Source organism: Chthonomonas sp. (assembly GCA_016788115.1).
Classification (GTDB): Bacteria; Armatimonadota; Fimbriimonadia; order Fimbriimonadales; family Fimbriimonadaceae; genus UBA2391.
This window is the reverse complement of the sequence record JAEURR010000006.1, coordinates 1-57671: the sequence shown is the minus strand read 5'-3', so window position 1 is coordinate 57671 and position 57671 is coordinate 1. Positions and strand designations below refer to the sequence as shown.

At 54.8% G+C, this 57671-nt stretch carries 45 protein-coding genes and 1 tRNA gene (1 of these 46 running past the window's edge); 28 read left to right on the top strand and 18 right to left on the bottom strand.

Going from position 1 to position 57671, the window contains the following annotated elements; translation table 11 throughout:
- The 3 genes from pstS to topA form a co-directional block, all read right to left on the bottom strand.
- Nucleotides 1-1087, bottom strand: partial view of a phosphate ABC transporter substrate-binding protein PstS gene (gene pstS, locus JNM85_05335; protein ID MBL8087481.1) — the 5' portion only. The gene continues 8 nt to the left of window position 1, outside the view; the window shows 1087 of its 1095 coding nt (coding positions 1-1087); the start codon lies at nucleotides 1085-1087; its stop codon lies beyond the left edge, outside the window.
- An 81-nt stretch (nucleotides 1088-1168) separates the two neighbouring features.
- Nucleotides 1169-1633 carry a glutathione peroxidase gene (locus tag JNM85_05330; GenBank protein ID MBL8087480.1) on the bottom strand — a complete coding sequence of 155 codons (465 nt, stop codon included), beginning with the start codon at nucleotides 1631-1633 and terminating at the stop codon, nucleotides 1169-1171.
- Between the two features lie 121 nt (nucleotides 1634-1754).
- Entirely contained in the window at nucleotides 1755-4418 is a 2664-nt protein-coding gene (gene topA, locus JNM85_05325) for a type I DNA topoisomerase (GenBank protein MBL8087479.1), read from the bottom strand.
- Between the two features lie 185 nt (nucleotides 4419-4603).
- Between topA and JNM85_05320 the strand changes: the two genes are divergently transcribed.
- The 13 genes from JNM85_05320 (at nucleotide 4604) to JNM85_05260 (ending at nucleotide 22803) form a co-directional block, all read left to right on the top strand.
- Entirely contained in the window at nucleotides 4604-6091 is a 1488-nt protein-coding gene (locus JNM85_05320) for a transglutaminase family protein (protein ID MBL8087478.1), read from the top strand.
- Nucleotides 6088-7230: a hypothetical protein gene (locus JNM85_05315; GenBank protein MBL8087477.1), complete on the top strand. Its 1143-nt coding sequence runs from the start codon at nucleotides 6088-6090 to the stop codon at nucleotides 7228-7230. The genes JNM85_05320 and JNM85_05315 overlap by 4 nt, the downstream gene beginning before the upstream one ends.
- On the top strand, nucleotides 7227-8339 hold the full coding sequence (locus JNM85_05310) for a 2-C-methyl-D-erythritol 2,4-cyclodiphosphate synthase (protein MBL8087476.1): 1113 nt from the start codon (nucleotides 7227-7229) through the stop codon (nucleotides 8337-8339). Before JNM85_05315 ends, JNM85_05310 begins: the two co-directional genes overlap by 4 nt.
- Before the next feature lie 10 nt (nucleotides 8340-8349).
- Nucleotides 8350-8886 (top strand): ribosome-associated translation inhibitor RaiA, encoded by a 537-nt coding sequence (raiA, locus tag JNM85_05305; protein ID MBL8087475.1) that lies wholly within the window; start codon nucleotides 8350-8352, stop codon nucleotides 8884-8886.
- Between the two features lie 83 nt (nucleotides 8887-8969).
- Nucleotides 8970-9449 (top strand): redoxin domain-containing protein, encoded by a 480-nt coding sequence (locus tag JNM85_05300; GenBank protein ID MBL8087474.1) that lies wholly within the window; start codon nucleotides 8970-8972, stop codon nucleotides 9447-9449.
- A gap of 256 nt (nucleotides 9450-9705) precedes the next feature.
- Nucleotides 9706-9781, top strand: a tRNA-Lys gene (locus JNM85_05295).
- Between the two features lie 255 nt (nucleotides 9782-10036).
- Complete coding sequence (locus JNM85_05290; protein MBL8087473.1) at nucleotides 10037-13105, top strand: DEAD/DEAH box helicase family protein; 3069 nt, start codon at nucleotides 10037-10039, stop codon at nucleotides 13103-13105.
- Between the two features lie 338 nt (nucleotides 13106-13443).
- Nucleotides 13444-14991 carry a hypothetical protein gene (locus JNM85_05285; protein ID MBL8087472.1) on the top strand — a complete coding sequence of 516 codons (1548 nt, stop codon included), beginning with the start codon at nucleotides 13444-13446 and terminating at the stop codon, nucleotides 14989-14991.
- Nucleotides 14992-14997: 6 nt separating this feature from the next.
- Nucleotides 14998-16152, top strand: a complete 1155-nt coding sequence (locus JNM85_05280; GenBank protein ID MBL8087471.1) for an SIR2 family protein — start codon at nucleotides 14998-15000, stop codon at nucleotides 16150-16152.
- Complete coding sequence (locus JNM85_05275; GenBank protein MBL8087470.1) at nucleotides 16149-17903, top strand: DUF262 domain-containing protein; 1755 nt, start codon at nucleotides 16149-16151, stop codon at nucleotides 17901-17903. The genes JNM85_05280 and JNM85_05275 overlap by 4 nt, the downstream gene beginning before the upstream one ends.
- A gap of 12 nt (nucleotides 17904-17915) precedes the next feature.
- Nucleotides 17916-20780 (top strand): site-specific DNA-methyltransferase, encoded by a 2865-nt coding sequence (locus tag JNM85_05270; GenBank protein ID MBL8087469.1) that lies wholly within the window; start codon nucleotides 17916-17918, stop codon nucleotides 20778-20780.
- A gap of 3 nt (nucleotides 20781-20783) precedes the next feature.
- Nucleotides 20784-21410: a toll/interleukin-1 receptor domain-containing protein gene (locus JNM85_05265; protein ID MBL8087468.1), complete on the top strand. Its 627-nt coding sequence runs from the start codon at nucleotides 20784-20786 to the stop codon at nucleotides 21408-21410.
- A gap of 46 nt (nucleotides 21411-21456) precedes the next feature.
- Nucleotides 21457-22803 carry a hypothetical protein gene (locus JNM85_05260; protein MBL8087467.1) on the top strand — a complete coding sequence of 449 codons (1347 nt, stop codon included), beginning with the start codon at nucleotides 21457-21459 and terminating at the stop codon, nucleotides 22801-22803.
- A 30-nt stretch (nucleotides 22804-22833) separates the two neighbouring features.
- Here the strand turns inward: JNM85_05260 and JNM85_05255 are convergent, their stop codons facing one another.
- Nucleotides 22834-23376, bottom strand: a complete 543-nt coding sequence (locus tag JNM85_05255) for an HD domain-containing protein (GenBank protein ID MBL8087466.1) — start codon at nucleotides 23374-23376, stop codon at nucleotides 22834-22836.
- Between the two features lie 424 nt (nucleotides 23377-23800).
- Here JNM85_05255 and JNM85_05250 point away from each other — a divergent pair, with 424 nt between their 5' ends.
- Nucleotides 23801-24046 (top strand): helix-turn-helix transcriptional regulator, encoded by a 246-nt coding sequence (locus JNM85_05250; GenBank protein MBL8087465.1) that lies wholly within the window; start codon nucleotides 23801-23803, stop codon nucleotides 24044-24046.
- A gap of 998 nt (nucleotides 24047-25044) precedes the next feature.
- On the opposite strand, the gene JNM85_05245 is transcribed toward JNM85_05250, so the two are convergent.
- Both JNM85_05245 and JNM85_05240 read right to left on the bottom strand, forming a co-directional pair.
- The gene (locus JNM85_05245) at nucleotides 25045-25236 is read right to left on the bottom strand and encodes a helix-turn-helix domain-containing protein (GenBank protein MBL8087464.1); all 192 of its coding nucleotides are present in this window, start codon (nucleotides 25234-25236) and stop codon (nucleotides 25045-25047) included.
- 1542 nt (nucleotides 25237-26778) lie between these two features.
- On the bottom strand, nucleotides 26779-27909 hold the full coding sequence (locus JNM85_05240; GenBank protein ID MBL8087463.1) for a site-specific integrase: 1131 nt from the start codon (nucleotides 27907-27909) through the stop codon (nucleotides 26779-26781).
- Between the two features lie 355 nt (nucleotides 27910-28264).
- On the opposite strand from JNM85_05240, the gene JNM85_05235 reads away from it, so the two are divergent.
- Nucleotides 28265-29893, top strand: coding sequence for a hypothetical protein (locus JNM85_05235; GenBank protein ID MBL8087462.1), 1629 nt, complete (start codon nucleotides 28265-28267; stop codon nucleotides 29891-29893).
- A 246-nt stretch (nucleotides 29894-30139) separates the two neighbouring features.
- Here the strand turns inward: JNM85_05235 and JNM85_05230 are convergent, their stop codons facing one another.
- From JNM85_05230 to JNM85_05210, 5 genes are read right to left on the bottom strand one after another with little or no spacing between them, the layout of a single operon-like run.
- A complete protein-coding gene (locus JNM85_05230) occupies nucleotides 30140-30355 on the bottom strand; it encodes a helix-turn-helix domain-containing protein (protein ID MBL8087461.1) in 216 nt (71 codons plus the stop codon).
- Nucleotides 30352-30717 (bottom strand): hypothetical protein, encoded by a 366-nt coding sequence (locus JNM85_05225; GenBank protein ID MBL8087460.1) that lies wholly within the window; start codon nucleotides 30715-30717, stop codon nucleotides 30352-30354. The genes JNM85_05230 and JNM85_05225 overlap by 4 nt, the downstream gene beginning before the upstream one ends.
- 12 nt (nucleotides 30718-30729) lie before the next feature.
- Entirely contained in the window at nucleotides 30730-31401 is a 672-nt protein-coding gene (locus JNM85_05220) for a replication-relaxation family protein (protein ID MBL8087459.1), read from the bottom strand.
- The gene (locus tag JNM85_05215) at nucleotides 31398-32744 is read right to left on the bottom strand and encodes a type IV secretion system DNA-binding domain-containing protein (protein ID MBL8087458.1); all 1347 of its coding nucleotides are present in this window, start codon (nucleotides 32742-32744) and stop codon (nucleotides 31398-31400) included. The genes JNM85_05220 and JNM85_05215 overlap by 4 nt, the downstream gene beginning before the upstream one ends.
- Nucleotides 32744-33373 (bottom strand): hypothetical protein, encoded by a 630-nt coding sequence (locus JNM85_05210; GenBank protein ID MBL8087457.1) that lies wholly within the window; start codon nucleotides 33371-33373, stop codon nucleotides 32744-32746. Before JNM85_05210 ends, JNM85_05215 begins: the two co-directional genes overlap by 1 nt.
- A 240-nt stretch (nucleotides 33374-33613) precedes the next feature.
- Between JNM85_05210 and JNM85_05205 the strand changes: the two genes are divergently transcribed.
- Nucleotides 33614-34480, top strand: a complete 867-nt coding sequence (locus JNM85_05205; GenBank protein MBL8087456.1) for a hypothetical protein — start codon at nucleotides 33614-33616, stop codon at nucleotides 34478-34480.
- 4 nt (nucleotides 34481-34484) lie between these two features.
- On the opposite strand, the gene JNM85_05200 is transcribed toward JNM85_05205, so the two are convergent.
- From JNM85_05200 to JNM85_05185, 4 genes are all read right to left on the bottom strand, one after another.
- Complete coding sequence (locus JNM85_05200; protein ID MBL8087455.1) at nucleotides 34485-35303, bottom strand: hypothetical protein; 819 nt, start codon at nucleotides 35301-35303, stop codon at nucleotides 34485-34487.
- Between the two features lie 597 nt (nucleotides 35304-35900).
- A complete protein-coding gene (locus JNM85_05195) occupies nucleotides 35901-36311 on the bottom strand; it encodes a hypothetical protein (protein ID MBL8087454.1) in 411 nt (136 codons plus the stop codon).
- Nucleotides 36308-36814: a restriction endonuclease gene (locus JNM85_05190; GenBank protein MBL8087453.1), complete on the bottom strand. Its 507-nt coding sequence runs from the start codon at nucleotides 36812-36814 to the stop codon at nucleotides 36308-36310. Before JNM85_05190 ends, JNM85_05195 begins: the two co-directional genes overlap by 4 nt.
- Nucleotides 36811-37185 carry a helix-turn-helix domain-containing protein gene (locus tag JNM85_05185; GenBank protein ID MBL8087452.1) on the bottom strand — a complete coding sequence of 125 codons (375 nt, stop codon included), beginning with the start codon at nucleotides 37183-37185 and terminating at the stop codon, nucleotides 36811-36813. Before JNM85_05185 ends, JNM85_05190 begins: the two co-directional genes overlap by 4 nt.
- Here JNM85_05185 and JNM85_05180 point away from each other — a divergent pair.
- The 3 genes from JNM85_05180 (at nucleotide 37177) to JNM85_05170 (ending at nucleotide 40356) form a co-directional block, all read left to right on the top strand.
- Nucleotides 37177-37548: a hypothetical protein gene (locus JNM85_05180; GenBank protein ID MBL8087451.1), complete on the top strand. Its 372-nt coding sequence runs from the start codon at nucleotides 37177-37179 to the stop codon at nucleotides 37546-37548. The two genes, JNM85_05185 and JNM85_05180, sit on opposite strands and share 9 nt — an antisense overlap.
- Complete coding sequence (locus JNM85_05175) at nucleotides 37533-39113, top strand: recombinase family protein (protein MBL8087450.1); 1581 nt, start codon at nucleotides 37533-37535, stop codon at nucleotides 39111-39113. Before JNM85_05180 ends, JNM85_05175 begins: the two co-directional genes overlap by 16 nt.
- 376 nt (nucleotides 39114-39489) lie before the next feature.
- Complete coding sequence (locus JNM85_05170) at nucleotides 39490-40356, top strand: DUF1738 domain-containing protein (GenBank protein MBL8087449.1); 867 nt, start codon at nucleotides 39490-39492, stop codon at nucleotides 40354-40356.
- A gap of 87 nt (nucleotides 40357-40443) precedes the next feature.
- On the opposite strand, the gene JNM85_05165 is transcribed toward JNM85_05170, so the two are convergent.
- Nucleotides 40444-40800, bottom strand: coding sequence for a hypothetical protein (locus JNM85_05165; protein MBL8087448.1), 357 nt, complete (start codon nucleotides 40798-40800; stop codon nucleotides 40444-40446).
- A gap of 377 nt (nucleotides 40801-41177) precedes the next feature.
- Here JNM85_05165 and JNM85_05160 point away from each other — a divergent pair, with 377 nt between their 5' ends.
- The 5 genes from JNM85_05160 to JNM85_05140 are packed head-to-tail and all read left to right on the top strand — an operon-like array spanning nucleotide 41178 to nucleotide 52197.
- A complete protein-coding gene (locus JNM85_05160) occupies nucleotides 41178-44033 on the top strand; it encodes a DEAD/DEAH box helicase family protein (GenBank protein MBL8087447.1) in 2856 nt (951 codons plus the stop codon).
- 57 nt (nucleotides 44034-44090) lie between these two features.
- Nucleotides 44091-46040, top strand: coding sequence for a site-specific DNA-methyltransferase (locus JNM85_05155; protein MBL8087446.1), 1950 nt, complete (start codon nucleotides 44091-44093; stop codon nucleotides 46038-46040).
- A 4-nt stretch (nucleotides 46041-46044) separates the two neighbouring features.
- The gene (locus JNM85_05150; protein ID MBL8087445.1) at nucleotides 46045-49032 is read left to right on the top strand and encodes a DEAD/DEAH box helicase family protein; all 2988 of its coding nucleotides are present in this window, start codon (nucleotides 46045-46047) and stop codon (nucleotides 49030-49032) included.
- The gene (locus JNM85_05145; protein MBL8087444.1) at nucleotides 49032-50717 is read left to right on the top strand and encodes an AAA family ATPase; all 1686 of its coding nucleotides are present in this window, start codon (nucleotides 49032-49034) and stop codon (nucleotides 50715-50717) included. The genes JNM85_05150 and JNM85_05145 overlap by 1 nt, the downstream gene beginning before the upstream one ends.
- Nucleotides 50718-50754: 37 nt before the next feature.
- Nucleotides 50755-52197 (top strand): DUF2130 domain-containing protein, encoded by a 1443-nt coding sequence (locus tag JNM85_05140; GenBank protein MBL8087443.1) that lies wholly within the window; start codon nucleotides 50755-50757, stop codon nucleotides 52195-52197.
- A 38-nt stretch (nucleotides 52198-52235) separates the two neighbouring features.
- Here JNM85_05140 and JNM85_05135 read toward each other — a convergent pair whose 3' ends face one another.
- Nucleotides 52236-53369, bottom strand: a complete 1134-nt coding sequence (locus tag JNM85_05135) for a site-specific integrase (GenBank protein ID MBL8087442.1) — start codon at nucleotides 53367-53369, stop codon at nucleotides 52236-52238.
- 342 nt (nucleotides 53370-53711) lie between these two features.
- Here JNM85_05135 and JNM85_05130 point away from each other — a divergent pair, with 342 nt between their 5' ends.
- The 4 genes from JNM85_05130 to JNM85_05115 all read left to right on the top strand — a co-directional run bounded on the left by JNM85_05130 (nucleotide 53712) and on the right by JNM85_05115 (nucleotide 56110).
- Nucleotides 53712-53954: a hypothetical protein gene (locus JNM85_05130; protein ID MBL8087441.1), complete on the top strand. Its 243-nt coding sequence runs from the start codon at nucleotides 53712-53714 to the stop codon at nucleotides 53952-53954.
- Between the two features lie 107 nt (nucleotides 53955-54061).
- On the top strand, nucleotides 54062-54745 hold the full coding sequence (locus JNM85_05125) for a hypothetical protein (GenBank protein ID MBL8087440.1): 684 nt from the start codon (nucleotides 54062-54064) through the stop codon (nucleotides 54743-54745).
- Between the two features lie 55 nt (nucleotides 54746-54800).
- Nucleotides 54801-55181, top strand: a complete 381-nt coding sequence (locus JNM85_05120; protein MBL8087439.1) for a BlaI/MecI/CopY family transcriptional regulator — start codon at nucleotides 54801-54803, stop codon at nucleotides 55179-55181.
- The gene (locus tag JNM85_05115) at nucleotides 55178-56110 is read left to right on the top strand and encodes a hypothetical protein (GenBank protein MBL8087438.1); all 933 of its coding nucleotides are present in this window, start codon (nucleotides 55178-55180) and stop codon (nucleotides 56108-56110) included. Before JNM85_05120 ends, JNM85_05115 begins: the two co-directional genes overlap by 4 nt.
- 510 nt (nucleotides 56111-56620) lie before the next feature.
- Here the strand turns inward: JNM85_05115 and JNM85_05110 are convergent.
- On the bottom strand, nucleotides 56621-57671 hold a 1051-nt coding region (locus JNM85_05110; protein ID MBL8087437.1), incomplete at its 5' end, for a hypothetical protein.

Sequence of the window (57671 nt, the reverse complement as noted above, 5' to 3'; positions counted from 1 at the left end):
CCTTGATCGATTTGAGCTGCTCGATCACCTTGGTGGCGACCGACTCGGGCACCGGAGCGTAGTGCAGTTCGCCCGCTTTCATCTGACCCTCGGTGAGGATGTAGTTCATTGCATCGACGATCGCCTGGCCGCTTGGGTTCTTGGACATGTCAGTCGGCAGGAGCGCGAAGACGAAGCTGCTGATCGGGTATGCGCCCTTGCCCGGCGAATTGACGATCGAGCCGCGGAAGTCGTCGGGGAGGGATGCACCGGCAGCCGCGGCGGTCACCGCTGCGCCTTCGGGCTTAACAAACTCGCCGCTAGCGTTCTTGACCATGGCCATGCCGAGTCCGGACTGCAGGGCGTAGCTGACTTCGGTGTAAGTGATGCTGCCTGGAGTGTCCTTCGTAGCCTTGGTGACGCCGTCTGATTGCTGCATCGCGGTCACACCCTGCGGCCAGTTCAGCTTCTTGCTGCGGCCCATCTTCTCCTTCCACTCAGTGGAGACGGCGCTGAGGTAGTCGCTGAGGACGTAGGTCGAGCCAGAACCGTCACCGCGGACGATCACCCGAATATCGGCATCGGGGAGCGTAGTGCCTGGGTTAAGAGCTGCAATTTTGGGGTCGTTCCACTTGGTGATCGAGCGCATGAAGACGCCAGCGAGGGTCTCGCCGTCCATCTTCAGGTCCGTGACACCAGGAGCGTTGTAGGCGATCGAGATAGCACCGAGGACGATCGGCAAATTCATCGCCTTCGAGCCTAGCTTCGTCTCGGCTTCGGTCATTTCTTCGTCGCTCATCGGAGCGTCGCTGCACGCAAACGGGACGGTCCCGTCGATGAGAGCGGAAATTCCCGCGCCCGATCCGCCGCCCTGGTAGTTGATTGAGGTGCCTGACTTACCCTTGTAAGCTTCGAGGACATTCTCCATGAAGGGCTTCACGAACGAGCTGCCCTTGGCATTGATCGCCATGGTCGTTTCGTTTGAAGTCTCGACCGTTTTGCCGCCTGCCTCAGCGGTCTTGGAGGCGTCGCCGGAACAACCTGCGAGGAGGAGCGAGGTCGCCAAGAGGGCGAAGCTAGTGGTTCGAATTGTGCGGAAATTTGCCATACAGGTACCTTTGGTCCGGGCTCGCCGGTGTGACAAAAGTATACCGATGGGTTTTCATATTAACGCCGACTTAACAATCGCTCAGGAACTCGACTTGAGGGCGAGATCGATCGCGGCCGTGAATTCGGCGGCGTCGGGTTTGACCCTCGGACCGAAGCGGGCAATGACCTTCCCATCGCGTCCAACAAGGAACTTGGCAAAGTTCCACTCAATCTCATCGTGCCGATCGCTGTGAGCGATCAGCCACTTATAAAGCTCGTGAATGTCGTCGCCCTTGACCGAGATCTTGCTGAACATCGGGAAGGTGACCGAGTACTTCGTAGTGCAGAACTCCCTGATCTCGGCGTCCGTCCCCGGCTCTTGGCCCATGAAGTTGTTCGCGGGGAAGCCGAGCAACACCAGGCCATCCTTGCTACGCGTCTTGTAAAGAGTCTCGAGCGCTTCGTACTGCGGGGTCAGGCCGCACTTGCTCGCTGTGTTCACCACCAGCAGGACCTTGCCCTTGTACTTGTCCAGCGAAACCTCCTTGCCTTCGATGTCTTTCATCTTGAAAGCGTAAATGTTCTCTGCCTTGGGAGCTTGGGCTGGGTCGAGGGTGCCCGTACATCCGAGGCTGAATAGGGAGAGGAGAGTGCTGATCATGATCGGGGTTCGCATCCTTGAGTGTCTACGCCTTGCGCTTGGTTTTCGTTGTCCCGCGCCGGGCGAAGGACTTCTTTTTGGCGGGCCCAGCAGCAGCTTTTGCTTTGAGAAGCTCAGCGGCCATTTCCGGTGTCAGCGTTTCGGGGCTGGTGCCGCGCGGCAGGGTCGCGTTCACAGTTCCGTCAGTGACGTACGGGCCGTATCGACCTTCCATCACCCGGATTGGAGTGGCATATCCATCGACCGAACTGAACTCCTTCAGCGCCGCCCGAGGCGCGGCCATCGTCTTACCCCCGCGCGTAATCTTGGGGGCTGCCAAGAGCTGCAACGCGGTCTCGAGATCAATCTCCGCGGCCTCGCGCCAGTCGGGGATATTGCGCGATTCGGTGCCGCTCTTGACGTACGGGCCGTACTGTCCTATGAGCGCAGTCACTTCCGAGCCGGTGTCCGGATCGCGGCCAACCACGCGTGGGAAGCGGAGCAGCAATGTGAGTTCTTCATTGTCCAGCTCTGCACTGACGAGCTCTTTGGGAAGGGTCACTCGGCGAGGCTTCACGCCCGCTTTTTCTTCTTCCTCGGTGAGCGCAACTTCTAGATAATCGCCGAACCGTCCGGACCGCTTGTAGACGCTTTGCCCGGACTCCGGATCGGTACCGATCGGTGCTGGGCCCGCGGCCTTGTTATCGATCATCGCAAGCGCTTGCTCCAGCGAAAGGTCAGCGGGGGCGATGTCGAGCGGCACGTTGGCGGTGTTGCCCGCGCCGCCTTCGCCACGTTGGACGAACGTTCCGTACCGGCCCACGCGCACGACCACCGGTTGACCGGACGGATCCGTTCCCAGCTCGACATTTGGAAACGGGATATCGGCTTGCTTGGCTGTGATCTGGGCATCGAGGCCAGGGTGCTCTGGGGTGCCGAGATAGAACTCTTTGAGCTCGGCCACCCAGGATCGCTTGCCGTCAGCGATCTCGTCCAAGTTCTCTTCCATCGTGGCGGTGAACCGAGTGTCAACCAGCTCATCGAAGTGGTCTTCGAGCAACGTGGTTACTGCAAAAGCCGTGAACGTTGGAATCAACTCGTTCCCCTTCTTCACGACGTAACCGCGATCTTGGACGGTCGAGATGATGCTGGCGTAGGTGGATGGGCGGCCAACGCCTTCTTCCTCAAGTTTCTTGACGAGGCTCGCTTCGGTGTAGCGCGCCGGAGGCCGGGTGGTATGGCTTTGCGTATCCAGTTCGATGAGGTTCACATGCTGACCCTGCTTGACCGCGGGCAGCGTCCGCTCTTGGCCCTCAATCTCCGCCTCCGGATCGTCGGTCCCTTCGACATAGGCGCGGAGGAAGCCAGGGAAGACGATGGTCTTGCCGCTGGCGGCAAAGTCGAGCGCTCCCGATGGGACTTCGGTGCGGACGGTCACGGAGGTGCGATTCACCTTTGCCGGCTGCATCTGGCATGCGATCGTTCGCTTCCAGATGAGTTCGTACAGGGCGAATTGCTCGCTGTTCAGATACTTCTTAATGTCCTGCGGGCGGCGGCTTAGGTCGGTAGGGCGGATCGCTTCGTGGGCCTCTTGCGCGCCCTTCGACTTAGTCTTGTACTTCACCGGCTTGGCGGGCAGATACTCGTCGCCATATAGATTCTTGATGACCTCGCGCGCTTCCGTGAGGGCGCGATCGGCAAGGTTCAAACTGTCGGTACGCATGTAGGTGATCAGACCGACCGTCTGGCCCCCAACGGCGATGCCCTCGTATAATTGCTGGGCAATCTGCATCGTCCGCTTGGACGGGAAGCGTAGTTTGCGGTTCCCCTCTTGCTGCAAGGTCGAGGTCATGAACGGCATCGGCGGCTTCTCTTGGCCCGGAGTAGTTTCGACCGCGGTGACGACCCACTCCTTGCTCGCCTTGGCCTGATCCGCCAGTTTGCCCGCAAGCTCTTCGCTGACAAGCATGACGTTGTCCACCAGCTTGCCCGACTCGGGATCAAAGTTTCGACCTGAAGCAACGCGCTTACCATCGAGGTGGGTGAGGCGGGCATCGAACTGGCCGTCGGTTGCACCGAGCGTCGCCTCCAAGTCCCAATACGTGGCTGCCATAAACCGCATTCGCTCTCGTTCACGCTCGACGGTGAGACGGACTGCGACGCTTTGAACTCGACCGGCACTGAGTTTCGGTGCAACTTTCTTCCAAAGCAGCGGAGAGAGGGAATAGCCATACAGTCGGTCCAGAATGCGGCGAGTTTCCTGAGCGCGAACTAGATTCTCATCGACGGAACGCGGGGATCGAAGCGCTTCGCGGATTGCCTCCGGGGTGATCTCGTGAAAAACAATGCGGCGGACGGGGATCCCCTTCTTGGGCTTCAGTAGCTGCAGGATGTGCCAAGAAATGCTTTCGCCCTCGCGGTCTTCATCCGTCGCGAGTAGGAGTTCGGTTGCACCCTTGCTGGCTTTCTTGAGCGAATCGACGTGGCGGCGTTTGTCGTCCGGGACAATATAGAGGGGCTCGAAATCGTTCTCGACATTCACCCCTAGCTTGGCCCACTTCTGCTTTTTGTATTCGGCAGGGATGTCGTCTGCGCTATTGGGAAGATCGCGCACGTGTCCGAAGCTTGCCAAGACCTCGTACTCCTTGCCGAGGAACTGGCTGATGGTGCGTGCTTTTGCAGGGGATTCGACGATGACAAGTTTGGACATGAGGGTAGTGACTTCTTCCGTAAAGTGCGCCCTTATGCTACTCCAACGGCAGCGCCGGACAGGATTTACAACGGTTTCGGCGGCCATAAGGTTCGGGAGGCCGGGCAGAAAGACGGAATTCTGCGCAAAAGACTGCAGATGCAGGAGCCAACGTGCGAGTGCGAACCGTTATGTTTAGAAGAAGCATGAAGAACGCTCTCGCTCAACGTCTCGCCGCCAAGTTCGGGCGGGGGCCATGGTCGTCCACAACACGTAGCTCGGTGGTGGTGCTCACGCTGCTGTCGAGTGCGCTCGCTCGCGCCGAGGAGTCTTGGCTAGGCATGTACATGCAGGGAGTCAAGATCGGCTATGCCGGCTCGGTCGCCAAGGCAGACAAGCTCGACGGCAAGCCAGCGACGAAGTACTGGTCGATCAATGTCCTCAAGACCGAGATGATCGGTTCGTCCATGGAAATGAACTTGCAGACCAGCGCCTGGACGGACAGCACGGGGAAAATCGTGCGCATGGACTCAGCGAGTTCCAGCCAAGGACGCCGCCAGACCGTGAGCGCGCTGGTGAAGGGGCGCAAGGTTGAGGTGCGCGCCGACAACAACGGTGCGATTTCTACCAAGGTGTTGGAGATACCGGAGGGGTTGGAACTCGTGCTCGACCCGAGCGAATCCTCTGCCAGTTCGATGGTGAAGGGGCTGGGTCAGTCTGCGAAGGTCGTGATTTTCGACCCCGTGACTGTAGATCTGGTGGTCAACGAGATCGTCAGCAAAGGGCCGTCGAAGGTGCGGATCGGCAAGGACGAGTTCGCGGCGACGCTCGTGGAGGTGCGCGACCCTCGGGCAAGCAACCGAATTTTCTACTCGGGGAAGGGTGACCTCATTAAGATCGAAGGTCCCCTCGGTATCGAAATGTTCCCTGAGGCACGCGCGCAGGCAATGGACTTCTCGAAGAATCGCGGAACCATCGATCTCGCAGAAGCGACACGGATCACGGTGACGCCCGCGATCGTGAACCCCGATCAGACGGACTCAATCACGCTTATCGCCAAGGGCATGGATTTATCCGCGCTCCCTTCCGATCCACATCAGACCATCACCCAGGGGAAGGACGGGTGGATGGTGCAGTTGCATCCGGTTCGGCAGGCAACCGGGAGCACGCGCGCCGAAGCCGCAAAGTTGCAGCCCGACTTCCTGAAGGGCTCCATGCTTATTCCCATCGACGACTCGGAGTTGACTGCGCGAGCCAAGGAACTTGCCAAGAGCGAAACCGACGTACTGAAGATCGCGGAGAACATCCGTCGTGGCGTGTATGACCAGATGCGGCCGAACACGGGCATCGGGGTTCTCCGCGATGCAAGGGAAGTGCTGCGCACCTCGGAGGGGCTCTGCCGTGACCATGCAATTCTTTGCGCGGCTCTGATGCGGTCTGCGGGTGTCCCGGCACGTCTGGTCAGCGGACTGGTATATCAGGACGGAGCTTTCTACTTCCACGCCTGGGTCGAGGCTTGGTCAGGTTCGCAATGGATTGGATTTGACTCGACCAGACCGGAAACACCGATCTCAGCGGGGCACCTAAAAATTGCGCAAGGAAATGTCGAGGAGGCGTTTCTCTTCCGTGTGATCTCGGGTGCAAAGATGGTGGTGACCGACGTGAAGTGGCAAGCTGCAGGGGGGAGAGGTTGAAGTCGTTCCGAGCTGTCTGTATTGCACTGCTTGGCGTTATCGGAGCCGTTTTGGCGGGCATCTACGCCGAGAGCATTCAGCTCTCGGTCATCGCGTTCTGCAACCAGTATCTGAAGACTGGGATCGACATTGAGCTTTATCGTTCGAAGCTCAACCTCATCAGCAACATCTCGGTGGCCATCATCGGGATGGTTCTCGGGGCAAGCCTCGGGGCGCAGTTGGCGAAATACGGCAGCCTCGCGGGCACCTCTTGGGACCGGATGGCCGCCGGCGACAAGGTCAACTTGTTCCTTGGCATCTTCGTGGGGATTCTCGCCTCACTGCCCGTCTATGCGCTTCTGCAGGCGATGCTTGCGCCGAATTACATCTGGATTCCGCCGGTTGCGACCTTCGGATTTATCATCGGCCTCAGCGCGCTCGGGGTGTTTGCATTGCGCTCGATGGGCGAGGTCTTGCCGTGGTACGGCGCAGCGAGCAAGCCCAAGAAGACGGGCTTCAAGGTCTTGGACACGAACGTCATCATTGATGGTCGCATCTACGATGTCGCGCGCACCGGCTTCCTCGAAGGCCGATTCTACATCCCTCAATTCGTGCTTGACGAGCTGCAGTACATCGCCGATTCGCCCGATCCATTACGGCGTCAGCGAGGTCGCCGCGGGTTGGACATTTTGCGCCTCATGCAGGGGGACTTCGAAATTCAAGTAGGCACCTACGACCGCGTTGCGCCGGACGAAGATGACGAAGTCGATTCGCGACTGGTTACGCTCACGAAAGCGTTAGGTGCAGAATTGGTCACCAACGATGTCAACCTGAACCGGGTTGCGAGCCTACAGAACGTGAAGGTCCTGAACTTGAATGACCTCGCCATGGCGCTCAAGCCCAACATCTTGCCACGGGAGCGCATGGACCTCGTCATCTCGCGGGAGGGAAGCCAGCACGGCCAAGGCGTGGGATACTTGGACGATGGAACTATGGTCGTCGTGGAGAACGCACGTCAGCACCTCGGCGAGAGCGTTGCGGTGGTGGTCACCCAGGTGATTCAGACCGAGCGCGGCAAGATGATCTTTGGTGAGGTCGCCGGTCCAGGGGACTCTGCGGCCGGTCAAAAGCGACGAACTCGTAGCCCCGAGAACTCATGACCGTTACGGCGATCATTCTAGCGGCAGGTGCGGGCCAGCGATTCGGCGGAAACAAGATGGAGGTGCTGCTGGCCGGGATTCCGGTTTGGCGTCGCTCGTTCGATGCCTTTCTCTCTCATCCGCTGGTGGACCAGGTTGGGCTTGTGGTGTCGGCGGATGCGCTGGAGCGTATGCGAACCGACGCTCCGGAAGCAAGTTTTGTGGTCGCCGGGGGCGCGACTCGCCAAGAGAGCGCGCGCGCAGGAGTCACTGCCGCTGCGGCTGGACTTGTACTGGTCCACGATGGCGCACGCCCCTTTGTGAGCGCAGACGTGATCACCCGCGTCATTGCGGCTGCAAAGGAGTCCGGGGCTGCGTATCCGGCAATACCGGTGACCGACACAATTCGCCGAGTCGATGCCGAGGCGGATACGACGCTCGACCGAGACGGCCTGTACAGAGTGCAGACACCGCAGGCGGCGGACCGGGAGGATCTTCTGCGTGCGTATGCCGCGTCGTCGGCCGGGACGACGGACGACATCGGTGCCCTGATGCAGATCGGAATTCGCGCCGATCGAGTAAATGGAGACCGGAAAAACGTCAAACTAACGAACGCAGACGACCTCGCACGCATCCCTATGGAAACTCGCACGGGACTTGGTTACGATATCCACAGCTTCAGCGCTGACCCGGACCGCAAGATGATGCTGGGAGGAGTGGAGTTCGACGATCGACCTGGGCTTGATGGGCACTCCGACGCGGATGCATTGATTCACGCCGTTGTCGATGCTCTGCTCGGGGCGGTGAACCTGGGCGATATCGGGCTGCATTATCCGAACACGGACCCACGGTGGAAAGACCAACCTTCAGTGACGTTTCTGAAAGAAACCGCAGTAAGGCTGAAGGAATTGGGGTGGGAAATAGTGAATATTGATAGTACAGTGGTGGCCGAAAGACCGAAGGTACTCCCCAAACGCGACGAAGTCTGTCGCACCATGGCCGCTGCAGCCGGGATCTCTCCCGAGCGCGTGAGCCTGAAGGCCACGACCAATGAACGACTTGGCGCAATCGGGCGGAGTGAAGGCATTGCAGCCTTCGCTGTCGCCACCGTGAAGCGTCACGACACCTAAGGAGGCACTCATGGAAGTTCTAGTCCGAAATGCGGAAGGCAACCTCAGCGACAAGGATCGACAGTACGCGGCTGAGAAATTGGGACGTCTCGATCGTTTCTTTAATCGCGCGAGCAGGGTCGAGATAGTCCACCGCGAAATGAAGAACGGCCATCGTGTGGAGGTCACGGTCTTCGCGGACGGCTTTACCGTACGTGGGGAAGAGATGGACCAAAACGTTTGCGCGGCGATCGACTTGGTGAGTGAGAAACTGGACCAGCGATTGCGTCGGCTGAAGAGGCGAATGAGCGACAGCTACCATCGCCGAGGACACCATCTGCCACCGGCACTCAGTGAGCCGGATGCGGCTGATCACGACCACCACGCTTACGATCTGGTCGAACACAAGCAGTTCACCGTCAAACCGATGTCGATCGAAGAGGCAGCGCTGCAGCTTGAGATGGTGGACCACCCCTTCTTCATCTTCAAGAATGAGGATACAAATCGAGTGGAAGTGCTTTACCGCCGAAAGGACGGAAAATACGGTCTCCTCCAACCCGAACACTAGGTGTCGCGCGGCTGCCGAAGTTCCGAGCGAATTGCTTCGGCAGCCGCTGCAAACCTGCGCCTCTCCCCCGTAGAATACGGGACATGGCACTCACAGTAGGAACTATCGCCCCGGATTTCACCCTTCGATCGCTCTCCACCGGAGAGCTTGAAGATCGGACCCTTTCGAGCCACCGTGGTCAATCGAACGTGGTGCTCCTGTTCTTTCCTGCCGCCTTCACCGGGGTGTGCACCCAAGAGATGTGCGACGTGACGAACGGGCTGGGCGCATTTGGTGACGCCGACGCGGTGGTGTACGGCATCAGTGGCGACACCGCCTTTGCACAGGCTGCTTGGGCGGAGCAGAACGGCATCAAAGTCTCGCTGCTGAGCGACTACTCCAAAAAGACTTCACAGGCGTACGACGTGGTGCTTCCGGATCTGGCCGGGCACGGCCCCGCGGCCAAACGCGCGGCGTTCGTGGTGGACAAACAAGGCGTCATCCGCTACGCCGAGGAGACCCCGACGCCTGTGGATTTGCCGAACTTCGATGCGGTTCGCGCGGCGCTGGCTGAACTGGGGTAGGAGCTCGACGCTGGGTTCGACGGGCGGTGGCTCTTTCGCTGGGCCTCCCGTTCGCTGAGCGCCCGCCCGCGCAGTTCCTTCACGGCCTGCAGTGCCGTCGTGAGGCTCTCTTTTTGGGTGGGCTCCACGAGCCTGGTGTGCGAGTTTCCTGGCTCCGCCGACCAGCGCACCGACGCAAGGCATGCCCATTGGGCTGGCCAGAAGCCGCAGGACTTGCAACCGCCCGCGCCGTGTGGTATCTTCTGTTCGAGCACGTGGATCGTTAGCTCAGTTGGTAGAGCAGCTGACTCTTAATCAGCGGGTCGTAGGTTCGAGCCCTACACGGTCCACCAAAATTTAGGTTCAAAAAGCCCCTCCCAAGGGGCTTTTTTGTTTCTAGAGGTCGGATATGACACCACTTTTGACACCATGTGGCGCAGTGTTGGCTCTGTCGGCTTAGTATCCCATCCAATTCGGGCTATTGATCTGCGCTCGATTTCTCGCAAATCATGAGTGTCCGCGAGCAATTGTGGTACCAGAACTGCGTCTACGAATCTTGGCGGATCATGCTAAAATTACTGCCATGCCTTGAGAGGCGGGATTGACACATGAGCGACAGCACGATAGAAAATCCAATTCTAAATTCGCCGTTTGTCGCTCCGTCGCGCCACTTCAAGTTTGCGTCTGATGGGATCACGAACGAGGTTCTCGAATCTCGACGACCGAGTTCGTACTTCATCCCCATTGCTCAAGTCAAGAAAAAAGGTGGCCAGCTCGTCTTTGAGACCGAATGGACTGCGGATCGGATTGAAGAGAACACAACGATCAACCGGATTCGTGAGCGTGTTCGAATTTGGCGCGACGGCGGGTATGCGGGCGTCACGACAACGACCGCACGGTTACTTGAACATTGGACGAACTCTGAACGCACAAGACGGCTGTTCTTCTGTCAAATTGAGGCTGTCGAAACGGTCATTTACATCACCGAGGCGGCTAAGAAGTTTGGCGACGGTTGGATCGAAAATTCGGTGCGAGAAGCAAACGACTCTTCGAATCCAGGTCTCTTCAGGATCGCGTCGAAGCTGGCAACGGGTACGGGCAAGACCGCCGTAATGGGAATGCTGATTGCTTGGCATGCTCTGAACAAGCTAGCAAACCCTCAAGACGCACGATTCTCCGACACATTCCTAATCATCACTCCCGGCATCACGATCAAGGACCGACTTCGGGTTCTCTTACCAAGCGACCCGCATACGATTTACCGTGCCCTTGACCTAATGCCGTCGGACATGATGGAACAGCTTCACCGGGCCAAGATGATCGTGACGAACTATCACGCATTCAAGCTTCGTGAGAAGATCGAAGCCCCAAAGCTGACGAAGTCGGTTCTTGGCAACGGTGAAGCCGGTCTGTTCACCGAGACGCCCGACGAAATGGTTCGACGGGTGTGTAGAGAGTTCGGCAACAAGAAGAACATCGTCGTTCTCTCAGATGAGGCGCATCACTGCTACGTTCGCAAGCCCGGCGAACAAGAGGAAAAGCTAAGCGGCGAAGACGGCCAAGAGGCCAAGAAGCGGAACGAACTTGCCCGGATTTGGCTTCGAGGGATCGAAGCTGTCAAGAATAAGATCGGAGTTCGCGCGATCTACGATTTGTCGGCGACTCCGTTCTTCCTTCGTGGTTCGGGTTGGCCAGAAGGAACTCTGTTCCCCTGGGTTGTCTCCGACTTCTCGCTGATTGATGCGATTGAATCCGGAATCGTCAAAGTGCCCCGCGTGCCGGTGCAAGACAACGCCGGGATCGGCGAACAGCCGACCTATCGGAACCTCTGGGTCTCCATCAAAGACGCGCTTCCTAAGAAGGGACGCAAGACCGACGCCGTGTCGGGTGAACCGAAGCTTCCAGTAGAACTCGAAGGCGCACTGCGAAGCCTGTACGCCAACTACGAGACCTATTTCAAGCTCTGGGAGTCCAACGAAGAAGCGCGCGCCAAGGGCATAACCCCGCCGGTCTTCATCGTCGTTTGCTCGAACACCAATGTTTCGAAGCTTGTTTACGACTGGGTTTCGGGTTGGGAGAAGGAGCTTTCAAACGGCGATTCTATCGTCGTTCCCGGAAACTTGCCGCTGTTCTCGAACGAGCGTGACGGAGCATGGGGGCACCGTCCCTTCTCGATCCTGATTGACTCCGAACAACTCGATTCAGGGGACGCCATGTCAGCCGACTTCAAGAAGATCGCTCATGAGGAAATCGAGCGGTTCAAGGCTGAATACGTCCAACGGTTCCCCGGTCGAAACCCCGACGACATCACCGACGAAGACTGCCTGAGAGAGGTAATGAACACGGTCGGTAAGGCGGGCAAGCTTGGCGAACACATCCGATGTGTCGTCAGCGTGTCCATGCTTACCGAAGGCTGGGACGCGAATACGGTCACTCACATTCTGGGAGTTCGGGCTTTCGGCACTCAGCTATTGTGTGAGCAGGTGGTCGGACGCGGGCTCCGACGCATGTCCTATGCGGCAACCACGCGAACGCTCGAACGGCCCTCCGGACCGGTCGAGATCGAAGCATTCGAGCCGGAGTACGCCGAAGTCTACGGCGTCCCGTTCTCATTTATTCCTTGTTCGGGTTCCACCGGAGGGCCAAAGCCGGGGCCGATCCCGACCCGGGTTCGAGCGCTTGAAAGCCGGATGGAGTGCGAGATCACGTTCCCAAGGCTGACCGGGTACCGGTTCGAGATTCGATCCGAACGACTGACTGCCGACTTCACCGACTCTTCGAATCTGACCCTCAGCACGCTCGATATTCCGACCAAGACCGAGAATGCGCCAATCGTCGGCGAATCCAGCATTCACACGCTTGACGACCTTCGCGGCAAGCGTGAAAGCGAAGTTGCGTTCCTCTTGGCGAAGATCGTTCTGGAACGCTACTTTAGGCAAGAACCCCCCGAAGGCGAAGACGCCGAACCGGGCCGAGTTCAGGACGTGCAAGCTTGGCGATTCCCCGAACTACTCTCGATCACGAAGCAATGGCTTGCCCGATGCGTCACGTGCAAAGACGACACGTTTCCTCAGCTTCTCTTGCTGACGGAGACTGCCTATGAAGCCGCTGACCGCATTTATAAAGCCATTGTGCGGGCTTCCGAGACCAAACGTACCCTCAAGCCGATCCTTCGCCCATACGACACTTGCGGTTCGACCCGGTATGTGGACTTCGACACGACGAAGCCGGTCATGGCGACTCGGACCGACAAGTGCCACGTGTCGCATGTCGTCGCGGATTCGAACTGGGAATTCAAGGTCGAACAGGTTCTAGAGGACATGCCCGAAGTGATCCGCTACGTGAAGAATCAGGGTCTGAACTTCCTCATCCCGTATGTGATCCAGGGCGAACAGCGGAACTATATTCCCGACTTCATCGCCGTGATCGACGACGGAGTCGATCACGGCGACCCACTGAACCTGATCGTAGAAGTTTCGGGGGCACAGAAGCGGGACAAAGAATCCAAAGTCACGACCGCTGAAACGCTCTGGGTTCCTGCCGTGAACAATCACGGTGGTTTGGGCCGATGGGCTTTCATCGAAATCACCGACCCTTGGGACGCGGCAGGTGCGATTCGGGCTCATCTTGATCGGGTCGCTGTGACGCCTTATTTTGCCGGGGGCAAAGTGCCTTGAACGAAAATAGATATCAACTTAAGCTCAACTTCCTGCCGATTCTGCAAGGTCTTCCATCCTTTTCGGTTTGGCGAAAGTGCATCTTGCAGGAGGGTGAGTCCAAGCCGGTCGACGGAGTTCGCAGGTTTACTCTCCCTGTCTCACGAAGTGGGGACGAGAGGAGATCCTATTGGATTTCCAGCCAATCTCTCGAAGGATTCGATGAGTTTTCCGTTGAGCCAGACGACAATGTCCACCTGGGTCGGTGGGCACTTCTACGAGCTTTGCTGGAATCGGCACAAAGGCATTCTTCCGAGTTCAGTTACGAACCTGGGTTTCACGATCAGTTGGAACTTCCAATGGATACGTACACGGAAGGCACCGACATGTTCGTCTTGGAACCCTATTTTCTGAAGGTCAAACATCAATATGGACTCATAGCCGACTTTCACTTTAGGAAGAACCCAGATGTTCCATTTAGCCGCAGAATCCAGCAACGCTCTCTGTCACTGGATAGAAACTACCGGCGCAACGTCGATTTCCACAAAGACAAGCTTGATCGAATCCAAAGTTATGTTGCCCGAGCCGAAACCCTATTGTCCGATTTGAAGCTATCTGGATGCATTGAGGCCCTAAAGCTTGACCGCAACTTTGTGCCCGTCGATGGCTTCGAAATGAGCCCGCGCGTGTACACCTTCGCCGGTGGAAAGACTGGCGAAGCACAGTATCCGGGCGTTCGTGACATCGGACCTCATTCCCTACCGCCGACAAACCCGAAGCTCCTATTTGCTTTCAGAGCGGAAGATCGTCAGGCGGCTGTTCGTCTTGCCAACGCTATCTCTGGCAAGAAGTCAGTTGGTAGCTTTCCTGGATTTGAAGCCCTTTTCAGAACCGCCGTCCAGGTGGACACGAAGCCGGTCATAATAAGCGAATTCACAGCAACAGAAATCGAGCGTGTGTTGCTTCGCGCACAAGCCGACGATCCCGCTCCATTGCCGGTATTCATCTTGCCTGACAAAGACGAATCGAGGTATCTCGCAATCAAGTCCGCCTTCTCAAACGCGGGGTTACCTAGTCAAGGATGCACTGTCGCGCTTCTATCATCCGATGACGAACTCAAATGGTCTATCGCGAACATTGCGCTCCAAATGTTCTGCAAGATGGGTGGACAGCCTTGGCACGTTAAGGCACTTAAGACCGATACCTTGATCGTTGGAGTGAGTCAGAGTCACAAACTTAACCCAGAAGGCGGTATTGAGCGTTTCTTTGCGTTTGCGGTCCTTACCGATAGTAGCGGGGCGTTCCAGAAGATTCGGGTTCTCTCGGAGACGGCGAATCACGATCAATACATTGCTGAACTGAAATCGAAGCTGGCAGAGGAGTTAGGAACTGCGGCGGAATCATATCGGAATGTTGTCCTTCATGCATCGTTTCGATTGCGTAGAGACGAGATGGCTTCAATACAGGATACAGTTGAGGCTGCTGCCGCAGATCAGGCGACACATAACTTCGCAGTCCTGAAAATCAACCAGCAAACTCGGTTCTTCGCCATCAACCCAGAGGCGAACAGCCTTGTGCCATACGGCGCAACAGGTGTGCGTCTCGGTGGAAACGAGTTCTTGCTCTGGTTCGAGGGCATTTCGAGGGGCAGAACTACGGTGACGAAAGCCTTCCCAGGCCCAACCCATGTCCAGAAGCTCTGGGAGTCCTCGGAAGGTGCCCTTTCAGATGAGGAACTGCTCCAAGACCTGATCAACCTCTCAGGGGCTAATTGGAGAGGCTTCAACGCTCGAAATGCCCCAGTATCGGTCTATTACTGTCACCTGGTTGCAGAACTCGTTCACGACTTCCAAGCGCGTGGACTGCCACTACCTGCCGTGGAGAACCTAAAGCCGTGGTTCCTGTGAATTGCCATGAGTAACCGATCCCGTGATCTCTTAATACTGCTTGGTGCTGGTGCCAGCGCAGATGCGGGCATTCCAACATCAGCCGCTATGATCACGCAGATTGAGGAACTGCTCAGAAATGATCCTGACTGGATGCCATTCAGGCGACTATACGAACACGTTCGTAGCGCGATTCATTACAGCGCAGGTCTTCGAGGACGTTTTGGTGACCAAGTGGTTTACAACATTGAGACGTTAGTAAACACACTTCTGGAATTAGAACGAAATGAAGAGCATCCGATTTATCCCTTCATCGCATCGTGGAATTCCCGGTTTCTGGACCTTGCTGGCAAGGATTTTTGCGAGATACAGAAGTTCCGAGAGAAGATTCTGGAAAGGTTGAAGGGGTGGATGTGCCCTGAAGACCCTGGAAGACGAGGCTACTACTCGGGCTTAAGGAACTTACAACAAGACCTCAACTATTCGCTAAGAGTCTTCTCACTCAACTACGATCTATGCGTCGAATCATTACGGGCGAACGAATTTAGGGTTGAAACTGGCTTTGCAGGCGAAGGTCCGAACAACCCTTGGGACCCACAGCGATTTGCAGAAATAGAAACTTCGGGCGATCCCTTTCCAGAGCTATACCTCTACAAGCTTCATGGTTCCATTAACTGGAAGCGCGATACGTCTGGGCGGCTCTATCAAGTAGATCAGATTCAGAACGTGAACGCTCGTGCAATGGAGCTTATTTTCGGTCGTGAATTCAAATTGGAAGCGGGTGACCCATACCTCTTCTACACTTACGAATTCCGCCGTTTGACATCGGAAGCTCGGACAATCCTGACAGTCGGATACGGCTTCGCGGATCACCACATCAACAAACTCCTGACACAAGCCATACGGGAACCGAATGGTCCGCGACTTTGCATTGCAAGCAACTGCAGACAGGAAGACGTCGATTCAGAACAGGATCGGATTGCGACTCTGCTTGACCTGAATTGTGAAGAAATTAATCCTTGCGTGGTTTTGCCTTATCGAGCCTCTGAGCTTTTTACAAAAGAGGACATTGGTTCCTTCATCAAAAACTTGATACCACAAGATGCGCAACCGTTCCTAGAGGCAGAGGTTAGCAGTGAGGAGAATATCGACAACGGGGATTGTGCGGGAGTACAAGCATGAGTTACAAAACTGAAACTATCGCAAGCACTATTGCAAGGCTGAACACCAACTTCTATTTGCCAGCAATCCAACGGGAATTTGTCTGGGACTCTTCGCAGATTATCCAGTTGTTCGACTCAATTCTCCGTGGCTACCCGATCAGTTCGTTCCTTTTCTGGTCTATTGAGTCTGAGAATTACGAGAAGTGGCGCGCCTATCAGTTCTTGATCGACGGGAAGGATGGTGGCATCCATAATCCCGAGGCGAATCTCAGCGCCGTTAGTGATCTTCACCTCATCTTAGATGGACAGCAACGGCTCACGTCTCTGAACATTGGCTTGCGCGGAACCTACACGGTCAAAAAGAAATACGGTCGAAAGGACAACCCCGACGCATGGAGCAGGCGAACTCTGTTTCTCGATATTCTCCATGACCCGCTAACCCTGGTTGATCCGAACTACGAAGACATTTTCTTCCGGTTCGAGTTTCGAGACAAGGGAAAGGGCGGCAAGGCGAACGGGGATAGCCGTTGGTTCGAGGTTGGGAAGATTCTTTCGTTCAAGTCAGACCGAGAGTTCGACGAGTACAGGGACGAATTTGTCGAGTCCATCGATGAGAGCACGACGAAGGAACAACGTCGCGCTGCTAGGATGAATTTGGACCGCCTGTACAGGGCGATCCACAAAGACGACGTCATCGCATATTACGTGGAGCGCGAGCAGGATTACGACCGCGTTCTTGACGTATTCGTTCGGGCGAATTCTGGCGGAACCAAGCTGAGCAAGTCAGACCTCCTTATGAGCACGATTACCGCAAGCTGGGGCAATGTAGACGCCCGACACGAAATTCAATCGCTGGTTGATCGCCTCAACCGTTCCCTTCCAAGGCGCTCTGAGATCGACAAGGACTTTGTAATGAAGGCCAGCCTCGTCATCAACGATCTCCCTATCAAGTACCGTGTACAGAATTTTACTGATACCAATCTACTCAAGATCAAAGAGAATTGGACTGAGTCGAAGAAGGCGATTGGAAAGGCAGTCGATCTTCTCAGCGCGTATGGCATTACCGGCGACACACTGACAAGCACGAACGCACTGATCCCCATCGTTTACTTCTACTCGAAGCGACGCGATCTACGTCCAGACGGGACCTCCATCGACGATGTGCTGAATGCCAAGTCGATCCACGCTTGGCTTGTCCTTGCCTTGCTACGGGGTCAGTTCCGGAGTAGTGCAGACTCTGCCCTGTCAAAGGCGCGTGATGTGATTCGCAAGGCTGTCGAAGGAAATAAACCGTTCCCTCTTCTAGGACTGATCGCCGAGTCGGAAGACGGTGGCTCGGCAGAGCTTTTGAACGGAATCATCTCAGAGACAATGGACCTTTCTTACAGCAGTTCCCACATTCGGGCTGTACTTTCGCTGTTCTATTCGGGTGCTCAGGGAGCGGCGGACCTTCATATCGACCACATTTTCCCCAAGTCCACGCGATTGCCGAGCGATGATTACGACAAGCAGATGTTTTGGTGGAACAGCCCGCTGAACAAGACTTCGAACCTCTGTTTGCTGAGTGCGGCTGAGAACCAAGAGAAGTCAGCGACTTCGTTTGAAGAGTGGATCACGACCCGTGACCCAAGCTTCTTGGAGAGGAATTTCATCCCGAATGACGCGACACTGTACTCGGTAGATCGGTTTGAACAATTCATGGATGAACGCTCGAAGCTGTTGGAAGGGCACCTGCGGAAGCTATTGGCACCGGCGCTGGAAGCGAGATAGAACGGGAAAATCATGGCAAGGAAACCTAAGAACGACGGCACGAAGATCGAGTACACGAAGCACCAGGATAGCCGGGTCAATATTCCGACTCAGGAGCTGAAGGACTTTGTGGCTCAAGACGAGGTGCGCGAGGCGCGGGCGCTGTATCCGCGTGATCCCTCGCTCGATCCTCAGCTTGTCTGGAAGGGCAAGGATGAGCAGGACCAGGAAGACCTTGCCGTTCCGACCGTGCCGATCTACATTCAGGAAAAGATTCACCCTTCGGCCATCATCGAGAACATTCGCGCCAATCCGGGCGCGGCGGTCGAAGGAGCGAGCGACCAGCTCGACCTTTTTGGAGACTTCAACGGGATCGAGGAGTTCGACAAAAAAGTGGACTTCTATCACCATGAGGGCCATTGGACGAACCGGATGATCCTGGGTGATTCACTGCTTGTGATGAACTCACTGGCCGAGAAGGAAGGGCTGAAGGGCAAGGTTCAGATGATCTACTTCGACCCGCCGTACGGAATCAAGTTCGGGTCGAACTGGCAGGTCAGCACGCGCAAGCGGCAAGTCGGGGACAAAGCCGAAGACGCGACGCGCCAACCGGAACAGGTCCGTGCGTTCCGGGATACGTGGAAGCTTGGCATTCACTCGTACCTAAGCTATCTCCGTGACCGGCTTGTCGTGGCACGAGAGCTCCTCACGGAGTCAGGAAGCGTGTTCGTTCAGATCGGCGAGGAAAACGCGCATGTTGTACGATGCTTGCTCGACGAAGTATTTGGGGCTGAAAACCTTTGCGGAGTAATCACATTTGTCAAGACTTCGGGCCTCGGGAGCAAGCTTCTTCCAAACCGATGCGATCAACTGCTGTGGTTTGCCAAAGACATTGAACATGTCAAGTTTCGAAGCATTTATCTTGAAAAGAGCTTTGACGAAGGAACCGCGTCTAACTACTCCTGGGTTGAGCTTCCCAATGGAAGTCGCAGGAGTATGAAGGCCGACGAAAGACAGAATCCGAACCTGATCCCGAACGACGTCCGAATCTATAAGCCTGACAATATCACGTCCCAGGGCAATCCACTTGTTGAATTCAGCTGGAAGGGTAAGTGCTACAAACAGACCTGGAAGACAACGGTTGACGGCCTTCGTCGGCTCGGACACGCTGGGCGGCTTCATGTTGCAGAGAATAGTCTTCAATACGTTCGCTATCTAAGCGACTTCCCATGCATTCCAATCACGAAGCTCTGGACTGACACTGCTACCGGTAGCTTCACAGAAGACAAGGTCTATGTCGTTCAAACGGGAACGAAGACGGTGGAGCGATGCCTGTTGATGACCACCGACCCCGGTGACCTTGTGCTCGATCCAACCTGTGGAAGTGGTACGACCGCTTACGTCGCTGAACAGTGGGGCCGACGGTGGATCACGCTCGATACGAGTCGTGTCGCCATGACCCTCGCGCGTACCCGAATCATCGCGGGACGATTCCCTTATTATCTCCTAGCCGATTCGCCCGAGGGTGTTCAAAAAGAAGGGGAGATCACGGGCAAAGTGCCGCCAAGCTATCCGACCGAAGAAGACGTGCGGAAGGGCTTCGTGTACGAGCGGGTTCCTCATGTGACCCTTGGTAGCATAGCGAACAACCCGGCCATCGACGGCATCGCGGCAACGTATGACCCTTTGCTCGAAAGATGTGTCGAAACGATTCGGACCTATTCGGAAAAGGATTGGATCGTCGGTACTGTTCCCCGGACTCAGGAAACAGTGGACGAGTTGAACTGGGGACTAGAATGGGCACCCGGACAACCTGATATTGATCATATTCGGTCCCTTGAAGACTTGGTCTACATGTTGCACCAAGGCGAAGAGAAGCATCGCCACTATGTAGCCTACTCTTACTATTGGAAGCTAATGGACGCCCGGCGCGAGGAGATTGACAAAGCGATTCTGAGGCACGCCGAAACGGAGCTTCTCTACGATCAACCGTACGAGGACAAGAGCCGGGTGCGCGTCACTGGGCCGTTCACGGTCGAAAGCCTTGCCCCTCACCGCGTTCTTGAGACGAACCCCGACGCGCCTCAGAGCGAACAGCAGGCCCACACCGAGACCGGCGGCAAGCGGTTTGAAAGCATGATCCTCGACAACCTACGAAAGGCGGGCGTTCAGAACACTCGCAAGGGCGAGCGGCTGAAGTTCGATGCGCTCGAACCGTTCGCCGGGGCGTGGGTTCACGCCAGGGGGAGCTACACCGACGCCGACGGAGGATCGAAGACCGTCGCGGTCAGTATCGGACCCGAGTTCGGCACGGTTGGCCCAGATTGGATCAAGGAAGCCGCCAAAGAAGCGGTGAAGGGCGTCGGGTTCGATCTGCTGATCGTATGCGGATTCAGCTTCGACGGTTACGCCAGCGAAGAGGCAAAACAGTTTGGATCGCTGACCGTGCTTCCGGTTCGCATGAACAATGACCTGAGCATGGGCGACGAACTGCTGAAGAAGACCGGCGCGGGCAATCTCTTCATGGTCTTTGGAGAACCTGACGTGGTGCTTGCCCAAGAAGAAGGAAAGGTCACGGTCGAGGTTCGTGGTTTGGACGTCTACGACCCGACCACGGGCCAGATTCGGAGCGGATCGACCGACGACCTTGCCGTCTGGTTCATTGACACAAACTATAACGGCGAAAGCTTCTTCGTGCGGCACGCCTACTTCCTGGGCGGCGACGAACCGTACGACAAGCTGAAACGAGCGCTGCGGGCCGAAATCAACGAGGCGGCTTGGTCGGCGCTCTATTCGACGAAGAGTCAGCCGTTTGCCAAGCCATCGACGGGCAAGATCGCAGTCAAAGTGATCAACCACTACGGCGACGAAGTGCTGAAGGTCTACGAGGTGACTTAATCCGTGAGACAGGTTGACCAGGATTCGCGACTTTTCATCTCTTACAACTCTGAAAGCTCAGAGTTCGTCCGGAGTTTGGCGGCAGCCCTGACCTTGACCGGCGCTCAGGTCTGGTTGGATAAATGGCGGATTCGTCCTGGCGACTCAATCCCGTCAGCCATTGACGCCGGGCTATCCGGTTTCGACACTTTCGTTCTCGTTTGGTCGAAGGGGGCCGAAGGATCAAACTGGGTCAGGAACGAGATGAACGCGGCCATTACTCGGTGGACTAAGGAACAACATTACCGGTTTGTGCCCGTGCTTCTCGACGATACGCCCGTTCCAACAATACTTGCGCCGATCCATTACATTGATGCAAAGGACGAGGATCACTTTAGAGTGGCGCGAGTACTGCTTGGAGTCGAGACCGACGCTGAATTTAGGAAAGCAATTCAGGAAGTCATTGAGAGCACTCTACTTCCGTTTCGTGAGTTTCACGGGGCAGGGGTCTATGTCTGTTGCCCGAAGTGTGGTTTACCAGCGGACCAGCTCAAGCAATGGTCTGCGCCAGACCCGAAGCGAGACGACATGTATGCCGGGGTCGAATGCCCGGAGTGCAGATGGTCCGATGGCGGTGAAGTACCTTGGTAAGCAATTTATCCCAGCGAACGAGACGTATACGAGGTGAAGCAATCGCTTGAGCGGTCCAAAGGTTTACCTGCACCCAAATGCAGTTCAGGGATTTAATGCCGAGGGACAAGCACTGCTTGCCTTAATCGAAGTCGCTCCGATTATCAAACAGGCATCTACGAAGGCAGAAGGAGGATTTATTCCTGTCGCTTCCCTCAGCTTAGAGGAGATCAAAAACTTCACGGAGATGAAGGTTGATGTCGTCGGTACGATCCTCACGAAGCATCGTCAGATTGGCGAAGGTCGCATAGGAGTTGGAGAAGACGCCTACCGCACCGTCCGAATTCTATCGGAGAATATTCAAAGAACAGAAGGATTTCGGGAACGTGTTAGCCAGAAGGCGGTGGAGGATACTGTTTTTGATTGGGCAGTCGGTTCCCACCAGCAAACGATTACTGCACCACTTTGTGAGTACCTGCTTGCCGAATTCGAAGAGCGAGTCAGGTCCATATGGGTCTGGGTTCCTGTTCATGGATTGACAACTGATTTTGACTTCGAGCTCGGTCGAGTAGAAGTTCATCCTTTCAGACCCCAGTTTTTTGAGACTTGGGAGGGGCAACTGAAGTTGAAGGGAGTGTGGGATGAGCAATCACAAGCCCTTGTCGCGCATTACAGAACGCGGCTCCAAGGGCATGCGAGTTGCACGATTAAGTTGCTTGCTGAGCCGATGCGTGCAAAGGAGATCGCACTTGCGGAAACAGAAAATGCGTTGGCAATTCTGCGGACATTTCAACCGTGCATTCTCCACCCGTTGATTCCATCTCATATACGACCACTTGGTCGAGCCCATGTGGACGGGAGCGAGGTTCTCACAATACTGGATGATGCTGTTGTCGGTTTCGCAACTGGAGATGACGAACCGTTTGAATACTTCTCGCTAAACGACGAAACAATGGACATGCTTCAGCAGGCCGGAATGGGCGGATTGCATCACATGTTCATTTGTCTGAATCAAACTGAGTTCGAGAAAGACCTCTGGAGGAGTATTTGGACCTTTTCTAAAAGTTCGCTTCAAAAATCACCAGAAGACCGACTGTTGTACGTCTTTCGGTCGCTAGATTCATTTTTGCTACAAAACAAAACGGAGTCTATTCAGCAAAGTATCGCGGAGCGAATTGCGTTCACGATCAGCGACAACGGAGAAGATAGAAGGGCAATCTCAAAAACGATTGTCAAAGCTTACGGCCTGCGCTCAGACGTCGTCCACCATGACCAGAAAATTGAGGAATTGGAACTCTTAGTCGAGTTTCTTCAGGTTGCTTGGCGTTTCTTCGTATTATTGATCGGAACTCGCGGAAAGTACAAGACTAGAAAAGATTTCTTTGATACCATTGAGAAGCTGAAGTTTTCATAATCCGACTGTTCTACTCTTGTCATTCTCTCATCACTTAGACGTAAAGGATTCAACTTCGAGCTTCAGCGAGGCTAGCGCGGACGTAAGTCTTGAATCATCGGACTCTCGGAGTTGAAAGGCTTTTATCAACGATTGGTAATACCAAATCGAGTCTTCCTTCGAGGCATTGAAGCGATCCCAGTGGGCTTCCCCCAAGAACCATGAATCTGCATTGAGTGACCGCGCGTTGTGGATTTTGTCGCAGATCGAAACCAGAAGCGCTGATGCAGACTTCGTCGCGATTCCGGCGATGTATTTCTCCTTACGTTCTCGCCACGGAGCTTTGACGTCCTTTGACTCGGTGATCGAGTCCGAATTCTCACGGACGATTTGTTCGACCTTTTCGCCGAACTGATCTCGAATTGCCGTCAGCACGGATTCACCACCGCCGTCTTCGGCGGAGTCGTGAAGCAAGCCTCCGATAGCTTCGTCCTCATCGCCTCCGAGCTCTAAAACCAGACCGGCTACTTGAAGCAAGTGTGAAATATAAGGGATCGTCGTACCTTTCCGTACCTGATCCCCATGAGCGGCCATCGCGAAATGTAGAGCCGAGCAAAATCGTGCCTGTTCTATGTTCATGTGCAAGATATCCACCGCACTTAGTCAAACGAAAAGAAGCCCCAGACCAGGAGCAGTAGCCCGCCGATCCCTGCGAGGATGCCGAAGGTCGTGCACAAGATGATCGTGTTGATTTGCTCTCTAGCATCCGGCCCATTCTTCACTGCTTGTGCGAATATGAAGCTTATCAAGCCTACGATGGCAGAAATCGTCCCCCTGGTCATTTGGTTTGCCCGTGAATTGGGGTTTGTTTTCGGATTAGGATGACCGCAATTTGGGCATTCGCGAGCTTGAGGCGAGATCAAATGACCGCATGCCTTGCATGTCTCCAGTGCCATGTTCTCAGCCTACCCAAAATGATCACGAAATATGATCATACGAGGATTCAATCTGGTAGACAGTGCCGGGTCAACATCGTCGTCAGCCGCTACATGAGGAGGAGCATCGCCTACGGGGAGCGATTTCTCGGTTGCGGGGCGAGCAGGGACTTTCGCAACGGCAACTTTCGACCAGGTTGGGTTGGCACCCGATGACGGTGGGGAAAATTGAGCGCGGTGAGCGAGGCGTGGCGGTCATTGAGCTGATTGCAATTGCAGGTGCGCTCGGAGTCAGCCCGGTCGATCTCTTGCTGAGTGCTTTGGAGTAGGGATTCGTTTATATCTGTGTCGCGCCTCTCGACCTCTTTCTTATAAGGGCACGATAGCCACGAAGTTATTGCTTCACGGATTTCGGCGAACAACTTTAGCTCCGGAATCTCCGCGTCACCGAAACCGACTCCATATTGTTTCAAGATTCGAGTGTCGATTTTCTTGGTTCCGCAAAGCAGCCGCCACACTTGCTTGAGCGGCACTTCACGAGCCAAGTAGCCGAAGTCGGAGAGGAATTCGCGTTGAGCCGTTGGTGCGTTTTGGATAGCTAGACGTAAGGAGCGTTCGTTGTGAGGTCTTAGTAGGCTAAACTCGTTATCAATGTATTCCCAGGCACAGAGAAGAATCTCTTGACCATGGGTGACGAGGCTTTCGAGGGTCATCCTCCCCTTGAATTTTCTACGCAGATATGCCGATCCGAAGCGAGATTCGAAACGAAGACCTTTGCCTCCGGTGGGAAGGTGCCGCTTTGCGTAGGCAATCATGGAACGGTACGTATTCGCCCGTTTTCCTCTCCAATCCTTCGAGTAACGCGAATTAGAAGCCGGTCCTTCAAAAGTAAATCCTGGGAGGCGGTTACTAAGATGGCAGTCATTAAGTGCCCTCTCCATCGATGGCGAAGCGTCAACGGGCAGATCAAAAGCTATGTCGGTTCGTCGTACTGCAAACATCTCTAGCGGGACGTCGCTTAGCTCGGGGAACCAGTGACGAGCTTCAGCCAGGAACAATTCTAGTGCCCGCTGTAGATTGCGCACGGGGACGGGCTCAAAGTTATGCCCATAGACGAGGTGCGGTAATGAAGTTTGCAGCCTCACGTAGTGAAATCCCCAGAATTGGGAGACAAACAGCGATATTCCGCCTCGCTCTGCTGTCTGGTACTGCCTGGTTCGCTTACCCCACCCTTCGGACTTGAGCAACAGAATTGGAGCAGCGGTAACGCCGCCAATCGCGACCGTGTCAAAACCCATCAGGACATAGTGGCCCCTTCCTACGTCCACTACCGAGCTTCGGAGTTTTCGGCGATGAATCGCTTGAGCTCATCATCCGAAATTCGGATGCCTCGCGTACCGATTCTCGTGATCTTGAGCTTGCCCGAATTGAGTAGCTCGTACATGGTTGTGCGTCCGACTCCCAGGAGCTCGGCTGCCTCGCTGATGGTGTAGAGGTATTTGCCTTTGGTTGATTCCATAGATATTCTCCTCGCCTCGCATTGAATCGAGGTCGTTCGAGAATGATGGCGGGGAGTGTATGCTCAAATCATGCAGAAACCCTCCGTAAACTCATGGTATTTGACGACATATCCGGCTGTGACAGGGCCGTTGTTCAAAATCTGGTCGGGGCGTTTCTCTCGGGTAGCGGGAGGGCCGATTCAGATGCGGGAGTTCGATGGCTTCGCTTCGATTCATAGGGGAGGTGATCCACCGCTGAATGCTCCGGTAGTCGAGCTGATTGGATTTGAGAGCAAGGATATGAGGGATTCCAGCCCCGGACTCTTGCGTTCCAGGTTTTCGGCGATCAACACGAATGCCGCCCAGGTGGGACATGAGGCTTTGGACGAGTTTCTCAAAATCGATTCCACGGAGGTTGCTGAGTCATTCGCTCAACGGTTCGGCTTACTCGGCCTGTACCCTGAAGCACAGTTCTGGATGGATTCGGCTAGAGTGCTTCGGTTGGTTGGGGAGCCATATAGTAGTTGGCTTTGGCACCGTGAACGAATGGATGCGGTCTCGATCTTGATGAGTCTTGCCAATTCCAGCCGATCTGCGAAATCTATCCGAACCCGCATAGAAACTATCTTGCAAGGACATAAAAGGCACAAGGTCTATAGGCTCACTCACGAAGCCAACGACCTCGGCACAGACGATCCGTCCGTCCGAGACTTGATTGATTCGGGGGCACCGGGCTGCATAAAGTTTTGCCGCTCTCTAATTTTAAGGATGGCGCAAGAGACGACTGTCCTTTACGAATTTGAAAATGGTACGGCAAGACTCTCGGCAAACTGCCTGCTCGGCTTCCTTTACTTACTCCTGGGCGAGCGGCACGAACTTCTTGCGAGAAGTCTTGTTCGAGGGATCGCTCTTTGCCGATGGTGCAATGCCGACGTCCAAGTTGGGGCGAGAGGCCCAAATCCGATCTTCTGCAAGAGCTGCTTAACGTTACGGGGCAACTATCCCGAAGATGAGGCGTTTCGCCGAGCTATGGAAAAATTGCAGCGATCTGCGGACAGAATAAAGAACTCTGGCGTGCATAGCCTTCTCAGGCAATATGAGGATCGCTACGGCAGAGACGGACTGAGTCGAGCTGTCCAAGCACTAGAGACTGGGCTGAGGTGAACTGAGCCTTTGATCGCACGAGAAATGAAGTGTTACTTAGCGCGTGGGACCGGATTTGCTACTTTCGCACTCTCTTGGATACAGATTTGCTCATCTATAGGAGCCGGTTTCGGTGTCAAGGGAGGGACTTTTCGCATTTTTTCAGGCGGTCTGGAGGTTCCGAATTAGCTTCGGCGATCAGGTGGCAAGTGGATCGGGAAGTGGTTGGGCGTCCGGTTAGGGAATTGTAGGCACCGGGCGTTTTGTTTAGATCGGTGCCAATGCACTAATGTTAGCGTTGAAATCGATCTCAATCGGTTGAAAATTGGTCGCATTCCGGACGCTCAAGCAATTGCCCGTAGGTTCGAATGGGCCAATTTTTGCAATTTTTTCAGGCGGTCTGGCGGATTCGCTTCGAATCACTTAATGCCTTCGTCAATGGCCTTCCTCAACTTCTGTGCCGCTCGCCTTTGAGCCTCCCTCGTTACCCCTCCGTAGGTATTGACAGTGAGCGAAATCTGGCTGTGCCCGAGCATATTCATTACTTCGGTGGCTTCTTCTCCAGCGGCAAGAAGCAAAGTGGCCGCCGTGTGTCGGAAGCTGTGGAAGCTGAGTTCGCTGATCTTGGCTTGCCCGCAGAGAATCTTGAGGTACTTGTTCACGAGCTTCGGATCAAGCGGATTACCCGTCGAGCTGACGAAGACAAGATTCATTTTGTTCTCCCAACCGTTCACGAGAATCATCGACTTTTGGAGTTGGAGCATGTCCACCAAATCTCCGATGGGCAGAATGCGCTTGCTGTTTGCGCTCTTGGGTTCGCGGAGAGTTGGCTTGCCATCAACCCATTGGAGTTGATTCCTCACGCGGATGGTCTGATCTTCGAAGTCCACATCAACCCACCGTAAACCTGTGATCTCACCTAAGCGAAGGCCGACATATGGTGCCAAGCGGAACAGGTATTCGAGATGATGGCCACGGCATGCGGCGAAGAGCTTTTGTAAGTCGGGTTGAGTAAAGTGCTTCTCCGCTCGACTCGCGACCTTAGGCGGTTTCACCAGCTTTGCCACATTCTCGGCGATCATTCGATCCTTGACCGCTTGCGAAAGGGCCGCTCGAAGGACACGATGCAGGCCGTTGACGGATGTAGGTGAGAGCCCGGACGCGATCTTCTCCTTCATCATGTTCTGAACCTGTTGGGGCGCGAGCTTCCTCAGCGGGATCGCCCCTAAGGATGGGATCAGGTGATTCTTGGTTTGCTCCTTGTACGACTTCACCGTCTTGGGCGCAAGCGGTGGGCAAGTGACGTAGACTTCGAGCCACTTGTCGAGGTACTCGCTTACCTTGCAGTCTTTCGAAGTTGGCGCGAACGCGCCTTCTTCGTTCTTGACGCGGAAGTCTTGAGCGGCACGATTCACCTCAATCTCGGTCTTGCCATAGATCGTGTGTCGCTTCTGCTTGCCGTTCTCGTAGCCCAGGAACACCCTGGCCATCCATCGTCCATCGGACCGCTTTGAGACGGTGTAACCGGCGTTTCTGCGCTGTCTTGCCATGCTTCTGCTTGTCCGTCGTCGGCTTCAAAAGTTGACACCACTTTTGACACCAGAGAGGGCGTTTGACACCACACATTGACGAACCCTCACGAACATTATACATTGATATTCAGGTTCCAAACACACAAATACGGAGGAGCGCGGACACCGTTCCAGAGAACTCTTAATCAGCGGGTCGTAGGTTCGAGCCCTACACGGTCCACCAAGATTTGGGTTCAAGAATGAAGAAAACGCCCTCCAGATCGGAGGGCGTTTTTCGTTTCTGCAGTTTATCCGCAGTTTATTTTCCTCGAAGATGCGCGTCAAGTTATTGCCCTCCTCCGTCTCATGCGGTAAAGGATTCTTTTGCGGTAGCATGGAAAACCGAAACTTTTCAGGCGAAGCAGACGTCTGTCTACTAAGTATGGCTTCCGCGTCAAAATCTTCAGGTGAGCAAGGAAGGGACTTCATTATTGGGTGGGTCGCTCCGATTGGCGTGGAGTTGGATTGTGAGGGAGAAGCGGATTCTCCAATGAAGCGTGTTAGGTCCTTTTTTGGCGGAGATGCCTTCCACCACACTATCAAAGTTGTCGAAGCGATCAAGAATCTAACCCCGTCTGAAGACGTTCTCCGGGACTTTGATTCCATAGATTATCACGCAAAGACAAGAGCACGCCAACAAGCCGGTAACTTGTTAAGGTCGAGCACGGAACTGGATTCCGTACTCTCACATCACTGCGTTTTTGAAATATCTGAAAACAGGAAAGCAAACGCAGATAAACTCCGAGTGACGCAAATTCGATCTTTAAAACACCCTGATGAAGCTCGCTTACTCAGAGAGGTTTACGGCGACTCCTTTTTTCTGATTGGTGTTCATGAGTCTTTTCAGGATCGTAAAGAGCGTCTGAAAGCGAAGTGTAAGAGTGAAGATAACGCTCAAGATTTGATCACTCATGATGCATTTGAAAGTGACGACTCAGGCCAGAACACCAGAGACCTTTTTGAGCTTTGTGATGCCTTTATTTCGAAGACCCAACAAGAAAATGGCAGCCTAACTTGGAAGAATGACCTTGAGAGAATTTTGAGGCTATGCACCTCTCACTTCAATGAGGTTCCGCGACACGATGAATTCGGTATGCAGGTAGCCTACAATGCTTCATTCCGATCGGGAGATTTATCTCGTCAGGTTGGTGCAGCGTTGTTCGATAAAAAAGGTCGGATGATTGCTGTTGGTAGAAATGATGCTCCCATGCCGGGAGGTGGACTGTACCAGGTTGGTCAATCTCACGATGTTTCTGACTATGCGTTGAAGTACGATCCTGGCCAAAGGTTTCGACAAGGATTGGTTGATGAGGCTGCAAAGCGAGTGGTAGAAACACTTAAGGGCATTCACGAAATAATCGAGGCTAAAATCGACGTTGAAGTGGTGTGTTCCGCTCAAATACAATCTGCACTTGCCGCTTCACCAGTGAAGGATATTATTGAGTTTGGCAGATCAGTTCATGCTGAGATGGATGCAATCATTTCCGCTGCCTCAAAAGGGTTTTCGGTTGCTGAATCGACTTTATACACAACTACGTTTCCTTGCCACACGTGTGCGAGGCACATTATTGCAGCAGGTATTGATCGGGTTGTATACGTCCAGCCTTATCCAAAGAGCCATGCGTTGAAACTTCATGGAGACGCACTGAAAAGTGAGTACTTGGACATTCCTCCCCAGAAGGACATCGACGATAACATCCTTCGTGGACTGGAGAATAAGGTTGACATTGTTCCATTAATAGGAATTGCACCAAGGAGATATGATTCTCTATTTGCAATGTGGACCCAGACAGGTATAAGGCATGAGCGGAAAGATGGTGAGCGAGCATTAACGAAAGACTCATCTACTCCACACCAGTTTAGATTTCCATTTGACACAAAAGCAGTTTTACAACTGGAAGCACCTGTGCTAGAAAAGTACAGTGAGGTGTTTCCAAAGGGCAACACAGGGAACAGACCATGAGATTCGAGAGAAACTACGGAACAGCGGAAAGCAAGAGCTACTGGGACAGACTTGATAGAGCTGTCGATGAAATCAGAGAGAGGCGGGAGCAGGCAGTGCTTGCGTCAACGAGTCCACAAAATGTCGTTGAGCAGAATCAGGACACTCGACGAACGCCATCTGAGGAGCCTAAACAAAGCTGCTAGGTTCCTCACATATTTTAAGGGCATGGAGCATTGCCTCCATGCCCATTTTTCTCGGCCTCATCTAGTGGTGACCAGGAGCTAGGTGCTCGCATTCTTGGAGATACTTCTCCAACTGATTGCTAGTGATCCTACGGGCGCGACCAATCTTGATTGTATCGATCTTTCCAGCATTGATGAGCTCGTAGACGAGGGATCGAGAGAGCGAGAGAAGGGCTGCCGCTTCCTGAACGGTGTAAGCGAGCCTTTGTACTGGTGGCCGGCTGGATGGGTTACTCATGTTTGGCGCTCCCTTCCAGGTCGGTTCAAACGGACCTCCCGGCTCGTCTCCCTGATCGACTTCATCGGTTGCACTTCCGTGCGCTTTCCATGTATGTTCCTGAGTTCAACGACTCGATGTTCGGTCGTTGTGTGAGTTTCAACGACTGTGACGCCTTCAATCCCTAGGGAGGCAAGTAGGATTGCGGCAAAGAGCTCTGGCGAAGTTTGAGCGATGTCTGCCATCGCTCCTGAAACTCCCTTGACGGGTAACTTCCGGGAAAGCTCCTGCTTCCCAGCAAGCTCGGTCGGGACCAGTTGGTCCGTGATCTGCCTAATCTCGTCTAAAAGGCCATCAGGTAATGATTTGAGTTCATTGTTCATGGTTTGTCTCCTTTAGCTCCAGCACCCAACAGGTGGGGCTCCGAGCTCGTCAAAGGTCGTGACGAGGCATTCCAGCCGCGTGTGGTCTGAAGTGAGAGCCCGCAGGTGACGGACTCTTCGGGGAGAAGTCGTGACAATGAGAAGCCGACCGGTGGCAAAGCCGTAGAGGTCAGCGCAGGTAGTGCCGCTAGCTAGGAGCGAGTAGCCCTTCAGCTTTTCTGTGAACTTGGGGCCGGAAACGTGGCCGAGATCAACCTCGATGAACGTTGGGTTACCCTTGAGGACGATCAGGCCATCTGGTCGAACCTCGTGCTTGCTAACGGTTCGCCATAGCTGCTGTTCGAATCGCCATCCGGTCCCGCCGCGCTTCTGGAGAGCGATCCGAACGTTAGTGGAAGAGAGGGCGTGGCGCACGAATCTGGGCGACCCGATCCGGTCTGCCAATAACCGTTCGATGCGCTCCCCACAGAGCTCTCCAGCTAGGGAGCCAGCAATGTACAGGGACTGAGCATTGAACGGAGTACTGATCTGACGCACCGCGCTCACCGCAGTAAGCTCACGCAGACGCGTATTGCATCGAGTGACTGAATCGAAGTATCCCAGTCGAATCACTTGGTCTCGACTAACAACGTGGCTGAGGGCGATATCACGGATCAACCTAACGTCTCGCTCGGTGAACCTCATAGCCACTCCTCCAAACTCGTTGGTGCAGATGGCCTCGGATCCTTCGGACTGTGAGGAGATGGAGTCGCTCTTGGCCCATCTCCTCCGGGGCCAGCATCGAAGACCACGCGAGCTTCACGCCGCATCCGATCTTTCACGAGAAACGAAGCGAGCGTTCGAACTAGTGAGGGCTTGAGAAGGGGCGCGTTGACCAGGATGTGCTCATATCCCTTCTCGACCTTCCAGAGGTAAGCCTCGCCGACCGGCACATTGTTGAAGTCAATCGCTTTGGAATCGCCCGTCAAATCCTTGCTGAGAAGGGCACCATCCTCACGACCCGTGCGGAAGAACATCTTCACGCCGACGCCATTGAGCACGAGCGAGCGGAACCTTGGAGAAACTTGTGCCAGTGTTTGGTGGGCGAGGATGAGCGAAAGACGATATTTCCTTGCTTCGGCAAGAAACTCCTCAAAAACCCTTGAATCAAAGTGTTCAAACTCATCGACGAACAGTTGAACGGGAACTCGCTGATTCTCGGGGATCGTGACTCGCGCAAAGATTTCGCGTCGGATTGCGTTGAGCACAATGTTTCCGACCATCCTTCCCGCTCCACTCAGTTCATCAGCGGCCAACGACACGATCAGTGCAGTTCCAGGCGTGTTGAGGTGCTCTCCGAGATCAAGGGGTTGAGGATGGGAGAATAGCTTGCGGAGCCCATCAGTGGCGAACAGCAGGCTCACCTTGTTCAGAACCGGGCTGGCAATGGCCTGTTGCTTCTCCTTCGTGAGCTGGTCATACCGTGACCAGAACTCTCGCATCGGTTCATCCGTTGATCGAGCGAGCAAGTCTGATCGGTAGCTGGAATCGAAGAAGATGTGTTCGAGTTTGGTGATCGGTTGCTTTGTCTCCGCTAGGAGCAGGAACGCAAACCGCATGTATTCAACGGTCTGAACTCCAAGATCATGCTCTTCCGCGATGGCGTCTAGAAGGTTCAGTACGCGGAAGTAAATCTCGCCCGATCCGGCAAGTGGATTGAAGCCAGTGAGTGGCACCTTTTCCCTCAGGTCAAGGAGAGCAATCTTCGATGCCGGGATTCTTAGGCAGACCAGTTGGAATGCTGCGCTGGCCAGGTCTCCGCGAAGGTCAATGATGATGAAGGAGATTTCCTGCCCTATGGCCTGGGCGATGAAGTGGACCATGGCCGTGCTCTTTCCAGATCCTGTACTTCCCAGCAAGATCATGTGGGTCGCCATCTCTCTTGCGGTGACTGCGACGAGTGCACTAACCTTCAGGCTCTGGCGAACCTTCCAGTCTTTCCGTGCGCCGATCCAGAAAGGTTCGGGTTTTGACTGTCGAACGACCATCAGTTCACCACCTCGAAGCAGGTGGTTCCCGGTCCGCCGACCATGCTGACAACATCGGGCCTTCCATTGGAGAAGTGCGAAAGAGCGGCGTAGTTCCAATCGCTGGGTGCGAGTTCATCGTTCCAGCTCTCTCGACGCGTTTCCTCAAAGCCAGAGCGACGGTACATCGCCGTGAGGTTTGTGTCAAAGCAGGTCAGGTGAACACCACCAAGCTGCACAGCTAGCGCAATCAGTGTTGGCAGAGCTCTCGTTTGCTTCCGAATGGCGTGACTGAAGACCGAGACGATCTCTCTCCCATGGAGCGCGAACCCTGCCAAGCCTTCTTCGTCCGTGAACAGGCGCATCTGTCGGTATTCATGCGCTTCATAGAGGTGCAGGCAAGCGCCAAATGGACCGTGAGAAGCCTTGGCCGACGCCACGTGCAGGCGAAACGTGCGGGCACAATTCAAGCACGGCGAAAGCTCGAAGAGATTGAACGGCTTGTGCCCTCTTAGCCCCAACGCACGGGCGAACTGAGACGCGGGCGTGTAGAGAGTCGTGGCGGCAAGGCATGCGATGCGACCGCAGTAGTTGACAAGCGTCTGCTGGTATGGTAGCGTGATCCCGCCGGATTTAAGTTCAACGTTCATCTGGCATTTCTCCCTCGACGGGGCCAACCGTCGTTGTGAGTCCCGCACCCTTCTCGGTCTCGACCGAGGGGGTGCTTTCATTATGACGGGTAAAGAGTGACAGATGTTGCACCGAAAAAGGTAAGAAAATGAAAAATTCGACGGGTAAGGAAATTTGAAGTGAAAGGGGTATCATTGCCTTTCGTGGCAACCTCAGCAAGGGAACTCTTAACCCGAATCCCCACAAGCGACGGGTCGCCCTTGTTCAAGAACGCTCTGGACTTGGGGCGACAGATCGCCCAGATCGCGCCTCATCCACATGAGACGACGGTCGCCGTTTTGCTGAATGACCCTGGCCGAAACTCAAATCGCTACTTCAACAGACCCAAACAAGCCGGGAACTTCTTGAACATGGTGCTCGGAGGCGTAAAGCCCTGCCCGACCTCGTTGCGCGAACTCATTGCTGTATGTATACGTAATCGCCTTGGACCTGACCGAGTTGTGGAGGCAGAGAGTTGGATTACCCGAGTAAACGCGGCGCTTTCAGAGCAGCACGCTGCGGAGCGGGAAGCAAAGCTCGGTGGTTCGCAGGCCCACGCTGTCACGCAATTTCTGGAGGACTCCACGGAGATTCTCATTGCCCGGCCAGCTTCCCACGACGAGTTTGAACTTCGCGCAGACAAGGTGTTGAATCACTGCTTTGACCGCCTCGGGTTGGGAAAGCGCCAAACAGACTTGGAGCCCCTGAAGGTGACCATTTGCCTTCCATCAACTGAGAGTGCTGAGAAGGAGGCAGACGTCCTTCTCAGAGTAATGAGGAGTCGATTCGCAAACGCCAATTCACCAAACAGGCGAACGCTGGAGACGAACTTTGATCGCCTTGTGGAAGGGAACATCCTGCGGGTGATTCACAGTAAGAGGGCGTCAACAATGATTCCCTTCGTTGCGTTTCAGCTGAGCGATCCGGACCGCATGGCTGCTTTCTGTTACACCGTGGATCGGTCTGGTAAATCGGGATTCCTTCAGTTGCCCCGAGCGTCATGCTTTGAAATCCAGATTAGTTTCCTGAGTGAACTTAAGGAAGAGCCACAGAACGTCCTGCAAACTCTGAATGAGCCGGGAGCGTGACTCCCTAGCCCCGTCTTCGACTGTCGAACTCTCGGATGAACACTTCCTTTACCCCGTCGACAACCTGATGCGATACGTACAAAGCAGCCCGACTCAAGATCAGTGGGGTGTGACCCTTCACTATCGGTCGAATGACAAGGTTTCCAACGAACTCGTCACCTCCATACGACCGTGATGACCCATCACGAGGCTGATCACTGTGCTTTCGAGTGGGGTTAACCCATAGTGTGGCGATGATTGGAGAATCGAAGAGGTCCCTCACTGATCCGTCAGGTTGACGTGCAGACCGGATTGAGTCGAGAAGCGTCTGTACGGCAACAGGCGTTCCATGCGTCATGTACTGCGGGTGGCACAGTGCAAGCTTAAGATTCTGTGCGTCTGATCCTTTCGGATTTACAAGATAACCCTGCAGGCTCTGCATCTCTAATCCACTGAAAACTCCTTCGAACAACTTCCTCCACGTGATAGAAAAGGCATGTGTCTGCGTTCCTGTATCGATAATCTCATCACCAGACGTGTTTTTTCTCGCGTCCGGCCCAGATGCTGTAATGGTTCGCACATACTGGACGACTTGGCCGTGCAACTCGGCAATATGAGCAAGATCGCAGTAGTCGTACCAAGCATCGAGAGCAGCTTGGCGACCTTCAAGCTCAGATTCATGCTCTTTTCGAACCATCATGGGAAAGTTGATGGTGACTCGGCTCAACCGTAGGGGCCTTTCAGGATCAGGCCGATACCACTGCAGACGCTCCTTCTTCCGGAACAGATCTGTTTCCCAGGCAGATGGGAGCGCCTTTGGTTGCACTACGGTGATCTCGGCCATGGCGAAATGTTACCGGAGGGAGCCGTGGCGAATCCGATCCCAACCAGAACCCGAACCAACACCCCAACCAAAACCCCGACCAATCCAGGCCGGGGTACTTGAACCTGGCTCAGGTTCAATGGAAATCTCAACCCTCCTGTTCTCAGCTTGTTCTCTTCGTTCTCGTTCTTCGCTCACTCCCTCACTCAGCCGTTCACTCCCTCACTCATCGCTCAAACTCAGAGACAAACTTCAAACACTCGGGCCCGGCGGGGCGGGCACGACCGTGCCGTGAGACGCACACCTTCGGTGTGCTGATCCATTCTCATCCTTTGACCTTCGTAGTAGCCGGAGGCTAGTTTCTTCTTGGAAATCATTGTAAATGTGTTCCCACCCAACCCAGCCCTGTTGTCAGGTTTGTGGATGTTCGTCGCATCGTGTGGACAAGTCGTGCGAGGGCCGCTGTCTTTTCAATTCTTTCTGTCTATTGTTGCTGTCCGATTTCCATCCAGTCGCAGTTCCGAGTTTGCCGCTGTCAGTTGCGCGGATGATCGTCGCTTGTGGATAAGTCCGAGGTCTCGCAGCGTCCTCAGAGCTCTGGAGACGGCATCATGCCCCCTACCGGATCGAGCCATCAAAGTTCGGTAGGTCAGCATAATCGTCTGGTTGTCCCGATGCCAGCCCGAGGTTTGCCTGATCAGGATCAGGAGAATCCGGAGCTCCGTGTCCTTGAGGTGTGGGATCACTTTGTCGAAGAGTACGTTGGGAACCTTGGTCCACGGCGTCGAAGGCGGCGGCAAGGTCAGCTTTAGTCTGGGCATGGAAGTATTCCTTAGGAGGTGAGTAGCTCTTGCGGATTGCGTTCACGATGAACGCCTCTTGGCGCTTTGCTTTGCGGTAGGGCAGGTAGATCAGCTGCTGCTCGATTTCGTCTTCGCTGTACTGCGAGAGGAGCTCTACGACACCATCTTTTGAGACCCCGAGCTTGTAGAGTTCGACGGCGAGGCGAGTCTTGCGATCCAGGCTCATACAACCTCCAATCGCATGAAGGCGTTGACCCGGCGACCAACTTCCTCCATCGCTCCGAAGAAGCTGTAGTCCGGCTCTCCACTTGGCCGAATAGCGATCCCGAGCCGCTGGAGCTGATCCACGAGCTCGGCCCCGTCGATGATGTTCACGCGGGCCGCTTGGTAGTGGGGTTGCAGCTTCCGAGCCGTCGCGGTAACGTGGCGAGGAGAGACGATGATCCCGAGATCAGCTTTGGTTCGGATTACCGCCCCGGCCAGCTCATCGAGCATGCGGACTCGGATGCCGTCATTGATCACCTTGACAATCACCTTCAGGGGAAGCGATCCGAACGAGCTCTCGCACATCAGCTCATGGCCACCGAAGCGAGACTTTTGACGCGTTTCCCTGCGATCTAGAATTTGTACTTCACCGAATCCGGTGCGAGAAAGAACCTTTGCGGTCAGCAGCAGGAGGGTGTGCAGAGAACTGTTCTGCAGCGTGTAGAGCATGGCTTGGTTGGTCATTTCGATCCTCCTTTCTTTGATTCGATGTATCCCTTCGGGTGGCGTGAGGTCACCCAGCGACCTGGTTTCACTCCGTCGAAGGCAGGCTTGAGGTCTCCGAACTCATCGGTTGCATTCTCCGGGAGGCACCCCCGGCAACCGGCTAGATCGCAGGTATGCGGTGTCAAAAATCTTCCGAGCTCAGCCACGAGGTCTCTGGGATCAATGCGGTAGCCGAGGGTTTGCTCAAGAGCGGTGGTGATCCGCGCGACCATGGCGAAGCTCGGATTCATTTTTCCATTGATCAGCCGGGAGACCGACGAGGGACTCACCTTGGCATCCGCGGCCAGGCGAGAGACGCCGTGGAAGGCGTAGCGGGTTGTGTGAATCATCAGATCGGCGACCCGATTAATGACCGGCCCGAAGGCCTGGGTAGGGGGTGGATGTGTCATGCAGCCATTGCACCAAACCGAACAAAAGCCGACAAGTCCTTGTGCGTCGATGCACGGCGTGCAGCGCTCTGGAACCATTTTTCGGTCTTAGCGAGCCAATTTAGGCTTGAGCACATGCCCAAGCCACCCATCCCAAGCACGCCGCTCCAGATCTTCACCTTCCGAGGTGACATGGAAAGAAGCTCGTTCAAAGTTCGTCAGGAGCTTGCCAACGAGGAGGAAATTCGCGAAATTAAACGCGAGGAAACTCGAGCCATTGCCCAGCTTATCTATAACGCCTACAAGGAATGGAAACAGCAGTAGCCTACATCCGCGTCTCATCCCAGAAGCAAGTCGAAGAGGGGAATTCGCTTGAGAGCCAAGAGAAGCAAGTGAAGGCATATGCCCAGAGCCACGGCTTCAAGTTGGTCCACATCTTCCGGGAAGAAGGACAGAGCGCCAAGACTGACCGCCGGCCCGTTCTGCTCCAAATGCTGAAGCACTGCTCAATGAAGAAATCTGACGTGAAGGTGGTGATCATTCCGAAGATCGACAGGCTTGCCCGGAATGTCATGGACTACTCGAACATCAAGTTGCGACTCCACAAGTACGGCGTGCGGATTGAGTCGATATCGGAGCGCATCGAGGACACACCAGCCGGAAGATTTACCGAGACGATCTTTGCTTCAGTCGCGCAGTTCGACAACGAGATGCGTTCAGAGCGGAGTCGAGGAGGGATGGAGGATGCGGCGCGAGACGGACGCTGGGTGTGGAAGGCTCCGCTTGGTTACCGAAACGTGCGGATCAACGGACAGGGGACGATTGAGCCAGATCCGGTGACAGCTCCCAAAGTGCAATACATCTTTGAGCAGCTCTCCAAAGGACACCAGAGTCTCCCAACGATACGACGACGACTCGCTGAGATGGGCCTCCCGATAAACCGAGGCTACTTGTACCGACTCATCGAAAACCCGGTGTACCTCGGTCGCATCGAATCATTCGGTGGGGTCTATGAGGGAAAGCCGCCCTTTGTCCCGCTCGTGGATGAACTCACCGCGTACAAGGCGAAAGCCGCCCTCCGACCGTCGAGAAGTCCGCAACAGTACCAAGCCGAGCATCCCGACTTTCCGCTCCGAGGAACCGCGTTGTGCCCGTGCGGGGTGAAGTTCACCGCAAGCTGGTCGCGGGGGAAGACTGGAGCACGTTTCGGCTACTTCCGTTGTCCTCGGTGTGGCGGCAAGAACTACAGCATGGCGAAGATCGAAGAAGCGTTTACAGTGTTCCTAGAAAAGTGGGAGCACAACGAGGTGGACTGGCCAGCTCTCGTGGCCGAGCTGACCCGGCTCGAAGAAGCCTCAAGAAGTGACTTCAGCGAGCGCAGGGCTGAACAAACGAAGAAGATTGCCGAGCTCCAAGCACTCCGCAGTGCCATTGTCGTCAAGAACGCAAACGGCGTGATTCCCGATGATGTAGCCAAAGCAGAGCTAGACCGGATCGGGAACGAAATCCTTGAGGTCAGAAGCAAGCTCGAAGCTGATGAGCCTAAGCCAACCGCTTCGAAGACGGTTGTCGAGTTCGCCCAAACCTTTCTCCTGTCACTTGGAAAGTCTTGGCCCTCAATGTCTCTGAAACAAAAAAGAGACCTCTTGCGGTTTATGTTCCCGAAAGGGGTCTTGTTCGATCCTGATGCTGGTTTTGGAACCCCGAGTATTCCGCTCCTAGAAGAAGCAAATGACCGGTTAAAGGGTGAAAAGTCTACTGTGGTGGACCCAAGTGATGAGTTTTGGAACTCTCTCACCAGTTGGTTGAATGAGCTTCAAGCTCGATTCTCTTCCACCTATTTCACAAACAAGAAGCCAGCTAGCAAAGACAGTGCGATGGCCAACTGAATCCACTGCCACCGTGCACTTCGCAGATCCCGCGCGTCAATCCATTTCGCACAGCCCTGGCAGACGATCCGTGAACCGTACCGATTCTGAACCGACGAGGGCTTCCCGGACCGGTAGTCACGGCGAACCCACTCACCGGTCTTGACGCGGCGACGCAACCGATACCGGGATTCGTTGAGCGGTCTCCCGCAGACGTAGCAGTTGGCCATGCATCGAGTTTCGCTGAGTTGGGCCACATTCAAAAATCCCACAACATCCATGCAACGCTTGCGTCGAGCCCTTCGTTCATGAGGGAACCTGAGGAAGTTGAGATCGTGATCCAGGCGAGTTGATCGCCGAGGATCATCATGAACTTGAAACTACATGAGGTGCTCTCGTGAGCACCGCCATCTACGAGAACGTCACCAAGACGATCATCGAAGCCCTTGAGCGAGGTGTTGTGCCCTGGAAGAAGCCGTGGCATCAGCTCCAATCCGTCCCGACGAACGCGACCACGAACCGGCCGTACCGAGGGGTGAACACGTTTCTGCTCTCGATCCACCCGTACACCGACCACCGCTGGCTCACGCTGAAGCAAGCTAACGAACTCGGTGGAGCGGTGAAGCCGGGAGAGAAGGCAACGACCGTGGTCTTCTGGAAGCGTTGGAAGCCAAACGTGCCTGACGACGAGCAAGAGCCAGGCGTGACCAAAGAGGTTCCGCTCCTTCGCTACTTCAAGGTGTTCAATGCCGAGCAGTGCGTTGGTCTGTCACTCGCTGAACTTCATATCTCAGAGGAGTACAAGGAGCACGAGCGAATCGAGCGAGCCGAACTTTTGGTTCAGCATATGCCTAGCCCACCAACGATCCGGGAAGGTGGTGACACTGCGTGGTATCGCCCCAGCGAAGATCACGTCCAGATTCCTGAGCTCAAGCGGTTCAGAACACCCGACGCCTACTACGCCACCCTCTTTCACGAGCTCGGCCACGCTACCGGGCACGAGTCCAGGCTCAACCGGTCAGGGGTAATGGGACAGATTCGCTTCGGATCAGGCGAGTACAGCAAGGAGGAGTTGGTTGCCGAACTCGCTTCAGCGTTCTGCGCTGCGACCGTCTCGCTCGATGATCGCCTACTAGGTGACGCGGCCTCTTACATTGACGGATGGCTCAGCGTCCTCAAAGCAGACCCGAAAGCCGTTGTCATTGCCGCAGCTCAGGCTCAGCGAGCCGCTGACCTCATCCGGGGCGTCGAGTATGCGACTTGAGCCCAATCCCAGCCTCACGGATTCACCCGTGAGGATTTTTCTTGTCCAATGAAAAAGCAGCCCGAAGTTCGGACTGCAAGACGGTGGCTACCTCGGTTCAAAGAGGATGCCTGGAACGAGTCGAGCCGTGATCCGCTCGATGAGACGATCAACCGTTGGGTTGAACTGGGCGAAGGTGGGCAGCTTGTCCGGCGCACGGCGGGAGATCACCAGATCGGTCTTCGCGTCGAACTGGTATCGCCACAACCGAGCCGCCCTGAATGGCTCTTCCTTCAGATCAGGCCCGAGGTGGTGATGAAATCCTCCCGAGAACACGAGGATACGAGGAGCTCCCCAGCGGAGCGGCACGATGGCCGCTCGCTGGTGGGCAGGACTGTGAATACCGGCGACGATGATTCTTCCCTCCAAAACTGCTCGTTCGGCCTCCTGCTCAATCAGCTCCATGTCATTCGGAGTGTGGTGAGGTTGGCCGAACGCTCTGGAGATTGAAGCCAAAGATGTCCCGAGCAGACGAGCATTGCCGTACAGCCAGAGTCCAGCGTCAGGATAGAAGCCGGGTTCAGAGTCAAAGGGAGCAGAACGACGAGGTGGTTCAGGTGCGAGGCGAGTAGCCATGCGCCCAAGGTCTCAAGCCACCCCTCATGAGGCAAAGACTGGCTCGTCCACGCAAACGCACCATGTAAATGAGGTCAGCCGTCATAGTTTGGAGTGAAGAGGGGCGCAGATAAACAAGTGGGCGCACGGTGCTGTAGAGCTCAATTGCATCGAGTCCCTTGCTGCGCTAACCTGAATCTTGATTAGTGAATTTGATCTGACCGCGTATGAGCCAGCTAACCAACCCTCAGGCCAAGTACTTCGCGTACGAGCTCCAGCGAAGCTATGCCAACGATCATGTCGGCAAGCTTGCGGGCCTTCTCTTTGATGCTCAGGTTGAACCCAAGCCGCACCAGATCGACGCCGCTCTCTTCGCACTTCAGACTCCCTATCTCCCCGGAGTGATCCTTGCCGATGAGGTTGGACTCGGCAAGACCATCGAGGCAGGAATCGTCCTCACGCAGTACTGGGCTGAACGCAAGCGAAGCATCCTGATCATCGCCCCATCGAGCCTTCGACAGCAGTGGAGGCAAGAGCTTCAGGAGAAGTTTCTGATTCCCTCAACCTTGGTTGACTCAAAGAACAAGGATAGCGTCCTCGCCAAGTCAAGCACAGAGGTTCTCATCTGCTCCTATGAGTTCGCAACCCGGCACGAGGCGAGCCTGCTTCGAGCGTGGGACCTCGTGATCTGCGATGAAGCCCACCGCCTCCGCAACCACTGGAATGGGAAGAATCGCGCCGCCAACGCCGTTTCCCAAATTGTCGGTAACGCCAGCAAGACTATTCTGCTCACCGCAACGCCGCTTCAAAACCGACTGGAGGAGCTCTACGGCCTCGTCAGTGTTTTTGCCCCCGACTACTTCTACTCGCTCGATGCCTTTCGTGAGCGCTACATCAAGAATCGTGAACTCGGTGGCGACGACCTTACGGATCGGGTTGCTGAAATCTCGAAGCGAACCCTCCGGCGTGACGCGGACAAGTACATCCGCTTCACGAAGCGACTCCCACTCACGGTCGAGTTCATGCCGAGCGATGATGAGATCAGGCTCTACGATCTCGTGAACGCGTACCTCCAACGCGAAGAAGTCCATGCATTCGCGCCGACCCAGCGCCACCTGAGCGACCTCATCATTCGCAAGAGACTCGGGTCCTCAACGTTCGCAGTCGCGAGCACGTTAGAGAGAATCGCCTTCCGATTGAACGAGGAACTGACGAGCGGCCAGCGTCGAGATAATCGCGGCGGACTCGTGGTTGACGAAGATCTGACCAGCGAGGAGCTCGAAGAGATCGATGAAGTCGAGACGATCCAGCCAAACCTCAACTTCAGCGACAAGACACTGCACGACAGCATCAAGGCTGAAGTCGAGGAACTTCGTGAGTACGCCGCCCTTGCACGCTCCATTACCGTCAACCAAAAGGCGCTCAGACTCAACGACGCCCTAGATCAAGGCTTTGCTCGATTGGCTGAGATCGGTGCGCCGCAGAAGGCGATCATCTTCACTGAGAGCACGGTCACTCAGGAGTACATCGCTCGACACCTCAAGAAAACAGGAAGGGGCGAGGGCATCCTTCTCTTCAACGGTTCGAACGACGGCCCCGAAGCCACGGCAATCTATCGGGCGTGGCTTGAAGAGAACAAGGACAGTGATCTGATCACCGGGATTCTCGCTGCCGACCGTCGGAAAGCCCTCGTTGACTACTTCCGCGATGAAGGCACGATCATGATCGCCACCGAAGCCGCCGCAGAGGGAATCAATCTCCAGTTCTGCAGCATGGTGGTCAACTATGACCTGCCCTGGAACCCCCAGCGGGTCGAGCAGAGGATCGGTCGTGCTCATCGCTTCGGCCAGCAACACAATGTCGTGGTCGTCAATTTCAGCAACCAAGGCAATCTCGCCGAGCAACGCATCCTCCAATTATTGAGCGAGAAGTTCCACCTCTTTGAGAGCGTGTTCGGGGCTTCGGATGAGGTGCTAGGAGCAATTGAGGACGGGCTTGACTTCGAGAAGGCCATCAGCAACATTCTCAGTCGATGCAAGACCTCCGACGAGATCGATCAGGCCTTCAAAGAACTCGAACAACAGTACGCCACCGAGATCTCAAGCGAGATGGCGAACGCCAAGGCAAAGGTCTTCGATAATCTCGATCCACACGTTCAAGATCGCCTCAAAGCCTATGATGCCCAGAGTGGTGAGGTTCTCAACAAGTTCGAGCGGCTCCTGCTCGCCGTCACCAAGCATGAACTCCAGGGGCGAGCCACGTTTGAGGGTGACGGGAGACACTTCGTTCTTCACGATGCGCCCGTCAAGGATGCGCCGGTTGGGCGTTACTACTTCAAGTCTCAACCTCTCGAGAACGCCCACCAGTATCGGTACGCGAGTCCACTCGCTCAGCACGTTGTAGCTGCTTCAAAGTCCAGCGAGACCCCCTCTGAAGAGCTTGTGTTCAGCCTTCAGGCAAGTGAACGGGCGAGCACTGCGATCAAAAGCCTCGCGGGCAAGAGCGGCGAAATGGTCGTCAAGCAAGTCACCTTCACCATGCGAGCGAAGGACGATGACATCAGTGAGTCCTATATGCTCGCAGGAGCACTTTCAGACACTGGTGAGTGGCTCGATGAAGAGTACGTCTCAGACATGCTGGAGCTGACTTGCACTGCAACAACTTCTACCACTGCCGTCGACGAGAGCAAGTTCGAAGCACACCTCAAAGCACGGAACCTAGACCTTGAAAAGGAGGTTCAGGGCCGAAACTCGCGCTATTACGATCAGCAAGAAGAGCTGCTTTACCGAAACCAGCAGGATCGCAAAGCAGAACACGAGGGAGCGATCCGAGAGTATCGTGCGAAGGAAAAGGAGGCTCGCCGCCTTGCCAAGCAAACGGACGATCCGATGGAACAGCTCAAGTACAAGAAGGAGGCTCGAAAGTGGGAACAGCGGGCCGAAGAAGCCGATGAAGAGTTCCGAGAAACGAAGAAGAAGCTACGTGAGGAGGCTGACCGTTTCCTGGAGCTGATCGAACAATCTCTCAAAGGGACTCAAGAGATCGAGCACCTGTTCTCAATTCGATGGAGGGTGACGGCCTGACGCCTTTCGCCAGCACTCCTTACCTGATAGACTCAAGTCAAGTTTAAGACAAGAAAAATGAACGATAACGAATTGATTCACGAAACCCCAGGCTCCACGCCGGACTTCAAAACTGAGCTTGCCGCTCAGCTTGCCGAACTGATGCCGGAGGTGGTTGCTGATGGGAAGATCGACGTGATCAAGTTACGGGAGCTTCTCGGCGAGGACGTGGGGAGCGACACAGAGCGATTCGGGTTGTTCTGGCCCGGTAAGAAGCGAGCATTGCGGGCCGCCCAAGAACCCACCACGGCCACTCTGCGGCCCGACAAGGCGAACAGCAAGGACTGGGACACCACCAAGAACGTCTTCATTGAGGGCGACAACCTCGAAGTGCTCAAGATTCTCCAGAAGCACTACCACAACAAGATCAAGTTGATCTACATCGATCCACCATACAACACAGGCAAGGACTTCGTCTATCCGGACAACTACAAGGAGGGCCTGGAGACGTATCTGGAGTGGACTCGGCAGGTGAACGAGGAGGGAAAGAAGGTCTCGACCAACAGTGAGAGCGAGGGCCGCTACCACTCGAATTGGCTGAACATGATGTATCCGCGACTGAAACTCGCTCGAAATCTGCTGGCCGACGATGGAATCATCCTCATTTCTATCGGTGACGACGAGCAAGCCAACTTAAAGAAACTTTGCGATGAGGTGTTCGGAGAGGTAAATCAAATTGGAGTGGTTCCTAGAATTGCAAAACGAACTTCAGATAAAGGAACATTCTTTCGACCAACGAAAGATTATGTTCTCGCATATGCACGCAGGGTGGATTATCTGCAAGAGTTTGGAATTGCCAAAGATGCTAACCCTGATAATTACCCACTGGAAGAAAAAGATGGCAGAAAATACAAGCAAAGTGGCGCATCATTGTATCAACCGTCTTTGGATGCAAGACCGAACCAGCGCTATTACATAGAGGCACCGGACGGCAGCTTGATCATCCCACCTGGAACCGTTTTTCCAGAAAAGAGGGCTGATGCAGAGAAAGTCAAGCCAAAGTCAAATTCTGATAAGGTGTGGCGGTGGTCAGTAGAGACTTATCTTGCCCAAAAAGATCGGCTTATATTCACGAAAGCGTCCTCCAAAAATCCGCTTCTTGACGAGAACGGTAATCAATCAAAATGGAACATATACCCAAAGGTTTATCATGACGAGGATCAACATGCGACGTTGCACCCTGAGGACGTGATTTATGACTTTCCAAACTCTCAGGGGACAAAGGAGCTCAAGGCCCTAGGAGTGCCTTTCGCATTTGCTAAGCCTGTAGGGCTTTTGGAATTCTTGATCAAGCTTGTGAACGATGATGATGCAATCATTCTTGACTTCTTCGCTGGCTCAGCAACCACCGCTCACGCGGTAATGGCACTGAACGCCAAGGATGGGGGTACGCGGCGTTTTATCCAGGTGCAGCTACCAGAGCCAACCCCAGACGACTCAGAGGCGTTCCAGCTAGGCTTCGAAACCATTTCCGAGATTGCAAGGTCGAGAATCACACTTGCGGGCGAGAAGCTTGCGCAGTCGATGGGGCTGGAATCACACAATCTCGACGTCGGATTCAGGTGCTACAAGCTCGTCGACACAAACTTCTCCAAGTGGCGCGTCTCGAGTGGCATCGACCGCACGGCTCTCGAGCAGCACCTCTTTAGTCTCCTTGAAACTGCAAGAGACGACACAAAGCCTGACGACTTGCTCGCTGAAATCTTACTTAAGCAGGGCTACTCGCTCACTGAGAAGATCACCGAATCGAATATAGCTGGCCTCGACGTGCGAATCGTAGGAGACAACCTCGTCATCGCCTACCTAACTGAGTCAGTCAAGCCAACCCTCGACCAAGTTCGAGCCATTGTTGATGAGGCTCCAGCGCGGATCATCATGCTCGAAGACGCCTTCCAAGGTGACGACGAACTCAAAACGAACCTCGCCCAGCTGTGCAAGAGCAAGGGCATCGAGCTCTGGACGGCGTAAGAACATGAGCACTTCCGGTTTTCAGTTTGATCCGAAGCAACAGTATCAGCTCGACGCGATTCAGAGCGTCGTGGAGCTTTTCGATGGGCAGCCGAAGGACGTCGAGAGGCTCAAGACCACGCTGAAGACTGCGAATCCTTCGGATGACGTTCAGAACCTCCGGCTCGACATGGACTACTCCGAGGAAATCGGGGCAATCGGCAACAATCTCGTCTTAGACCACGAGGTCATCTTAGCCAACCTCCAGCGGGTTCAAGACCGCAATGGTCTGGAAGTCATTCCGAAGCTCTTCGACAACGCTCTCGACTTCGACATCGAGATGGAAACGGGAACAGGAAAGACCTATGTGTACCTCCGCACGATGTTCGAGCTTGCTCGGAACTACAACTTCAGTAAGTTCATCATTCTCGTACCGAGCGTGGCTATCCGCGAGGGAGTGAATACAAGCATCCGGTTGATGCGGGAGCACTTCCGTAATCTCTATCCGGATCTTCCATTCGACGCCACCATCTACCGAGGTGATTCAGCGGAGGAGGTGCAGTCCTTTGCGACTTCAACGAACCTCCAGATCCTTATCATGACCATTGCCTCGATTCGGGGCGACAAGAACAATCGAATCATCCATCAGACCCGAGACAAGCTGAATGGTTTACGCCCCATTGACTACCTAAAGGCCACCCGGCCGTTTGTGATCATGGATGAGCCTCAAAACATGGAGTCGCTGCTTTCGCAGTCTTCGGTCAGTGAACTTGCCCCGACTTGTACTCTCAGGTATAGCGCGACGCACCGAAAGCAACGGAACGTGGCGTATCGCCTTGATCCGGTGGACGCTCATGACCTGGAGCTGGTCAAGCAAATCGTTGTCACTGATATTCACCAGGAGGGTTCTGATGCGACCCCGCATATCAAACTCGTTGAGGTGAAGCGTGATCCGTGGGTTGCGCGTCTCGAACTAGCTTGCCGAAAAGCTGACGGCACGCTCGAACGTAAGGTTGTGAGCGTGCGCCAGAACCAGGAGCTGTCTGATCCTCGACTCACCGACAACCCAGTCTACGAAGGCTGGCGGGTCATGGAGATGAGCATCGAGCCGCCTCAAATCGAGCTCACGAAGCATGGCATCCTCGATGTCGGCGAGAGCATCGGAGGCGCTTCCGGCGCGATCTATAAGGAAATGATCCGTGAGACGGTCAAGGAGCATTTCCGAAAGGATTCCATGCTTCGCGATAAAGGCATCAAGGTGCTGAGTCTCTTCTTCGTGGACAAAGTCGCGAGCTACCTTGGGGACGGCGTGAACAATGACGACGCGAACGGCGAGTTCGTGAAGTGGTTCGACGAAGTATTCGTGGAAGAGCGGGCGAAGTCCCAACGTTGGCAAGAGTTGATTCCGCACGATCCTTCAGAGGTGCGCCGAGCGTACTTCTCGCAACTCAAAGCCAAGGGCAAGACGACATTCCAGGATTCAACCGGGGCCACGAAGGCCGACGACGACGCCTACGAGCTGATCATGCAGGACAAGGAGCGACTTCTCGACGAAGAGGAGCCGGTTCGATTCATCTTCAGCCACTCGGCTTTGCGCGAGGGCTGGGACAACCCAAACGTGTTCCAAATCTGCACTCTCCGCGAGATGGGAGCCGACGTTGAGCGTCGGCAGACAATTGGCCGCGGACTTCGATTGCCGGTCACGAAAACACCACAGGGCTTCGTTCGAGTAGGAGAGCGAAGCATTGCGACGCTGACGGTTGTGGCGAACGAGTCTTACCAGTCCTTTGCCAAAAGCCTCCAGAAGGAATACAAGGATGCGGGCGTTGAGATTGGGCAAGTTCGGAAGACCGAGTTTGCCAAGATCGCCGCTGTCGATGCGAATGGCGCGGTTACTGATGACCTGCTCGGATACAACCAATCCGTCGAAATCTGGAATCACCTGGATGCCAAGGGCTTCATCAAGGAAGGCAAGATCACTTCCAAGTTTCTTCCCGATACGCTCGGGTTTGATCTGAGCCTCCCTGAAAAGTTTCTTCCGTACGAGGCCGAGATCATCAGCCTGGTGAGCCGGGCGAGCATCGAGAAGTACGTCAAGCCCGCCAGCAAGCGGCAGGTTCGTCGGCTCAATAAGGAGCTGTATCGAACACCTGAATTTGAGGCATTCTGGGAGACGATCAGCCGCAAGACCACTTATCGAGTCTCGGTGCAGAGAGAGCAGATCATCGAGAATGCAGTGAAGGCGATTCAGTCTTCACCGCCGATAGACCCGCTGCGGATTGTCGCCACCTATGCTGGAGTGAAGGTTCTACGTGGCGGCGCGAAGGGCTCTGTCGTTCGAGAGGGATCGAAGGACTTGAAGGGCAGCTACGATCTGCCTGACATCGTGACCGAGCTTCAGGAAGCCACCTCCCTCACGAGGGCCACGATCATCGACATCCTGATCCAAAGCGAGAAACTTGATTGGTTCCTCGGAAATCCAAACGACTTCATCGCACTAGCGAAGCGGAAGCTCCAGGATGAGCTTGCCAAGCTCGTGGTTGAGGGGATTCAGTACGAGAAGATCGCTGGCTACGTCTATGAGCTGCGCGAACTTCAGAAGGATGGCGAGGAAGAGAAGGAACGATTCCTCGATCAGTTGTACAAGGTCCAGAATGGACAGAAGACTGACTTCGACTATGTTGTCTACGACTCGGACGTCGAGCGGCAGTTCGCCGAGATTCTGGATGGAATGCCGGACATCAAACTCTTCATGAAGCTGCCCGCGAAGTTCCAGATACCAACTCCCGTCGGGCCGTACAATCCGGACTGGGCGATCATCAAGCATGAGGACGGCCAGGATCGAATCTATATGATCCGGGAGACCAAGAGCACCCTGGATGATTCCAAACTCCGCCCGACCGAAGTTGCAAAGATGAGGTCAGCGAAGAAGCATTTCGCCGCGATTGGGGTCGAAGGTTCTGAGACGTTAGAGGGCTACGGACGATCAGTGCCGGGAAGGTGGAACATATAATGCACGCACTAGAAGTCACAATTCATAACTTCCGCAGTATTCACCATGCAGTGATTCGACTTGAATCGCTATCTCTGATTGCGGGAGCAAATAACGCAGGCAAGAGCAACATCATTGACGCTATTAGGCTGTTCTATGGAGAAATCAAATGGGACAGTAATCGAGATCTGCCCAAAGTTACTCCCGAAGATACGGAGTCGTGGGTCGAGATTGAATTCAAGCCAAGCGCAGATGAACTATCACAACTCAAAGACGAGTACAAGTCTTCAAATGATACGTTCAGAGTTAGGAATTATGTCAGCCCGTCAACCGGACCAGACGGCAAGCAGAGATCCGGCTACTATGCTTATGAAGGCGGGAGCCTCTCAGAGAATCTGTTCTACGGCGCGAAAAACGTTGGTTCAGGCAAAGTAGGGCACATCGTATACATTCCAGCTGTCAGCAAGATTGACGATACTACGAAGCTCTCCGGGCCATCGGCACTTCGTGAGCTGGTCGCCACTGTGTTGAACAAGGTGGTTGCAGGAAGTGAAGCATATGAGGCATTGACTGAGGCTTTTCAAACGTTCGAAGGCACGATTAAGACGCAGACCAGCCCTGACGGTCAATCAATCGAAGCATTAGAGCTGGAAGTTTCTAAAGAAATTCAAGGGTGGTCAACAACATTCTCTCTTGCCGTTCAGACAATACAGCCTGAGGAAATGCTCAAGACAATTATTAAGCCTCAGCTAATCGATGAATCACACGGGGGTGAGGTAGATCAGTCACGCTTTGGAGCGGGCTTTCAGCGGCATCTGGTCTACACATTGATCAAGCTTGCAGCAAAGCATACAAACGCACCAAAGGCATCAGCTACTTCAAAGAAAGAATTCAGTCCAAATTTGACGTGGATTCTGTTTGAGGAGCCGGAGGCGTTTTTACATCCGTCTCAAGAGGAAGTCCTCCAGGACAGTCTACTAAAGTTGGCTAGCGATGAATCTACGCAGGTTCTGCTAACTACGCACAGCCCGCGCTTCGTAAGTCGTTCGATGAATGACTTGACTCGGCTGATTCGAGTTCGAAGGGATAATGGCGTGACTTCGTCATTTCAACTCAGCCAGATTGAACTGGACACGCTCTTTCAAGATGCGTTGGTCGCGGACGATACGATTACTCCCATTGGAACAACTCCTGCCGATTATAACAAGGCTGCGTTGATGGCCTCGTTAAAGACCGAGTTATGGATGCAGGCAAGTCGTTCCACTGCCTTTTTTGCCCAAAGAGTGATCCTCGTCGAAGGCCCCAGCGAAGTGGCACTGTATCGCTACTTGATTACGCGAGCATTGATGGACCCGCCTGCGAATGGCTTAGCGGTCATCGACTGCATGGGAAAGTACAACATCCATCGTTTCGTTTCAATTCTGAGTGCGTTTGGGATTGACCATTCGATTTTGTACGATGGTGATAGCGGAAACTCGCACGACACCGAAGTAACGGCTGCCATCAATACCGCAAAGACTTCATACACGAAGAGAATTACTCGTATCCCGCAAGATCTAGAGACCCAACTTGGCATCACCCCCCTGCCGAGATCTGAATCGCATAGGAAGCCCCAATACATACTCTATAATCTTGAAATTGGCAGCATATCATCGACCTCCGTCGATGCGATCAAGCAAGAGTTCTGCGATCTTGCCACCAACTGAAGTAGAAAGGACGGTAATCAGAGTTAACGGAGAACTTATGAAAGAGATCATCTGCCCCCACTGTGGTAAAGCCTTCAAGATTGATGAGGCCGGATATGCCGACATTTTGAGGCAGGTCAGGAACAGCGAGTTCAACCAGGAGCTTCACGAGCGGCTAGAACAGGCTGAGAAAGAGAAACAGGCAGCACTTGCTTTGAAAGAAGCGGAGGTTACTAACGCTCTGAGAGCCGAGGCGTCTTCTAAGGACGCTGAGATTGAACGGCTCAAGGCTGAATTGGCAGCTGCTGATGTCGCGAAGAGTCTGGCGCTTGAACAATCTGTTGGGGCGATTGAGCGAGAGCGGGATGCGCTGAAGCAAGAACTTGAACTAAAGAAGCTTGAGCAGCAATCAGCGCTTGAACTGCAGAAGGCTCAGTTGGAACGGGAGGCCGTGGCGGCAATCACTGCGAAGGAGTCGGAACTTCAGGAATTGAGGGCAAAGTTAGACAGCCACGGACTGGAGAAGCAGTTGGCCGTGACTGAGGCTGTGGGAACCGTTGAGAAGGAGCGTGACGAACTGAAAAGCAAGTTGCAGCAAGCCGAATCTGAACGCAAGCTGGGGGAGCAGTCACTTAAAGAGAAGTACGAGACGCAGATTAAGGATCGTGATCAGGCTATTGAGCGGCTAAAAGACCTGAAGGCAAAACTCTCCACGAAGATGGTCGGAGAGACTTTAGAGCAGCACTGCGAGATTGAGTTCAATCGAATCCGAGCAACTGCTTTTCAGCGTGCCTATTTCGAGAAAGACACCGATGCCCGTACCGGAAGCAAGGGCGACTTCATCTTCCGTGACTTTGACGCGGACGGAATCGAGATCGTCTCGATCATGTTCGAGATGAAGAATGAGAGTGATGGCACGGCAACTAAGCAAAAGAACGAAGACTTCCTGAAGGAGCTAGACAAGGATCGGAATGAGAAGAACTGCGAATATGCGGTCCTCGTTTCGCTTCTGGAACCGGAAAGCGAGCTGTACAACGCTGGAATCGTGGACGTTTCACACCGTTCTCCCAAGATGTACGTAATTCGGCCACAGTTCTTCATTCCAATGATCACGCTGTTGAGGAACTCCGCAATGAACGCCGTGCAGTACAAGTCTGAGTTGGCGTTGATAAAGTCACAAAATATCGATGTGACGAACTTTGAGAGGGATTTGGAGGAGTTCAAGAGTGCCTTCGGGCGCAACTATGATTTGGCTTCAAAGCGCTTCAAGACAGCCATTGAAGAGATTGACAAATCCATCGACCACCTGCAGAAGACAAAGGATGCACTTCTGGGGACTGACCGAAATCTCCGGCTCGCAAACGACAAGGCACAAGAGGTTACGGTAAAGAAGCTTGTTCGCAAGAACCCTACAATGGCAGCCAAGTTTGAAGAAGCTAGCCAGAGAAAGTCATTGCCAGGGATCGGCGAGGAAAGCAGCACCGAATCTACTCAAGAGTGACTCTTGAGGGGCCTGAATCTTTGTAGAGCCTCCCGAAATCATCGCTTAACCTGATAGCTCTGTTGTAGTCGCTCTGCCGCATCCCTCATCGCCCCATCCAAGACATGCCCGTATAGATTTGACGTGAGCGCGATCTGCGAGTGCCCGAGGTAGCGGCTGACCTGGTGGAGGTTCAAACCTGCCATCAGCATGAACGTGGCCGCAGAGTGGCGAAGTGAATGCATGCCGGTGCGGGGAAGTCCCGCCTTTTCCAAGGCGATGTGCAGGTAGTCGTTGACGTACTTCGGATCGAAGGGGCGCCCCCACGGATTCAGGAATACGAGATCAAGCTCGTTCTCATAACCCTCATCTTCCTGACGGTTTCGCTCCGACCGAACCACGTCGAGCGAGTGGCCGACGAGGGGCATGGTTCGCATGCTCTTCTCGGTCTTTAGCGGCTTCAGCACGAGCTTCTTGCCCATTCGCTGAAGCTGCGAAGAGACGAGAATGGTCTTCTGCTTGAGGTCCACGCCGTCCCATGTGAGTCCGGTGACCTCTCCAATTCGCATTCCGGTAGCCAAGGTGAACTTGACTAGGTTCTCTATGGGTGAGTCCTCCAGCGCAGTCAGGAGCTTCTGAACCTGCTCGGCGTCGAAGTAGACCTTTGCATTCCGCTTCACCTTCGGGGCGAACGTCTTGGACACTGGATTGTCGTGAGCTTCTCCAAACTTCATCGCAACGCCGTACGCGGCCCGTAGGGTGCGCCGTACCGCCGCGATGGTGTTCGCTGTCGCGCCGTCATCTTCGATGGTCTTAAAGAGCCTTGTGACGTCCATCGGCGTCACTCGCTGGAGCTCCATCCGCCCGAGGTAGGGCTTGATTCGCCGTTCGCACATGAGCCGGTAGAACTCGTATGTCTTGATCTCTCGGTTCGGCTTGACGTGCTCCTCCAGCCAGACGTCGAGCCAAGAGGAGACCGTGTGGCCGCGACGGTCAGGAATGCTCCTTCCAGCGACGAGCAGGGCATTCAGCTCATTGAGCGCCTTCACCGCTTCGGCTTGCGTTCGGCAGCTCACCTGGCGATACTTCGGGCGACCCTGATCCGTGAAGCCATCCTGCACTTGTGCGACGTACTTCTTGCCGCGCTTGAAGATGCTTCCTGATCCCTTCTCTCGTCTTCCTGTACGGGGCATTTCTGCAGTTTATCCTAAAGCGATCTGCAGTTTATCCGCAGTTTACGGAGCGGAAAAGAGTGGTCAAAAGTGGTCTTCGGTAGACTTTCTAGGTTCAAAAGCTGAACCTGAGCGGACGATTCTGCACGCCACTGGATTTGACATTCTGATTCTCTTAATCAGCGGGTCGTAGGTTCGAGCCCTACACGGTCCACCAAGATCTAGGTTCAGAATCCCGCTTCCGAGCGGGATTTTTGTCGTCAGAATGACGTCCTTACGCTGGTTTGGCGGCAGAAAGTAACGTCGAAGCGGTCATTCTCGACTTCCCGGAAACCGCTCCGTACTTATCGAGGGCTTGTTTCGATGCTGATTGGGAAACGGAAACGAGCTCAGGATGATCGCCAAGTCTGGAACCGAGAAACCGACTTTTCCGACTGGCTTGTGAGCGCGGACGGTAGTGTGCTCCCTGCGGAAGAGCTCGGAATCGAGATCGAGAATCTCACTCGCAAGTCTCGCCGGGCGGAACACCTGGCGAAGCGCAGCGTCGGGGTCCTGGGGTGGTATTGGCCCCGGGTGGGAGGCGAGTTTTTTGATTATTTTTCGTAGCGATCTGTAACGTATGACGACAAATGTCGTCATACTTAGTATGACGGCGGTCGTCGTCAAAAGGCTCGCGGGCGGAACGGCCGTCCACCCCGGGCCCTGGAGGAACTATGAACCTATCAAAAACAAGCCTCATGTGGAGTTCGGCCCTGGGTATGGCGATCCTCGGGTCAACCGCGCTTGCTACACAAGCAATCGCACGTCAAGAAGCAGGAAATGCTGGCGGCTCGCCAGTAGCGGCCAAGGGTCGGGTCACTGGCCCAGTTGCTGCGAGGAAGTCGAAGGCACCGGCGGTTAACTCGGTCCTGATGCTTCTCAACCAAGCGATCGTCTCACGGCAGAACTCTGATATCGAGTACGCCGATACCGAAGCTCAAAAGGAAAAGGTGATTCAGGCGTGCAACAGAGCCATTTTCGCTTTGCTCCCTGAGGAGAACCACGAGGATCAACGGCGGCTAATTCAGGTGGAAGCATTTGCGCCAGACAAATCCGTATGGCGCGAGATCGAGCAGACAAAGTCGCTTGTGAAGGCGCTGATAAAAGTCAGTCCTGAGGTGGACCAGTCCGCCAATGCCTCGATCAAACGTGTCTGGGATCGCTTATTGAGCCCGGATCATGCAGACCGCCAAGCCCATGCTCGGTCTCGACCGGCAGCTACCAAAGAGCGACAATTCCGGGCATGGGTGGATTCTCTCTGGGAGAGCGAGATGAACCGTACCTACCATCTTCTCACGAACGAGCAGCAGGCCGAATGGGACGCAGTCATGGACGTCTATAAGCGATATTCTCATTAGCCTCTAATACACACTGAAGGGGGCGTGCGAAAGCACCCCCCAACTAACAGCCACCATGAATCAAAAAATCGGGACCTTCGAACTGGAACTGCTTCTCTATCTCGCGGATAGTGGGCCGCTACCGACACGCATCTTGTTCCAGGAATTCGGCTTACCCCGCCAGGTGGGCCGTACAAGCGTTCTCAAGACGTTGGATCGACTGATGGCGAAGGGGTTTGCCGAGAGGGAAGAGGTTGGCAACTTGTGGCACTATCGAAGCAAACGCAGTCGGGCCGAACTAGAACAGGAGCGCGTCCAAGAATTTGTTCAGTCTGCGTTTGGCGGCGATACCCGTCCTCTTGTGCAGTTTCTTTCTGGTGGTGCCGCAATCAATCAGCGTGATCTCGCCGAGCTCAAATCTCTCGTGCAAAAGTTGTCCGGGGGCGCTGACCAGTGAGTCTGCTCGACCTCTATCAAGTGGTGGCTGAGCGTGCCGTCTGGTTTCTCTTTCTTACGGTGCCGTCAGCCGCGGTGGTCTGGTGCATGGTCCGCATCGTCCGTCTGTCGGCTCCCCAAAGGGTTCTCTTTTTGCGGCTCATGCTTGCCAAGGCTACGATCGTTGATCTCCCGCTTGCTCTTGTTGGAGCGGGAAACTCCGTTCCTGCACGCACGGTGGAGCAGTGGATCGACAGGGTTCCAGTACTATGGCTAGTGGGGTCCGTGCATTGTGCAGCACTCATCGGAGCGGCCGGAGTGACGCGGTGGGCTCTTGCTTGGCGTCAAGGCGAGCTCTTTGCCAAGCTGGCGAAACCGGGCCAAGATACCGCAACTGGAGTAGCCGTCGGGGCAATATCTGGCTTACCGGGACCCGTTGCATGGCGCAAGTCGATATTGGTTCCCGCCGAGGGCTGGAGCGAGTTAGAGGTGCGGCACGAACTCTCTCACGTCCAGCACGGTGACACTGCATGGAATGCCTCAATGTCTTTGGCGTGTTCGGCACTATGGTGGAACCCTGCCATTGTGTTGCTTCACCGGGAGTTACAGTTTTGGCACGAGGTCCGGGCCGATGAAGAGGCTGTGGACGGAGCGCCGGAGCAGAAGAAGCTGCTGGCTGACCAAATTTTGAAGTCGTCCAGCCATGGACCAGCTTTAACACTTCAACTTTCCAGCGCAGGTAGGTTGATTCGCAGAAGGGTAAAACACCTCTTCTCGGCTGCCTCACCAGAAGCTTCGAAATCGATGCTCATCCTGCTTGTTCTGGTGTGCCTTGGAACCAGTCCAGTGACTTACCTTCGCTTCTTCCAGCATAAGTACCCGTCCGTCAGGGTTACTTCTCCGAGGAGCGAGACGCCCGTCGCTACCCGCATGCCAGCTCGTCTCAAATAGCAATCGGAGCTCATCCGCGCCTTGCCTCCGCCACCGGCGAACTCGCCCTGTCGGGCGAGACTCACTTTTGTCACCCTCCCGGCCCTTCGGTACCTCCCTGCGAAAGGCGGCGTTTGTTGCCGAGCCCACTCTGGTGTCTAGCTCGTTGTAGCAGGTGGTTTGCGAAACCCCCGGCCTAGCGATTGAGGTGGCCCGGCTTTCAAAGTCGTAGGCCAGGGCAGTAGTCCCCGCAGAGGAGACAATCGAAGTCGCGCTTCCCGCTACGTCGTAGCCGTAGCTCTTCAACACGTACCCACCGACCGAAACGTTGAGGAGCTTGTCTCCATCGTCGTAGATGTAGGATTCTGTGGTTCGGTTCATCGTCTGGGTCAAGCAGTTATTGTTGCCGACGTAGGTGTAAGTCGCTGCATAGCCAGGACGTGACTTGGAAACCAACGGGCCCGCTACAGCCTATCTGTGGGCCGGCGTCACCCCGTTCAGTGTGTGACCCATGATCTTGGAACTAGCGTCCTAGGTAACAAACCGCCCGACTTCGTGGATGTACCAACGGTGGCCGACGAGCTGCAGCGATCCTTCGCCCGAATCGTATCCGAACTTGCCCGCATAGCCAAATGGCCCATTGAAGGTTCCGCTACTGTTCACGATGTTCCCATAGGCATCATACTCCCGTGTTGCCGCCAAACTCTGCGAAGACCCGGTTTGCGAATCTGTGTTCGACAGCCCTGCATGGTTCCAACGATCCACGCCGTTCCTTCGTTCCGCAACACCGGGGACATACTTCGCCGCTTGGGAGGAACTCCCCGAAGAAGAGGACACCACCGGCGCCAGCACCGAAGTCCCGCTACGCAAATCCGTTCGCGACCAAGAAGAAGTCGAGGTACCGACCCTCGCGCCCATGCCGTTGTAGCTATGGGTCGTCGTAATGGTCGCTGAACCTGGAGCGCTCATCCCGGTCAGGCGCGAATCGTAATCCCATTGGAACGTCCTCGTGCCCGATGCCGTCGGATACGCCGTCGGACGACCCGCCGCATCATAGGTAATGGTGCCATACGCATTCGCAACCAGCTTGTCCGATGAATCGTAGCTGAAGTTCTGCACCGTGGTGCCGTTCAGCTTTTTGGTTAATCGGTTCCCGTTCCAATCGTAGGTGTACTCCTGGCTCCATCCGGAACGGGTCTCGCTCAGCAATTGGTCGATGTCGTCATAAGCATACGAGGTTGTCACCGAATCCACCGACTTGGAACTCAAATTCCCCACAGGATCATAGTTCATCGTCTGCGAGCGAAGAGTCGTGTTCGAGCTGTTCTTCAGCGTCACTGAATACAGACGAGACCGCGAATCGTAGCCGTATTGTTCATACGTCCCGTTGCCAAAGGTTTGTTTGTTGATGCGTCCCGATGAATCGTATGTGTAGTCCGTTGTATCGTTCCAACCGCCACTTTCGCTCCGCGCGATCTGCACCGGACGGCCATAGCTGTCATAGCCAAACGTCGTCACGACGCTGCCCGGCTCCGTGCGCGTATTCGCCTGGCCGTTATCGCGCCATGTGTAGCTGATCGTG

Bases quoted from the DNA above. Each gene is read 5' to 3' on its own strand.
- JNM85_05280 (MBL8087471.1), top strand. From the start codon at position 14,998: ATGAGTAACCGATCCCGTGATCTCTTAATACTGCTTGGTGCTGGTGCC.
- JNM85_05150 (MBL8087445.1), top strand. From the start codon at position 46,045: ATGAGCACTTCCGGTTTTCAGTTTGATCCGAAGCAACAGTATCAGCTC.
- JNM85_05275 (MBL8087470.1), top strand. From the start codon at position 16,149: ATGAGTTACAAAACTGAAACTATCGCAAGCACTATTGCAAGGCTGAAC.
- JNM85_05240 (MBL8087463.1), bottom strand. From the start codon at position 27,909: ATGGCAAGACAGCGCAGAAACGCCGGTTACACCGTCTCAAAGCGGTCC.
- JNM85_05270 (MBL8087469.1), top strand. From the start codon at position 17,916: ATGGCAAGGAAACCTAAGAACGACGGCACGAAGATCGAGTACACGAAG.
- JNM85_05255 (MBL8087466.1), bottom strand. From the start codon at position 23,376: ATGGCCGCTCATGGGGATCAGGTACGGAAAGGTACGACGATCCCTTAT.
- JNM85_05135 (MBL8087442.1), bottom strand. From the start codon at position 53,369: ATGCCCCGTACAGGAAGACGAGAGAAGGGATCAGGAAGCATCTTCAAG.
- JNM85_05245 (MBL8087464.1), bottom strand. From the start codon at position 25,236: ATGGAATCAACCAAAGGCAAATACCTCTACACCATCAGCGAGGCAGCC.
- JNM85_05125 (MBL8087440.1), top strand. From the start codon at position 54,062: ATGAACCTATCAAAAACAAGCCTCATGTGGAGTTCGGCCCTGGGTATG.
- JNM85_05145 (MBL8087444.1), top strand. From the start codon at position 49,032: ATGCACGCACTAGAAGTCACAATTCATAACTTCCGCAGTATTCACCAT.
- JNM85_05225 (MBL8087460.1), bottom strand. From the start codon at position 30,717: ATGAACAATGAACTCAAATCATTACCTGATGGCCTTTTAGACGAGATT.
- JNM85_05195 (MBL8087454.1), bottom strand. From the start codon at position 36,311: ATGAGCCTGGATCGCAAGACTCGCCTCGCCGTCGAACTCTACAAGCTC.
- JNM85_05210 (MBL8087457.1), bottom strand. From the start codon at position 33,373: ATGAACGTTGAACTTAAATCCGGCGGGATCACGCTACCATACCAGCAG.
- JNM85_05165 (MBL8087448.1), bottom strand. From the start codon at position 40,800: ATGGAGCTGATTGAGCAGGAGGCCGAACGAGCAGTTTTGGAGGGAAGA.
- JNM85_05300 (MBL8087474.1), top strand. From the start codon at position 8,970: ATGGCACTCACAGTAGGAACTATCGCCCCGGATTTCACCCTTCGATCG.
- JNM85_05120 (MBL8087439.1), top strand. From the start codon at position 54,801: ATGAATCAAAAAATCGGGACCTTCGAACTGGAACTGCTTCTCTATCTC.
- JNM85_05285 (MBL8087472.1), top strand. From the start codon at position 13,444: ATGGATACGTACACGGAAGGCACCGACATGTTCGTCTTGGAACCCTAT.
- JNM85_05330 (MBL8087480.1), bottom strand. From the start codon at position 1,633: ATGAAAGACATCGAAGGCAAGGAGGTTTCGCTGGACAAGTACAAGGGC.
- raiA (MBL8087475.1), top strand. From the start codon at position 8,350: ATGGAAGTTCTAGTCCGAAATGCGGAAGGCAACCTCAGCGACAAGGAT.
- JNM85_05155 (MBL8087446.1), top strand. From the start codon at position 44,091: ATGAACGATAACGAATTGATTCACGAAACCCCAGGCTCCACGCCGGAC.
- topA (MBL8087479.1), bottom strand. From the start codon at position 4,418: ATGTCCAAACTTGTCATCGTCGAATCCCCTGCAAAAGCACGCACCATC.
- JNM85_05140 (MBL8087443.1), top strand. From the start codon at position 50,755: ATGAAAGAGATCATCTGCCCCCACTGTGGTAAAGCCTTCAAGATTGAT.
- JNM85_05200 (MBL8087455.1), bottom strand. From the start codon at position 35,303: ATGGCCGAGATCACCGTAGTGCAACCAAAGGCGCTCCCATCTGCCTGG.
- JNM85_05185 (MBL8087452.1), bottom strand. From the start codon at position 37,185: ATGATTCACACAACCCGCTACGCCTTCCACGGCGTCTCTCGCCTGGCC.
- JNM85_05230 (MBL8087461.1), bottom strand. From the start codon at position 30,355: ATGAGTAACCCATCCAGCCGGCCACCAGTACAAAGGCTCGCTTACACC.
- JNM85_05190 (MBL8087453.1), bottom strand. From the start codon at position 36,814: ATGACCAACCAAGCCATGCTCTACACGCTGCAGAACAGTTCTCTGCAC.
- JNM85_05235 (MBL8087462.1), top strand. From the start codon at position 28,265: ATGGAAAACCGAAACTTTTCAGGCGAAGCAGACGTCTGTCTACTAAGT.
- JNM85_05130 (MBL8087441.1), top strand. From the start codon at position 53,712: ATGCTGATTGGGAAACGGAAACGAGCTCAGGATGATCGCCAAGTCTGG.
- JNM85_05175 (MBL8087450.1), top strand. From the start codon at position 37,533: ATGGAAACAGCAGTAGCCTACATCCGCGTCTCATCCCAGAAGCAAGTC.
- JNM85_05320 (MBL8087478.1), top strand. From the start codon at position 4,604: ATGAAGAACGCTCTCGCTCAACGTCTCGCCGCCAAGTTCGGGCGGGGG.
- JNM85_05220 (MBL8087459.1), bottom strand. From the start codon at position 31,401: ATGAGGTTCACCGAGCGAGACGTTAGGTTGATCCGTGATATCGCCCTC.
- JNM85_05215 (MBL8087458.1), bottom strand. From the start codon at position 32,744: ATGGTCGTTCGACAGTCAAAACCCGAACCTTTCTGGATCGGCGCACGG.
- JNM85_05160 (MBL8087447.1), top strand. From the start codon at position 41,178: ATGAGCCAGCTAACCAACCCTCAGGCCAAGTACTTCGCGTACGAGCTC.
- JNM85_05290 (MBL8087473.1), top strand. From the start codon at position 10,037: ATGAGCGACAGCACGATAGAAAATCCAATTCTAAATTCGCCGTTTGTC.
- JNM85_05310 (MBL8087476.1), top strand. From the start codon at position 7,227: ATGACCGTTACGGCGATCATTCTAGCGGCAGGTGCGGGCCAGCGATTC.